Genomic DNA, 57307 nt, shown 5'->3' with positions numbered 1-57307 from the left:
GGGCAGGCCATGCGGCTTGTTGAGCACGATGACCTTCTTGTCCTCGTAGATCAGCATGCGCGAGAGCAGCTCGTGATCCGAGGAATGCGAGAGTTCCTTGCCGGAAAGCGGCTTGCCGGATTTCTTCTCGTCGACATCCATCGGGGGAATGCGCACCGTCTGGCCGGGCTGGACGCGGCTGTCGGATTTCACGCGGCCGCCATCGATGCGGATCTGGCCCGAGCGCAGAAGTTTCTGCAACGGTCCAAATCCCAGGCCGGGATAATGAAGCTTGAACCAGCGATCGAGCCGCATGCCCGCCTCGTCGTCGCCTACCTGCTTGTGTTCTACGCCTGCCATCGAGAAATCCTTTTGACGCGGCTATAGAGCGCTTCATCGCTAAATGGAAGCAGTTCTGTTGGCTCAAGCGGAGTCGCATGTTTGACCGGCCGGCGCGCGTCGTAGCCAAAGCATACGGCCAGGCCGGCCGGTCAAAGAGGCGGCCCGCTTCAGCCAACCCGAAGGGCCGGGCATCTTTCCGCCAGTTCCTGCGGCGCCGATCTCGGCCGTACCTAAGGGTACGACGCTCGCCCGCCGCCTTGGTCCTGACGAAAATCTGTCCCGGCAGAACTGCCTCCATTTAGCGGTGAAGCGCTCTAAACCAAAGCGCGCACCAAAGCGAGTCCTGCGAACACCGCGGCCACGGATATGACGATGGAAAGCAGGATATAGGAGGCCGCCCAGAGATAGTCGCCGCGCTCGGCCATAGTGGAGACTTCCAGCGAGAAGGCCGAGAAGGTGGTGAAGCCGCCGAGTATGCCGGTGATGATGAAGAGGCGTAGTTCCTGCGAGCCATCGAAGCGCCGGGCTATCAACTCGGCGAAGACGCCGATCGCCAGTCCGCCCACGATATTGACCGAGAGCGTGCCCCAGGGATAGCCCGGGCCGAACCAGCGAAGCGCGGCGAGACCAGTGAGATAACGGGCGACCGAGCCGAGCGCGCCGCCGACGGCAACGAGAAGGATGTGGTTCATGGCAAGCGTCTTAACGCAAGAATCGCCACGTGGGAATGCAGCAATTCAGGTGTTCCCAGCAGCCTTTGCCCGGCGGCAGAGCTTGTCCAGCGTTTCGAGGAAGGCCGAACGGTCGCGCGGCGAGAAGGCGGCGTTGTAGCCCTTGCTTTCGCCGGTTTCGCGCAGGTGCTGGCCGAGATCGCGCATGGCTGACGCCATGCCGATATTCTTCTCGTCGAAGATGCGGCCCGTTGGTCCCGTCACATGCGCACCGTTGGCCACGCACCGCACCGCGAGCGGCACGTCGGCGGTGATTACGATGTCATTGGGCTTGGAGTTTTCGGCGATCCAGTTGTCGGCGGCATCGAAGCCGGCGGAAACGATGATGTTTCGCACCATCGGATCGCGCGACGGCCGGAGCCCCGAATTGGCGACGAGCGTCACGCGCAGCGCGTGACGCTCGGCGACCTTCAGGATTTCCGGCTTGACCGGGCAGGCATCGGCATCGACGAAGATTTCAATTCCTGCCAAATCCAAGCCTTTCCAATACTACTTCACCCAGTTTTCGAGCGAGGCCTTGTCGGAACCGCCATAGGTCCAGATGCCCTGCCACGTGCCGTCCGGCTGCTGGAAATACATCGCCATGCCGAACGATTGGCCGGAGATATAGCCGACCGAGATCGCCGTGTCATCCGGGCTTGCCGGACCCATCTGGAAACGATCGCCGACGAACTTGGCGCCGAGGCCGGTGCCGATGAATTCGGTTCCGCCGACATTCCAGGCAACGCTATAGGTCTCGCCGGTGCGGGTCACCTTCACGACGCCGGTATATTCCTTGCCGTCGGGATTCTTGCCGAGCACCTGATAGTCGCCGGTCGGGTCGGCGAAGGCGACGGCGGGCAGAAGCACAAGGCAGGCAGTCAAAAGCATTTTCAGGCGCATAGTCATCCTCCGTTTCATGAGCACACGAAATTGCATCCCGGCTGCGGTATGTCAGTGTTCCGGCTGGCTGGATGTTGTCCCCAATTTCCCGATAACGGATATACCGGTTTCCGAGTCCCCGTAAGACGGTTTGCGGACCTTATTTGGGTGGAATTTCTGTCACTTGGCCGTCAGGATTTCGGACTGGCGCTCGCTGGCAACGGCGAGGAAAGCAGGGCCGGCCGGACATCGGTCCTGACCTTCTCCATCCTGACCGGCTTGACGGCCGTGTCCTTCTTTCGCGCGGCAATCATATCGACGGATTTGACCTTGATCTGGGTCACGGTCGGAATCCATTCCTCGGTCGAGACCTTGCGATAGCCCTTGTAGGCCCATACGCCGTGCCAGGTGCCATCGGAGAATTCGGTATAGGTGGCGTTGCCTGGCGTCTTGCCCATGCTGTAGGAAATCGCAATGCCGGTATCGGCGTTGCTCGCCGGGCCAGCCACGATCTGCCCGTCGACGATTTTCAGGCCGATGCCGACGCCGATTGTTTCGTCGTCGCCGATCTTCCAGACGATCCGGTAGGTCTCGTCCTTGCGCGCCACGCGCACCGTGCCGACATATTCGTCGCCGGTATCCGGGTTGAGGCCCTTGACGTGGTAGACGCCTTCGGGTCCGGCACAGGCGAGGCCGGGCATGACGAAAGCCGCAATGGCAGTTGCGAGGACGGGCAGGCGCATGGGTCTTCTCCGGTGGTGTGCGGAACAGGCCGTGATTACCCGTGAAGCTGCCGGATGGGTTTTGATATCGCGTTAATTTCGGGAAATGCGCTGGAAACGGGCTTAATGGCCGGTTACCGAGGCGTTTGAGCGTGCTTCACGCCTTCCATACCGGCATCACGTCGTCGGCGTCCGCCTCGGCGGAATAGACGCCGCGGGCGATGGCGCGGGCCATGGTCGAGACGGCGGCGGTGCAGAGGGTGACGAAATCCGCCACGTCGATCGTCTTGCCCGAAGCGCCGGTGGCGAGCGCGAAGACGATGTCGCCATCCATCGGCGTGTGCGAAGGCCAGATCGCATGCGGGAAACCATCATGGGCGACGACGGCCAGCCGTTTGCATTCTGCCTTGGAAAGCACCGCATCCGTGGCGATGACCGTGATCGTCGTATTGGCTTCGCGGGGCTGACCGAGATTCATCTTGGTGATGATGTCGCTGGCGTCAATGGGCAGGGGGTGTGGCAGGCCCAGGCCGCCAAACTCGTCGCCGATTTCGAAGGCCGCCGCGCGGAAATGGCGGGAACTGCCATAGGTGACGGAGCCAAGCGCGTTGACTGCCGCCAGTGCACCGATCGTCACACCATTTGGCAGGACCGTCGATGCAGAACCGAGGCCGCCTTTCAGCCCCGCCGTCAGAGCACCGGTGCCGGCGCCATGCGAACCGAGCGCGAAATCGCGGCTGGCCTTTTGCACCGCGTCGAAGCCGAGATCGCGGTAAGGCGGATAGCGGCCCCAGTCCTTATTGCCACCATTGATGAGGTCGAAAAGAATGGCGCCGGGCACGATCGGCACGCGGACCGGGCCGACTGCGAAGCCTCGACCGGCCTCGCGCAGCGCCGCCTGGACACCGGAGCCGGCATCGAGCCCGAAGGCCGAACCGCCTGAGAGAAACACGGCGTCGATCGCCTGCACGGTGTTGTGGGGTTCGAGCAGATCGGTCTCGCGGGTGCCGGGGGCGCCGCCCATGACGTGGACTGCGGCTGTCGCGGCTGTATCGCAGACCACGACTGTCACGCCGGATTTCAGTGCCCGGTCCTCGGCATTGCCGACGGTCAGGCCGCCGACATCGGTGATCAGGTTTTTCGGTCCCGGTTTCACTCGGTCACCGGCGGCAGGACGAAGGCATTGCCGTCCCAGACCAGCATCCGGAAGGGATTGGTCGAAAGCTCATGGTTCTTGTTGAAGCGGATTTCACCGATGGGTGTTTCAAACGGTGTATTGGACAGTGCATCGGCCAATGGCGCACCGCTGCCGGATGCGATCTCGTTTGCCTCGAGGATTACAGTTATGGCGGAATATGAAGGTAGAACATAGCCTTCCGCGCTTTTCTTCTTCTGGTGGATTATCTCAACGATGGGCTTGGCGCTGGCAATCGTCTGCGGGTCCGGAAGGGTCACGGCGAAGGTGCCGGGCTCGAGCGGCACAGGCTGGTTGGTGCCGTTGAGCGCATCGCCGCCCATGAAGGTCAGGTTGATCTTCGCGGCCTTCGCATCGCGGGCCATAACAGACATATCGTTGCGGTCGGAGGCGGCGAAGACATGCGTGATGCCCGCCTTGGCGAGGCGGCGGATCAACTGGGTCTGGACTTCCTGCGCAGGGCGGAAATTATCGATGAAGGCTGCCTTCATGCCCTTCTGCTCGAGGGCCTGGCGGACATTATCGATCATTTCGCGGCTCATGATCGTGCCATCATCGAGCAGCGCGAAGGGCTTGTCCTTCCACTGCGCGAAGATTTCCTGGACGATCATGTCGCGTTCGGCTGAAGTCGAGGGCGCCAGCCGGAAGAACGGCCAGCCCTTTTTCAGCGAATCCTCCATCAGCACTGGCGAGCGGACGGAGAGCGTGATTGCGGGGATTTTTGTCTCGGCGAGGATGGGCAGGCCACCATCGAGCGAATCGACGCAGAGAAAGCCGATCGCGGCGACGGCATCCGCTTGCCTGATCTGTTCGGCAATCGACGGGGCGGATTTTTCGGTGCAGGTCTCGTCGATGGTGATGATCTCCGCCTTGCCGTCGGCAGCCTGCACGGCGCCGAGCCTGATCTGGTCGCCGAGGACCTGGAGATTGCCCGACATCGGCGCCACAACGGCGATCCGGGGTCCGGCCGCGAACCCGGCCTGGGGCGCGGCAGCGAGGAGGAGGCAGGCGAGGGCGGAGCGCAGTTTCATGGTCATTCCATCATCATTGCCGGCGAATGTAGCCGTGATTTGACCATCCGCAAGGCGGATTACCGGATTTGTCGCATTTCCCTAAAATTTGACGCAACCTGATTTCGACTTTTTCAATTGTTTGCCTATATAGGAGCTACATGCTGAAGCGGAATCTGGCGGAACTGTCGGTGGCCGACGGGAAACTCTATCGCGATGCCATGGCGCGTTATGCGGGTCATGTGCAGCTGGTCACCACTGCGTTCAACGGCGAGCGCCGCGGCCTGGCCGTGACCGCCGCCTGCAGCGTTTCCGACAGCCCGCCGACGGTTCTCGTCTGCCTCAACCACAATAACGAGAAGAACCGGATGTTCTTCGAGAGCGGCATTTTCGCGCTCAATTCGCTGGCCTTTCATCATCAGGCGCTGAGCCATGCCTTTTCGGGGCTTGAAAAGCTGACGATGGACGAGCGGTTTGGGCATGGCAACTGGGATACGCTGGTGACCGGCGCGCCCGCGCTTGTCGATGCGATCGCCACCTACGACTGCCGGATCGTCAATATGATACCGCAGTCGACCCACACGATCGTGGTCGGCGAAGTCGCAGCCTTGCGACTTGGCGGGCAAAATCCGGCGCTTGTCTATATGGACCGGTCGTACCGCACATTATAGAGTCGTCCGGATGGAGCCGGCTTATGGCTCGCTGGAGTGCCTATGCCGGAACCTTCGAAGTCATCACTACCCCAATCGATAGACGAGACGATCGCGCTGCTCGAAGCGCATGATTACCTGGCCGGCCGGTCGCTGGCGACAGTGGTCTATCTCGCCCTGAAGCTCAAGCGGCCGCTTTTCCTAGAAGGTGACGCCGGCGTCGGCAAGACCGAGATCGCCAAGGTTCTTGCGACGGCACTCGGCCGCGACCTGATACGGCTGCAATGCTACGAAGGCCTCGACGTGTCCTCGGCGGTCTACGAGTGGAACTACCCCGCCCAGATGCTGGAGATCAGGCTCGCCGAAGCCGAAGGGGTCACGGATCGGGCGCGGTTGGAAGGCGATCTGTTCTCGGAGAAGCATCTGATACGGCGGCCGGTGCTGCAGGCGCTCTCGTCATCGGCAGGCGGCGCGCCGGTGTTTCTGATCGATGAGCTTGATCGCACCGACGAGGCCTTCGAGGCGTTCCTGCTGGAAATCCTGTCCGATTTCCAGGTCACCATTCCCGAGCTCGGCACGATCAAGGCAGCAGAGCCGCCGATCGTTATCATCACCACCAACCGCACCCGCGAGGTGCATGACGCGCTGAAGCGCCGCTGCCTTTATCATTGGGTCGATTATCCGACTGCCGATCTGGAGCTGGAGATCATCCGCCGCAAGGTGCCCGGATGCAGCGAGCGGCTGAGCGAGGAAATCGTCGCCTATGTGCAGAAGCTGCGGCGGCTCGACCTGTTCAAGAATCCCGGCATTGCGGAAACCATCGACTGGGCCACGGCGCTGACCGAACTCGACCGCGTCGCGCTCGATCCGGAGACGATTTCGGACACGGTCGGCGCGCTGCTGAAGTATCAGGATGATATCGCCCGCATCCAGGGCTCCGAGGGGCGGCAGGCGCTTGATGCGGTCAAAGCCGAGCTCAGGGCAGTGGGATGAATGATGGAGACTGTCGCGGCCAATGACGGGCGTCCAACTCCACCACCTCCGGAAGGTGACGGCCGTTTCGCCGACAATGTCGTGTATTTCGGGCGGGTGCTGCGCCGGGCCGGGCTCAAAATCGGTCCCGGTGCGATCAAGGACGCCATCGAAGCCATCGATATGATCGGGGTGGGTTCGCGAGAGGAATTCTATACGGCGCTGTTTTGTAATTTCGTCAAGCGGCATGAAGACAAGGCCGTGTTCGACGAGGCGTTCAACGTCTTCTGGCGGCCGCGCGATTTCGAGCAGAAGCTGATCCAGATGCTGTCGCGGATGACGCCCGACATTGGCGAGAAGCGAAAGCCGACGCCTGCGGCTGCCCGGGTCTCGGAGGCGCTGTTTGCCGAACGGCCCGAGCGCCAGCATGAGAAGGAGCAGATCGAGATCGACGCGCGATTCTCGGTCTCGGAACGCGAGGTCTTTCGCTGCACCGACTTCGCGCAGATGACGGCGGCGGAACTCGGCGAGGCACGGCGCGAACTCGAACGCCTGATCCTGCCGATGGACAAGGTGCGGACGCGCCGCTACGAGTCCGCCTCGTTGCCCGGCCGCATCGATGCACGCGCCACATTGCGGGCGGCAATGAAGACCGGCGGGGCGCTGATCCTGCCCAAGTGGCGCCGGCGCCGGCAGATCCATCCGCCGCTGGTGATCATCGCCGATATTTCGGGCTCGATGAGCCAGTACACCCGCATCTTCCTGCACTTCATGCACGTGCTGACGGAGAAGCGTCGGCGGGTGCACACGTTCCTGTTCGGCACGCGGCTGACCAATGTGACGCGGGCGATGCGGCATCGCGATCCGGACGAGGCGATCGCGATGTGCACCGATAGCGTCAAGGACTGGTCGGGCGGCACGCGGATCGGCGAGACGCTCAAGGAGTTCAACAGGCTGTGGTCGCGGCGGGTTCTGTCGCAGGGCGCGGTCGTGCTGCTGATCACCGACGGGCTGGAGCGTGATGACGCGGTGCTGCTGGCCCACGAGACCGATCGGCTGCACCGGTCGTGCCGCAGGCTGGTCTGGCTCAATCCGCTGCTACGCTTCGATGGCTTCGAGGCTAGGGCGCGCGGCGTGCGCGCCATGCTGCCGCATGTTGACGAATTGCGCGCCGTGCACAATCTACAAGCCATACGCGATCTGGCGAAAGCGCTGGCTGCTGGCCGTGCCGGCGATGCCGATCCCCGCCGCTACCTCTGAAGGAGGCCGATATGAACACTGCCAACTTACGTGATCCACTCGATGTCGCCGAAGCCTGGAAAGGGCAGGGCCGCGATGTGGCAATTGCAACCGTCATCGAGACCTGGGGTTCGGCACCTCGCCCGGTGGGCAGCCATCTGGTAATTGATAGCGACGGCAATTTCGAGGGCTCGGTCTCGGGAGGCTGCGTGGAGGGTGCGGTGATCTCCGAGGCGATCGACGTCATTGCATCGGGCGCCCCGAGAATGCTGGAATTCGGGGTTGCCGACGAAACGGCCTGGCGCGTCGGGCTGTCCTGCGGTGGGCGGATCGCGGTCTATGTCGAGAAGGTCGCCTGATGCGCGGCGTAGATCTGGCTGCACTGAACGAGGCGCGGCGCAGGCGGCGGGCGGCACTGCTTGTGACTGATCTCGGTGATGGCACGAGCACGTTGGTGCGTGAGGGCGAAAACGTGTCCGAGAGCCTGCGCGAGGCGGTGGAGAAGGCGTTCCAGTCCGGCAAGTCGGGACTGGTGGAACTCGATGGAAAGCGGCGCTTCCTCAACGTCCATGTGCCGCCGCCGAGAATCGCCGTGATTGGCGCTGTCCATATTTCGCAAGCCCTAGCGCGGATCGCTGATATCGCGGGCTTCGACCTCAGGATCATAGATCCCAGGACGGCATTCGCCACCGAGGAACGATTCGAGGGCGTAAACGTGGTCGCCGACTGGCCCGAGGATGTGCTGAAGGACGCGCCGCTCGACGCCTATACCGCGCTGGTGGCGGTGACGCATGATCCGAAGATCGACGACTTTCCGATCGCCGAGGCACTGAGGACCGAGTGCTTCTACGTCGGGGCGTTGGGTAGCCGGAAGACGCATGCCAAGCGCGTCGAGCGCCTGCGGGCGTTGGGAATCACTGACGAGCAGATCGCCCGCATCGATGCGCCCATCGGCCTCGATATCGGCGCGCAGAGCCCGGCGGAGATCGCCGTCGCGGTGCTGGGTGCAGTTATCCAGGCGTTCCGCAAGCGAGAGCTTAGACAATAAGGCAAAACGAAAAGCGCGCCGGCGTTTCGCGGGCGCGCTTTTGGAAACCTAAAACCTCAGATCAAGAATTACTTGATCTTGGTTTCCTTGAACTCGACATGCTTGCGCACGACCGGGTCATACTTGGTCTTGGTCATTTTTTCCGTCATCGTGCGGCTGTTCTTGGTGGTCACGTAGAACGTGCCGGTATCAGCCGTCGAGAGGAGCTTGATCTTGATCGTGGTCGCTTTCGCCATGGTCGTCCTGCCTTATAAAAAAGAGACGCCGTGGAATCCTTTGACCGGCCACGGCGAATTTGCGCGGAAACTACGCATCGCGCGGCAAAAGTCAAGTCTTCCTCGGGTGGAAAAACAGGCGCACGATGGCAAAAACGACAAACAGCACGAAGAAGCCGGTGATCGACCAGGGGTAGCCGTTGCTGCCGAAGAGATCCATGGCGGTGCCGATCGCCTGCGGGCCGGCAACCGTGCCGACGGCATAGGAAAAGATGAAGGCGGCGTTGGCGGCCGCGAGCTCGCTGCCACGGAAGCGTGAACCGAGATGGCTCAGGCCAACCGTATAGAGTCCGGCGATCGCGCCTCCGAAGAACAGCAGCAGCACCGAAAAGATGCGCCAGTCGTGGGTCACGAAGGGCAACAGGACAGAGCCGATCAGTCCGACGATACCGATGACGGTGAGCAACGCGCGGCGATCTTTCAGCCGGTCCGACAGCATGCCGACGGGGATCTGGAAGATCACGTTGCCGATTGCCATCGTACTCAAGAGGATGCCTGACTGCGCCTCGGAAAAGCCTTCGCGCGTGGCGTAGAGCGGAAACAGCGCCATGCCGCCTGCCTCGACCGCGCCGAAGACGAAGACGGCGGCGCTTGCGGTGGGCACCAGCAGCAGATAGCGCAGGAAATGGCCCATCGGCTTCTCATCGAGCTCGGGGCTCTCATGGCGCGCGAGAAAGATCGGTATGGCCGCGACGAGGATGATCGAAGCGCCGATCCCGAACGGCAGGAAGCCTTCCGAGCCGACAGCCGAGAAGATCACGTTTCCTGCTGCAAAACCAATGGACAGCACCGTGGCATAGATGCCGAGAATCATCCCGCGCCGTTCGGGCGAGGCCGCGACATTGATCCAGAATTCGGAGAGGATGAACAGCGCGGTGATCGCGCCATGGAAGACGATGCGAAGCGGAAACCAGGCCCAGAAATTCTCAATGTAGTAAAAGCCGAGCGCGCTGATCGCCGATATCAACACCGCCCAGAGCATGGCCGGCGCGACGCCGATATTGTGGGCGACTCGGGTGGTGATGGGGGCGGCGATCATGGCGGCGATGCCGGCCATGGCGGTGTTGAGCCCGGTGAGGCTCGACGAAATACCGCGCTTTTCCAGGAGGATCGACAGAAGAGGCAGTCCCAGCCCGATGGCGATCCCCACGGCGCTGATGGCCGATATGGCAGCGATCAGCGATGGCCAGTGTATGGAATCTTCGGTCTGCACAGACCTCTGATCAGTCATTCAATACTCTTTCGTCATTCGCCCAAATCGGTCCGGGCAAATGGTCCCCCCGGCACACGCTATAAAGACGTGCCGGGCCGGGATTTCAATGGCCGCAGTGGAAATTACCGCAAGTTTTTGGCGCTGCGCCGCGGGCTTCCTCAGCTTAAACGATCTTCAGGTTCCGGCTCCTTGCCGCCGAATCCATGCATACGTGCCGCCCATTGCAATCCGATGACGGCGCCCTTGATCGGCTGGATGGTGGCGAGTGCGAGAAGAACAGTGAGCGGCGTCCAGATCGAGAGATGGACCCAGTTGGACAGCGTCCAGACCATGTCGGTCATCATGAAGCCGCCGACCACGATATGGCCGACCAGCACGATGGAGAGATAGGCCGGCAGGTCGTCGGCGCGCTGGTGGGTATAGTCCTCGCCGCAGACGGCACAGTGATCGACGGGCTTGAGATACTTGCCGAACAGCTTGCCCTGGCCGCAATTCGGGCAGCGGCAGAGTAGGCCGCGCTTGATCGCGGTCGCGAGGTCACGCTTTTCGGTTCCCGTTTCCGGGTTCTTCCATTCAATGGGCATTGTCGGTTGGGCCTGCATCATATCCGTCCTGGCACCTTCATGATTGAATGGCGTCAGGGGTGGAAGGTTTCACCTCTTGCGCCCGCGCGGCGGCCGGGTTCCCGGCTTCTTGGCCGGGGGCGCGCGGTTGGGGCGCCTGGTGGCCTTGTGGAACGAGCGCGTTGCCGTCGGCAGTTTGCGCCCTTCGCTGATCACTTCAAACCGGAGCGCGCCGGCAAGCGGGACAGCGTCGACGAGTTTGACCCGGAGCGTGTCGCCCAGCCGGAAGCCGAGGCCGGATCTTTCGCCGGTCAGGGCCATATGCGCTTCATCGAAGATGAAGTAATCGCTACCCAGTGTAGATATGGGAACGAAGCCGTCGGCGCCATACTCCGGCAGTGAGACAAATAGTCCCGACTTGGTGACACCGGAGACGCGGCCGTCAAATTCCTCGCCGATGCGGCCGACCAGATGGTGGGCGATCAGGCGATCGACGGTCTCGCGTTCGGCCGCCATGGCGCGCCGCTCGAAGGTGGAGATTTCGGCGGCGATATCGTCGAGCTGGCCTTCTTCCTCCGCCGTCAGCCCGCCTGTACCGAGGCCCAGCGACGCGACCAGCGCGCGATGGACGATCAGGTCGGCATAACGGCGGATGGGCGAGGTGAAGTGGGCGTAGCGCAGGAGATTGAGGCCGAAATGGCCGATATTCTCGGGGCTGTAGATCGCCTGGCTCTGCGAGCGCAGCACCATCTCGTTGACCATGGTCTGGTAAGGCTTGCCGTCGACCTTTTCGAGGATCTGATTGAAATGGTTGGAACGCAGGTTGCCGTGAGCCAGCGACATTTCGAGCGTGCCGAGGAATTCGCGCAGCGTCTCCTGCTTGGCGAGCGACGGCGCGTCGTGGACGCGGTAGATCAGCATCTGCTTCTTCTGTTCCAGCGTCTCGGCAGCCGCGACATTGGCCTGGATCATCATCTCCTCGATGAGCTTGTGGGCATCGAGGCGGGGCGGCACGTGGACCCGGTCCACGGTTCCATCCGGCTTGAGAAGGATCTTGCGCTCGGGCATGTCGAGTTCGAGCGGCTGGCGCTTGTCGCGGCCGGCCTTGAGCTTGGCATAGGCGTCCCAGAGCGGCTTGAGGATCGGCTCGAGCAGCGGGCCGGTCTTGTCGTCGGGCTTGCCGTCTATTGCGGCCTGCGCCTGCTGGTAGGAGAGCTTGGCCGCACTCTTCATCATGATGCGATGGAAGGTGTGCGACGCCTTGCGGCCCTCCTTCGAGAACACCATCCGCACGGCCAGCGCGGGGCGGTCGACGCCTTCCTTCAGCGAGCAGAGATCGTTGGAGATGCGTTCGGGCAGCATCGGCACGACGCGGTCAGGGAAGTAAACCGAATTGCCGCGCTTCAGTGCTTCTCGATCCAGCGCCGTGCCGGAGCGGACATAGTACGAGACGTCGGCGATCGCGACGACGACGATGACGCCGCCCGGGTTGTCGGGCGAGGGATCGGGCTCGGCATAGACGGCATCGTCATGATCCTTGGCGTCATGCGGATCGATGGTGATCAGCGGCATGTCGCGCCAGTCCTTGCGATGCGACATGTCGGCGGCACCGGCGGCGTCCGCTTCCTTGATCACCGCAGGCGGGAAAATATAGGGAATGCCGTGGGCATGGATGGCGATCATCGAGATCGCCTTTTCCGACGAGACAGAGCCGACGACGGAGAGCACCTTGGCGCGCGGCAGGCCGAAGCGGCCCGCGCGCGCGGTCTCGACTTCCACCAGGTCGCCATCTTTCGCATCGCCGCGGAATTCCGGATCGACATCCATTTCCATGCCGCGCTTCTCGATCGGCATGATGCGGCCGGCGCCGCCGTCCATTTCACGGAAGACGCCGAGCGCCGCAGTCTTGCGCTTGTCGATGACCTTGATGATACGGGCCGTATAAGCCGGGCCACCGCGTTCCTTGTTGGGGAAGATCTTGGCGACCACGCGGTCGCCGATGCCTGCGATCGGTGCCTTGGTCTTGGAACGATCCGAGCCGGAGGACTGGCGGATGAGCACGGCCGGTGCGACGCCATTCTCGTCCAGCCATTCGGCGGGACGTGCGATCAATTCGCCACCGACATCGCGCATGGTGATGTCGAGGACCGTCACCGGCGGCAGCGCGCCGGGGCGGGTCAGCGACTTGCGGGTCTTCTGCAGCAGGCCATCGTCTTCCAGCGCGCGAAGCGCCGCCTTGAGTTCGATGCGCGTATCGCCCTTCAGCCCGAAAGCCTTGGCGATGTCGCGCTTGGAGGCCCGGTCGGGGTTGTCCTGGATGAATTCGAGCAGGATCTCGCGCGGCGGCACGGCACCATGGATGATGCCCTGCGGCGGCTTGCCCACTTGTTTTCTGGCGGGCTGCCTTCTGTCGTTCGATTTCGGGGGTCTACCCACTAGGATGCCTTCTTCGCTTTCGCCGCCGCCTTCGGCTTGGCCGCAGCCTTGGTGGTCTTCTTGGCCGCCGGCTTGGCCGATGCGGCCGCCTTCTTGCGGGCTGGCGGCTTCTTGGTCGACGGCGCCTTCGCCGCGCGCTCGGTGATCAAGGTGATGGCCTCTTCCATGGTCACGGTTTGCGGATCCTTGCCCTTGGGCAGCGTCGCATTGACCTTTTCCCAATTGACATAGGGACCGTATTTGCCGTCGCGGACGGTGATCTTGCCGCCATCGGGATGGTCGCCGAGTTCCTTGAGGGCTGCCGGCGTCGAGCGTCCGCCGCGGCCGCCGTTGGCGCGCTTTTCGGCATGTTCGGCGATGACCACGACGGCGCGGTTGAGGCCGATCGAGAACACGTCCTCGACGCTTTCGAGATTGGCATAGGCGCCGTCATGCAGCAGGAACGGGCCATATCGGCCGATGCCCGAGGAGATCATCTTGCCGCTTTCGGGATGCTTGCCGATGTCGCGCGGCAGGTTGAGCAGGGCGAGCGCCTTTTCATGATCGATCGTATCGGGCGCCCAGCCCTTGGGCAGGCTGGCGCGCTTGGCTTCCTTGCCGTCACCGCGCTGGACATAAGGCCCGAAGCGGCCGGAGCGAAGGGTCATCTCCTCGCCGGTCATCGGGTCCTTGCCGAGACTTACAGTCTCCATCGGTGCGGCTGCGTCGTCACCATTGGCGTCGGCGGTAAGCTGGCGCGTGAAGTTGCAATCCGGGTAATTCGAGCAGCCGACGAAGGCGCCGTATTTGCCGAGCTTGAGCGACAGCTTGCCGGTGCCGCAAACCTGACAGGTGCGCGGATCGGAACCATCGACGCGCGCCGGGAAAAGCAGCGGCGCGAGCGCTTCGTTCAGCGCATCGAGGATATTGGTGACGCGCAGTTCCTTGGTGTCTTCGATCGCAGCGAAGAACTGGGTCCAGAAATCGCGGAGCACGTCCTTCCAATTCAGTTCGCCGGCCGAGATCCGATCGAGCTTTTCCTCAAGCGCCGCGGTGAAGTCAAACTCCACGTAACGGCTGAAGAAGTTCTCGAGGAAGGCGGTGACGATGCGCCCTTTGGCATCGGGGATCAGCTTGCGCTTGTCGATGGTCACGTAGCCACGGTCGCGCAAAGTGGCGAGCGTCGAGGCATAGGTCGAGGGCCGGCCGATGCCGAGCTCTTCCATCTTCTTGATCAGCGTGGCCTCGGAGAAGCGCGGCGGCGGCTCGGTGAAATGCTGGGTCGCGTTGATCTTTTCCTTGGCGAGCATTTCCTGGGCGCGGATCTCCGGCAGGCGGCCATCCTCGTCCTCGGCGTCGTTATCCTCTTTTTCCTCGCGCTGGTCGGTATAGGCGGCGAGGAAGCCATCGAACTTGATGACCGAGCCGACGGCGCGCAGGCCGACCTTGCGGGGACCATTCGCGGCGGTGATCTCGGCAGTGGTTCGCTCGATATCGGCGGACGCCATCTGGCTCGCGATACCGCGCTTCCAGATCAGGTCGTAAAGACGGAACTGGTCGGCGTCGAGATATTGGCGGACGCTGTCGGGCGTGCGATTGAAATCGGTCGGGCGGATGGCTTCGTGGGCTTCCTGGGCGTTCTTCGCTTTGGTCGCGTAGAAGCGCGGCTTTTCCGGCAGGAAATTGCTGCCGAACTGGCCGGTGATCGCCTTGCGGGCTGCATCGATCGCCTCGGGCGCGATCTGCACGCCGTCCGTACGCATATAGGTGATGAGACCCGTGACTTCGCCACCGATATCGAAGCCCTCATAGAGCTTCTGGGCCACCCGCATGGTGCGCGAGGCATCGAAGCCGAGGCGCGACGAAGCGGCCTGCTGCAAGGTCGAGGTCGTGAACGGAGGGCCAGGATTGCGCTTGACGGGCTTGGCCTCGACGCTGTCGACGCGGTAGACGGCGCCTTCCAGCACGGCTTTGAGATCCCCGGCGTGATCGCCGTTGGCGACCGATTTCGCGGTCAGCCGCTTGCCGTCGGCGCTGACGAGCCTGGCTTCGAACACGTCGTTGCGCGGTGTCTTCAGCAATGCCGAGATATTCCAGTATTCCTCGGCGATGAAGCGGTCGATCTCGTTTTCGCGGTCGCAGACGAGGCGCAGTGCCACGGACTGGACGCGGCCGGCCGAACGGGCGCCGGGCAGCTTGCGCCAGAGCACGGGCGAGAGATTGAAGCCGACGAGGTAATCGAGCGCCCGGCGGGCGAGATAGGCATCGACCAGTGGCGCGTCGATATCGCGCGGATCGGCCATGGCATCGAGCACCGCCTTCTTGGTGATGGCGTTGAAGACCACGCGCTTGACCGGCTTGTCGCCGATCGCCTTCTTCTTCTTCAGGATATCGAGCACATGCCAGGAAATCGCTTCGCCTTCGCGATCCGGGTCGGTCGCGAGGAACAGGCCGTCGGACTTCTTCACCGCATCGGCGATTTCGTTCATGCGCTTCTGCGATGCGGCGTCGATTTCCCACGACATGGCGAAATCATTGTCGGGCTGGACCGAACCATCCTTGGCCGGCAAGTCTCGCACATGGCCGAACGAGGCCAGAACCTTATAGCCAGGACCGAGATACTTGTTGATTGTTTTCGCCTTTGCGGGCGACTCCACGACGACTACGTTCATTTACTTCTTTTTCTGTCCAAAAGGCCTTCGGACTCTGTCCCTTGCGTATGCGCGCATTGTTTCAGAGCCGTTTGCGGCATGGCAAGCGTTTTCACCGGCATGGCCGCGCTTATAGACTTGGCTTGGCGAATATTGCAATCGGGCAACACGGTCCGGTAACAAATTGGTATCGGCTCAACGCTTGGCAAGGCCCGGAAAGCCGCTACAACGCCATGCAACCTGTAACTGAAATAAAACCCGTTGCAATTAATACTAATTAAGGTAGACTTGTTCGCGTGTAAATGGCCAGGGTTGATTCATTCGACGTAACGTTGCGAGGCTGTGTTAGTGCGATGATAGGAAAGCCTGAAACCGTGACATCCCTGCCGACGAATACGGTGCAAAGCGTCAATTATATCAAGCAGATGCTGCCGGAGCTCGCCGACCTTGCGCGCAGGGAAAAGGCCGAGATGCTGGTCTTCCTGCTGGAGATGGCTTTCACCGAAGCCACGGATCTCCTGAGCGGCAGGTCAGACAGTATCAAAGTCGATCGAAACCATGCCGCCCGCATGGCGATGAAGCCGTCCGGCAAGATCTAGCTCCAGCAGCACCAGATAGACGGACTGCGCCGGCAATCCGGTGTGGCGGATGATATCGTCGATCTCGGCGGGTGTCGGCCCCAAGGCGTCCACGATCAGGTCCCGTTCCCTCTCACTCGGTGGCAGCGCTATTGGCTTGTCGTCCTCGTAAATCGGCTCGCTGACCTGTTGAGGCGAGAAGAGATCGATGCGGCTGACTGGCGCCATGGCCTCGATGATGTCGTTCGCATTGGTGACCAGCGAGGCGCCGTCCTTGATCAGGCCATTGGCGCCTTCCGAGCGCGGATCAAGCGGCGAGCCGGGCACGGCGAAGACCAGTCGGCCGAAATTTGCGGCGTAGCGGGCGGTGATGAGCGAGCCCGAACGGGCGGCGGCTTCGATGACCACCAGGCCAAGTCCGATGCCGGCGATCAGGCGATTGCGGCGGGGGAAATCCTTGGCGCGGGGCTCCCAGCCGAACGGCATTTCCGACAGCAGCAGGCCGCTGGAGGCTTCGAATTCAGCCAGCAGGGGTTCGTTTTCCGGCGGATAGGGCTTGTCGAGTCCACCGGCCAATACGGCGACGGTGCCGGTGTCGAGGCTGGCTCGATGGGCGGCCGAATCGACGCCGCGAGCGAAGCCGGACACCACGGAATAGCCGGCGCGGCCGATCTCGCGCGCCAGCATGGCGGCGAATTTGGCGCCGGAGACAGAGCAGTTGCGGGCGCCGACCATGGCGATCGAAGGCTGGCGCAGAATTGTGGCTTTGCCCTTGATTGCGATCAGCGGCGGGGCGCCCTCGACCTGGCGCAATGCCGAGGGATAATCCGGCTCGCCGATGCCGACGAAGCGTGCGCCGAAGCGTTGGGCGAAATCCAGCTCAGTCAGCGCTTCGTCTCGTGTGGCAACACGGACGGGACGCGTCGAGCCGCCCCGGCGCGACAGTTCGGGCAGGGCTTCAAGCGCCATTTCGGCCGAGCCGAAGTGATTGATCAGATCGCGGAAGGTCGCAGGGCCGACATTGTCGGAACGGATGAGGCGAAGCCAGGCGAGCCGCTGGCGATCAGTGAGCGCTATTCCCTTGGCACCGGCGCTCGTTTCCAACCTCTACCCCTTGCTGCCAATCCTGCTTTCGCCGCCCGAAAGCAGCCGCTCAATGTTCGCCCGATGCTTGATCCAGACGATGACCGACATCAGGGCGGCCAGTGCCGCGATCCTGATATCGCCGGCGAAGAACTCCACCACCGGGATCGCCACGGTTGCAACCAGAGCGGACAGGCTAGAGTAGCGGCTGATTGCAGCCGTTGCAATCCAGACGGCGAGCAAAAGCAGGCCCATGCGCCAGTCGAGCCCGAACATCACGCCAATGTAGGTTGCAACGCCTTTGCCGCCCTTGAAGCCAAGCCAGACTGGAAAAATATGGCCGAAAAAGGCGAACAGGCCGGCGATCACGCCGCCCTCGACGCCGAAGAAATATGTGCCGAGAAGAGCGGGCACCGTGCCCTTGAGCGCATCAAGCAGCAGCGTCGCTGCGGCCAGGCCCTTGTTGCCGGTGCGCAGCACATTGGTCGCGCCGATATTGCCCGAGCCGATCGACCGCACATCGCCAAGGCCCGCCATCTGCGTCAGGATCAGGCCGAAGGGCACCGAGCCCGAGAGATAGCCGAGCACGGCTGCAATAATCGCGGGAAAGGCCGCGATGTTCCAGGTTGTGAGTGCTTCCATGAATGCCCCTCCGGATTACAAGGAAAACACAGATTCGCCGCCGACGTAAGTGGCGACGGCGCGGCCGGAGAATCTTGCGTCTTCGAAAGGTGTGTTCTTCGAGCGAGAGACGAGCTGGTCCTTGACGCAGATCCAGGGTTCGTCGAGGTCGATCAGCGTGATATCGGCTGCGGCACCCGGCTTCAATGTGCCGCCGGGCAGGCCGAAGATGCGGGCAGGGGCCGATGACATGGCGTCGATCAGGCGCATCAGGCTGACCGAGCCATCGTGGTGGAGGCGAAGGGCGGCGGCCAGCATGGTCTCAAGCCCGACCGCGCCATCGGCGGCTTCCGCGAAGGGCAGGCGCTTGGTGTCGACATCCTGCGGATCATGGGAGGAGACGATGATCTCGATCTCGCCCTTGTTCAGCGCCTCGACCATGGCGGTGCGATCGTCCTCGGAGCGCAGCGGCGGATAGAGCTTGAAGAAGGAACGGTACTCGCCGATGTCGTTTTCGTTGAGCGCGAGGTTGTTGATCGAGATGCCCGAGGTGACCTTGGCGCCGCGCGACTTGGCCGTATTGATTGCTTCCACCGAGCCCGGCACGGAAATCTGCGCGGCGTGATAGCGTCCGCCGGTCAGCGTGGCGATGCGGAGATCGCGCTCGAGCGGAATGATCTCGGTTTCGCGCGGGATGCCGGAGAGGCCGAGCCAGGAGGCGAGCAGGCCCTCGTTCATCACGCCGCCGGCGCCGAGATGTTCGTCGCGGGTTTCCATCGAGATTACGGCGCCAAATTCGCGCGCATAGGTCAGCGCCCGGCGGAGGACCTGGGCATTGTGGAGCGGATGACGCCCATTGGTGAAAGCGACGGCACCGGCGTCTCTCAGCAGGCCGATCTCGGTCATCTCGTCGCCGTCAAGGCCCTTGGTGAGGGCAGCCGCCGGATAGATGCGGACGGGCGAGGCATCGCGGGCATTTTTGCGCACGAATTCGACTAGCGCGATGTCGTCGATGACGGGATCGGTGTCCGGCATCATGATGAAGGAGGTGACGCCACCGGCCGCTGCGGCACGCCCAGCCGAGGCGATCGTTTCGCGGTGCTCGCCGCCGGGTTCGCCGGTGAAGACGCGGGCGTCGATCAGGCCGGGGACGGCGACGAGGTTGCGGCAATCGCGGACGATGGCCGCTTCCGGCACGCCCTGGTTCAGGGCGTCTTTGCCTGATGCGAGGATCTTGCCGTTGCGGATGACGATCGTGCCAATTTCGTCGAGGTTGCGCGATGGATCGACGATGCGGGCGTTCTGGAGGACGGTCGTGGTCATGTCCGCTCTCCCATGTTCTGGCCGAGGAGCAGTGCTTCCATGACGGCCATACGCACGGCGACCCCCATTTCCACCTGCTCGCCGATGACGCTCTGCGGGCCGTCGGCGATCTCGGAGGCGATCTCGACGCCGCGATTCATCGGGCCTGGATGCATGACGAGCGCGTCGGGCCGCGCCACTTTCAGTTTTTCGGCATCGAGGCCGAAATAGTGGAAATACTCGCGCACCGATGGCACGAAGGCGCCGGACATGCGCTCGCGCTGCAGGCGCAGCATCATGACGACGTCGGCGTCCTTGAGGCCCTCCTTCATATCGTGGAAGACTTCACAACCCATGTCGGCGATGCCGGATGGAAGTAGCGTCGCGGGGGCCACGACGCGGACGCGGGCACCCATGGCATTGAGCAGGAGGATATTCGAGCGTGCAACGCGCGAGTGCAGAACGTCGCCGCAGATCGCGACAATGATGCGCGACACCTTGCCCTTCGCGCGGCGGATGGTGAGCGCATCGAGCAAAGCCTGGGTCGGGTGTTCATGCTGGCCATCGCCGGCATTGACGACCGCGCAGGAGACTTTCTGGGAGAGCAGGGCGGCGGCACCGGCCGAGGAGTGCCGTATCACCAGCACATCCGGCCGCATGGCATTCAGCGTCATCGCGGTGTCGATGAGGGTCTCGCCCTTCTTCACCGAGGAATTGCCGACCGACATGTTCATGACATCGGCGCCGAGGCGCTTGCCGGCCAGTTCGAAGGAGGCCTGCGTGCGGGTGGACGCTTCGAAGAAGAGATTGATCTGGGTCAGCCCGCGCAGGGTGGAGGTCTTCTTTTCGCGCTGGCGGGAAATCTTCACCGCCTCGTCGGCCTTGTCGAGGAGATAGACGATATCCTGTTCCGTCAGCCCCTTGATGCCAAGCAGGTGGCGGTGCGGAAAAAAGACCATTGCGCGGGATCCTTGCCTGTATTTGACGGCTCTATAAGGCGCTGCGGCGGGAGGGGCAAGGGAGCGCAGGTTCGAAATTCGGCTGATCCCCAGCACACTTGAAAGCGAGAGCGGAAAATCATATTATCCCGGAGTGGGAGATGGGCTTGCGCCCATCCCCCGTTGTCTACCTAGCAAAAGATATCCGAACAGTGACTTGCCAGCCGGTTCGGGTCTTTGTCAGAGTAAACGTGACAGCAAATGGTTTTCGGACCATAGCAATCACCTCCGTTCGATCAGCGAGGCTGTCGCCGCAGCCGGGGGAGCCAATCTTCCCCGGCAGCGCCCGCTGGCAAGGCGCATCTGCTTTCGCCGACATTCAATCCTAGACTGCAATCGGTTGCGTGCGCAAGCGCCCCACGTGATGCGCGCCATGGACAAGGCGTCTGTTTTCAACACATATTAGGCCGGTGGGTTTGGGCGGCCCCATGCAATCATTCGAGAATCCGCCTAAGAAGCGTTCATGGACAAGAATTCGCACGCCGATCTGACGCCCGAGGAACTCAACCAGCCGGAACCCTGGACGGGGATCAATGCCTATCGGTCCGATCCGCTGCTGGTTGATATTTCCTCCTCCATGCCGCGTGCGATCCGCGAGGAATTCGAGCTTATCGGCCGCTATGTGACCTCGCACGAGGCGCAGGAACTGGCGCGGATGGCCAACCAGGACACCCCACACCTGAGGACGCACGGGCCGCGTGGCGAGCGGCTCGACGTGGTCGATTTCCATCCGGCATGGCATGCGCTGATGCGGCGTTCGGTGGGGAGTGGGTTGGCCTCGTCGATCTGGGAAGACAAGGAAGACGAGAAGGGCATCGCGCATCAGGCGCGCGCTATACGCTTCTTCCTGACCGCACAGCTCGAATGCGGCCATCTCTGCCCGCTGACCATGACCTCCGCATCGGTGGCGGCGATCAAGTCCAATCCCGGCCTGTTGCGCGGGTGGCTGCCGAAGATCACGGCGCGGCGCTACGATTCCAACAATCGGCCCGCCCAGGACAAGCCCGGCGTGACGATCGGCATGGGCATGACCGAGAAGCAGGGCGGCACCGATGTGCGCGCCAACCGCTCCGTCGCCGACAAAGTGAGCGAGGGCATCTACCGGCTCAATGGCCACAAATGGTTCATGTCGGCGCCGATGAGCGATGCCTTCGTCATGCTCGCCCAGACGCGCGAGGGTATCGGCTGTTTCCTCGTGCCGCGCCTCTTGGAGGACGGTAGCCGCAACGGGCTGAGATTCCAGCGGCTCAAGGACAAGATCGGCAACCGCTCGAATGCGTCGAGCGAGGTGGAATTCTCCGATACCTACGGTTTCCTGCTCGGCGAGCCCGAGCATGGCATCCGCACCATCCTCGAAATGGTGACGCTGACTCGGCTCGATTGCGCGCTTGCCTCGGCCGGCATCATGCGCGCGGCACTTGCCGAGGCGGTGCATCATATCCGCGGCCGGTCGGTGTTCGGCAAGGAGCTGATCGACCAGCCGATCATGACGCGCGTCGTGGCCGACATGGCGCTCGATGCCGCCGCCGCCAGCGCGCTCGTCTTCCGGCTGGCCTCGGCATTCGACAATGCGAATGCCAACGAGGAGGAGCGGGCCTACCAGCGCGTCATGACGCCTGTGATCAAATACTGGGTCTGCAAGCTGGCGCCGGCGCTGATCTACGAGGCGATGGAATGTTTGGGCGGCTCCGGCTATGTCGAGGAGCGGCCGATGGCGCGCCACTATCGTGAGGCGCCGGTCAATGCGATCTGGGAGGGCTCCGGCAATGTCATGGCGCTCGACTTGCTACGGGTGCTGACACGCCACCGCGACCAGTTCGACATGGTCTTCAACATGCTCGAGCGTGATCTCGGCCCGTCTGGTGGCAAGATGGTGGATGTGCTTCGTGCAGCCGCTGCGCTATGCGAACGTGATGAAGGATCGGCCCGGTTTCTGGCGGAACAAATGGCTCTGGCGGCAGGTGCAGCTGAGCTTATGCGGCTCGGCGCGGGCCGTGTCGCGGACGCGTTTCTGGAAACGCGGCTGGCGGGCGGATGGCGCTCGACCTATGGCATGCTCGATTCGCGCTTCGATGCCCGCTTCATCATCGACCTGCTCTACCCAGCGGCCGGCGTTTAGCGCGTTTGTAGATATTCAACAGCAAATATAGCTTGTTATTCAGCGCCCTGCATGCTTCCTTCAAGGCAGGGACGGTGATGGGTTCATCCTTGGTGAGCCGTCGCCGAAGGACGGCCAACGTTGTTTTCGGGAGGAAAACATGAAAAGACGCGATTTCATCAAGATCTCCGCCGCTCTTGCAGCTTCCACAGTGTTGCCGTGGGCGACATCGGCTTCAGCCGCACTTGAAGACCTTCGAATCATCGCGCCGGCAAAGCCCGGCGGCGGCTGGGACCAAACGGCGCGCGCCATGGAGGAAGTGGTTCGCGCGCTAAATCTCGCTGGCTCGGTTTCAGTTGAAAACGTCGCGGGCGCCGGCGGCACGGTTGGCCTGGCACAGCTTGCCGGGCAGGAAAGCGGCAATGGCAAGGTGCTGATGGTCATGGGCCTCGTCATGGTCGGTGCGATCCTGACCAATCAGTCTGCTGCGACACTTGCCCAGACCACGCCGATCGCACGCCTGACCGGCGAGTTCGAAGTGCTGGTCGTGCCCGCGGCATCCGAATTCAAGACGCTTGCCGACCTGACGACGAAATTGAAGGCAGACGCGGGCACGGTGGCGTTTGGCGGTGGTTCCGCTGGCGGTACCGACCACATCCTCGCGGGCCTGATCACCAAGGCCGTCGGGGCCGATCTCACCAAGCTCAACTACATTCCCTTCTCGGGCGGTGGCGAAGCGCTTGCCGCAATCCTCGGCGGCCACGTTGCCGCGGGCATTTCCTCGCTTTCGGAATGGGAAGGCCAGATCAAATCAGGCGAACTCCGGGTGCTGGCCATCTCGTCCGGCGCCAAGGTCGAAGGCGTCGATGCGCCGACACTCAAGGAGCAGGGCGTCGATGTGGAACTCGCCAACTGGCGCGGCGTGGTTGCCGCTCCCGACCTCGATGATGCCAGCAAGGCTGGGCTGCTCGACCTGGTCAAGCAGGTCCATGACAGCGCCGAATGGAAGAAGATCCTCGCCGACAAGAAATGGACGGACCTCTATCTCGCTGGCGACGAATTCGCAGCGCTGGTCGAGGAGGAGAACAAGCGAACGACGGATGTGCTGAAGGCGATCGGCCTCGTTCAATAAGGCGGGGCGGCGATGAAGCAGGAATCGAAGTTGGCCGGCGTGATTGCCGGCCTGTTGCTGGGTCTTCTTGCGGTGCTGATCGCATGGAGCACGTCGCAACTGAAGATCGCGCCGAACTACGCCAAGGTCGGGCCACAGGTCTTCACCTATTTCGCCGCCGCCGCGCTGGCGATCGTTGGGATATGTTTCATCGTCCAATCGCTCAGGAACAGCCCTGACAAGGTCGTTGGCGATACGGACGAGACTGACTGGAAGGCTCTCGCCTTCATTCTGCTCGGCTTCGTCTTCGAAATCGTTTTCATCAAGATTCTCGGATTCATCCTGGCGTCGACGGTCCTCTTCACCGCAGTGGCGTTCGGTTTTGGCAGTCGGAAGGTTGTCAGGGATGTGATCATCGCGCTGATCGTCTGCAGCCTGGCCTATTTCACCTTCACCAAATTGCTGAACCTGCAACTGCCAGCCGGCATTCTCCAGGGGCTGATCTGATGGAAGCGTTCCAGTTCCTCCTCGACGGATTTGCCACGGCGCTGACACCGACCAACCTGATGTGGTGCCTGATCGGCACGACGCTGGGCACGCTGATCGGCATCCTGCCAGGCATCGGTCCGGCGCTGACGATCGCGCTTCTGTTGCCGGTTACGGCCAAGCTCGATCCGACCGGCGCCTTCATCATGTTCGCCGGCCTTTATTACGGCGCCATGTACGGCTCATCGACGACGTCGATCCTGCTCAACACGCCGGGAGAATCCGGCTCGATCATCACGGCGGTCGAAGGCAATGTCATGGCTCGGCAGGGCCGAGGCGCGGCGGCACTGGCAACGGCAGCGATCGGCTCCTTCATCGCCGGCACGATCGGCACGCTGCTTCTGACGTTTCTAGCGCCCGTCTTCGTCAAGGTCGCGCTGCGCTTCGGTCCGGCGGAATATTTCGGGCTGATGATCTTTGCATTCGCGGCGGCATCGGCGCTGCTTGGAAGTTCGCTCCTGCGCGGTGTCACCTCGCTCATCCTCGGCCTGGCGATTGGTCTCGTCGGCACCGACGTCCTGACCGGCCAGCCGCGCTTGACATTCGGGCTGCTGAGCCTCGCCGGACGCATCGACACCGTCGTGGTCGCCGTGGGTCTTTTTGCCGTGGGCGAGGCGCTGCATATCGCGTCGCGCAAGGATCTTCGCGAGGCTGAAGTGCTGGCGGTCAAGGGATCGCTGTTCATGAACCGCGAGGAATGGGGCCGGTCGTGGCGACCGTGGCTGCGCGGCACCGCCGTCGGCTTTCCGTTCGGCGTGCTGCCGGCGGGTGGCACCGAAATCCCGACATTCCTTTCCTATGTCATGGAAAAGAAGCTTTCGAAAAAGCCGGAGGAATTCGGCAAGGGCGCGATCGAGGGCGTGGCCGGGCCGGAGGCCGCCAACAATGCGGCAGTCGCCGGCGTGCTTGTGCCGCTCTTGACGCTCGGACTGCCGACATCGGCGACGGCCGCGATCCTGCTTGTCGCCTTCCAGCAATATGGATTGCAGCCCGGGCCGCAGCTTTTCACCAATTCCGGGCCGCTGGTCTGGGGGCTGATCGCCAGCCTTTATATCGGCAATGTGATGCTGCTGATCCTCAACCTGCCGCTGGTGGGGCTGTGGGTACGGCTGCTGGCGATACCGGCGCCGTTGCTCTATGGCGGCATCATGGTGTTCTCGGCGCTCGGCGTCTATGGCCTGAACCGCTCGCTGACCGACCTCGTCATTCTGCTCATCCTCGGCATTGTCGGCTTCCTCATGCGACGATACGGATTTCCGATCGCGCCCGCGATCATCGGGCTCATTCTCGGTCCGATGGCGGAGGAACATTTCCGGCGGGCGCTGATGATTAGCCAGGGCGATCCGAGCGTGTTCCTCACGCATCCGCTCTCGGCCTTCTTCCTGATCCTGTCGGTGCTGCTGCTGGCACTTCCATGGGTCCTCAAGAAGCTCGGCGCAGGTTCCAGCCTCGGCGAGGCTGCGAGTTAAAACAATGCGATCAGCGCAAGCACCAGCGGCATGGTGATGAAGGCGGCGGCGGTCTGGATCGTCGAGATCGCCGCATAGAGCGGCGCGTCGCCGCCCATCTGCTTGGCCAAGAGATAGCCGTTCATCGCCGTCGGCACGCTGGCTGCGAGGCCGAGCAGCTGGATCGTCGTGTGATCGAGCCCGGCGATCAGCCCCAGCACCACGACGAGTGCCGGAAAGGCCAGCAGTTTCAGGAAGACCGGAATGAGCGTCACCGGTCGTGGCTTGAGCGCATCGGAGACTTGCAGTCCGGCGCCGACGATGAGCAGGCCGAGGCCCAGCGCGCAGCGGGCGAGCAGATCGAGCGCATTCAGGACCGGCGCATAGATATGGATGCCCAGCGCCGCCGCGAGAACGCCAAGCAGGCTGGAAAACACCAGCGGATTGGTCACCAGCTTGAACAGGACGGTCAGAAAATCCTTCTTGCCGCCGCCGAACCAGATCAACAGGCCGATATTGATGAAATTGATCGGGATAATGATCGCACCCATCAGGAAGGCCACCATCGCCACGCCCGGCCGGTCGGCTATGCGTTCGGCGATTGCCAGCGCCACGAAGCCGTTCCAGCGGGTTGCCGTCTGGAACACCGAGGTGAATTGCGGCGCGCCGACGCCGCGGGCGCGAAACAGCGGCCAGGCAGCCATCAGCAGCGACGCCATCAGCAGGACCGCGCCGAGATAGACGACGCTCACCGGCAGGATGTCGATATCCGAATAATCGGCGGTGGCTAGCGTGACAAAGAGATAGCAGGGAAACAGGACGTAGAAGCCGAGTTGTTCAAGGCCGTTCCAGAGACCCTTGTCGAAGAGCGGCAGCCGCTTCAGCACGATGCCGGAGACAACGATGAGGAAGATCGGCAGGATGCTTTCGGAGATGATTTGCATGGGAGAGCTTCGCGGGGAGGTTGGCTCTTGTTAGTGGGCCGTTCTGCCAACTGCAAGCGCATTGTTGATCGGTGCAAACCATGTGGACAACGCGAGCCGCGCGATTGTCACCGCATGGTGAGGTCGCTAGGTTCCCGCCGGAACCAGGGGACAAGAATGCAAACGCAACACATTGTGGTGGATGCCGCGCCGCCGCGCAATCGCGACGCGACCAGGGCGCGGATATTGAAGGCTGCGGCCGAGCTGCTGGCAGAGGACGGTTTCCAGAATTTCGGCGTCAACGCCGTGGCCCGCCGCGCCGGCTGCGACAAGCAGCTGATCTACCGCTACTATGGCGGGATGGACGGGCTGGTCGATGTGATCGGCGGCGAGTTGGCGCGCTGGATGGAGGAGAAAATGCCGGTTGGCGGCAGCTCCGGCTTCATGCTGACCTATGGCGATCTCATCGAGCATGTGATGCTGCTGTTCATGGAAGCACTCAGGGACGATCCGTTGACGCGGCGGATCATCGCCTGGGAGGTGTCTGACAATTCCCCGCAAGTGCGGCGGCTGTCGGAAGCGCGGTCGCGGGCGCTGGGAGTGTGGATCGAGAAGGTGAGGGGCAAGATGCCGCCACCTAGGGGCGTCGATCATTTGGCGCTCAATGCGATGCTGCTGGCGGCCGTACAGCATGTGGTTCTGGCGGGGGCGACGGCAGGCCGTTTCGCGGGCCTTGAACTGTCTGGCGAGAAGGACTGGGATCGCGTCGCCTTGGCCGTTCGCAAGTTGGTACGCGGCGTTTACCCCTGATCGGCCGTCCTGGTCCCGTGGAAATTAACCCTAACAATTGTTTAACGTTGCGCCGCCGCGGCGAAGCTGGGACACTGCTTCTCGTCGGTCAGAGAGGTTCAGCGTCGGCCATGACATCGGGAAAGACAGGCATGATTGCTGTTGCGGCATTGGCCGTGGCGATCTCGCTCGTCGCCAAGGATTTCGCCATACCGCTCTTTACTATCTCGATGTTCGGGCTTTTCGACAGACTGATTGCCAATCCCGTTCTGCGGGCAAAAACAAGACTTTGACAGGAATTCCGTTATTTTCTGGCGGATAAGAAAAATCGCCCTTCGGGGCAGGATCTGGCCGGGGGACATGCGGATCGGGGCGGGGAAAACGGCCTCGATCCGCAGCAGCCGAGGACATGGGAATGAAATGGATCTTGATTTTCTGGGCCATGCCGATCGTCATTCTCGGCACGTGGTACGGACTTTCCTATAACGATCTCAACTTCGGCTACCTGATCCTCAGCCGTCGCATGAACGATTTCGTCTTCGAGCTTTACGGCAGCATTCTCGGCCTGCCGCCGAAGGAAATTCCCGGCCTCGTCGTGCGCGCCATCATCATGGATACGTTCATCCTTGCCGGCATACTGGCATTCCGCCGCCGCAAGGCGATTGCCGAATGGTGGCGGGCGCGTCAGGCGAAATCAGAGTCCGACGCCGCCGCCCTTGCTATGGACGAAAGCCTGTCCAGCGCGCCCTGAAGAATGAAGGATGCGGCGGCGGAATCGATCCGCTCGCTGCGCTTCTTGCGCGACACATCCATCTCGATTAGCACCCGCTCCGCCGCCACCGTCGATAGCCGCTCGTCCCAATAGACGAAGGGGATGGCGGTCTTGGCCTCCATGTTGCGCACGAAGGCGCGCGTGGCCTGGGCGCGCGGGCCAGAGCTGCCATCCATGTTGATCGGCAGGCCGATCACGAAGGCGCGGACCTCCTCCTTCGCCGCGAAAGCCAGCAGCACTTCCGCATCCAAGGTGAACTTCTTGCGGCTGATGACGGTACGCGGCGTGGCAAACCGCCGCCCCTTGTCGGAGAGCGACAGGCCGATCGTTGTCGTGCCGAGGTCGAGCCCGGCGACGAGGTCACCGGGAGAGAGCGTGGATGCTAGGTCGTCGATGGATAGGATGGTCATCGCTCTCCTTAGCGGTGCGCGGGAGGAAATTCCATACGGCAGGCAAAAATGCCCGTGAGCGTCTGGCCACGACTGGCCGGTTTCGGTATCAAGCTCCCAACAATGATAAGGGAGACTTACCATGAAGATCCGCTGGCTTGGCCATTCCGCTTTCCGTATCGAGACCGCCAAGGATACGATCCTGATCGATCCTTTCTTCACGCATAATCCCGCCTTCCAGGGCGAGGATGTCAAGGACGTCACCAAGGGCGTCACCCATATCCTGCTGACCCATGGTCACATGGACCATGTCGGCGATACGATTGCGTTGGCGGGTGAACTCGATGCCGAAGTCGTGGCAAATGCCGATCTCGGCGACTGGCTGGAGTTTCGTGGCGTCAAGAAGGTCAATCCGGGCGCGACCGGCGGCACGATCCATACCGGCAATTTCAGCGTGACTTTCACCAACGCGCTACATTCCTCCGCGCATCTGACCGAGGACGGCGTCAGCCACTCGCTTGGCAGCGCCAACGGGCTGATGCTGCATTTCGATGACGAGCCATCGCTGCTGCATATGGGCGATACCGACATTTTCGGCGACATGGCGCTGATCGAGGAACTGCACCAGCCGGATATCGGTCTGGTGCCGATCGGCGACCGCTTCACCATGGGCGGCGCGGTGGCGGCGCTTGCCTGCCAGCGCTTCTTCAACTTCAAGACGGTCATTCCCTGCCACTACAAGACCTTCGGCCTGCTCGACCAGACACCTGACAAGTTCGTTGCCGGGATGGAGGGCGCCAAAGCCCGCGTGGAAGTGCCCGATGTCGGCGGAACGGTGACGATCTGAGCCCGTAGGACCTACGTCAAAAAGCGATTGCGCGGCCTGCCATGCGCCTTTATAGCGGGCAGGGGAAATCTGACTGGAGAATGTTGTGTCCGTAGATGTTGCGACCGTCAAACGCGTGGCCAGGCTTGCCCGGCTCGCCGTCACCGAGGATGAGGCCGTGCGCATGACCGGGGAGCTCAACGGCATCCTCGGCTTCGTCGAGCAACTCTCCGAAGTCGATGTGGCCGGGGTCGAGCCGATGACCTCGGTGACCCCGATGGCCATGAAGATGCGCAAGGACGAAGTGACCGACGGCAATATGGCCGACCGGATCGTCGCTAACGCGCCCTTGACCGAACAGAACTTTTTCGAGGTTCCCAAAGTCGTCGAGTAGGGAACGTACGCAAGATGGAGTCCCGCATGGCCATCACGATTGCTATCGAAAGCCCGCTTCAGGACGACGTGCGCGCGCTCGTCGCCTCGCTGAACGAATACCTGCTGAAACTGACGCCGCCGGACTTCGTCTTTCATCTGACGGTCGAACAGATGGCGGAACCCGGCGTGACCGTCTGGATCGCACGGGACGGCGGTACGGCAATCGGCTGCGGCGCGCTGAAGCGCCATGACAGCCGGATCGCCGAGGTCAAGCGGATGTTCACGCATGAGGACTATCGCGGCCAGGGTATCGGCCGGCGCATTCTCGGCGAGATCCTGAGTGCCGCCGCCGATGAGGGCATTGAGGAAGTCGTGCTGGAAACCGGCGACCGTCATCATGCGGCCTGGGCGATCTATGAGAAGGCCGGGTTCAACCGCTGCGGCCCGGTCCTCGACTATCCCGATTCCGAATATTCCGTGTTTTATCACAAGCAGCTCGCTGCCTGAGAATTGAAGTGAAAGCCTGATGAGTGAACTGACAAGCCTGACGATCGCCGAAGCACGTAAAAAACTCCTCGCCAGGGAGATTTCCGCCGTCGACCTGACGGAGGCCTATCTTAACGCGATCGATGCGGCCAATGCGCAATTCAATGCTTACGTCACCGTGACGCACGATATCGCGCGCGCCCAGGCCAAAGCATCGGATGCGAGGATCGCGGCCGGCCAAGCCGGTGCACTCGAGGGCATTCCGCTTGGCATCAAGGATCTGTTCGCGACCAAGGGCGTCCATACCCAGGCCTGCAGCCACGTTCTCGACGGCTTCAAGCCGGAATATGAGTCGACCGTCAGCCAGAACCTGTTCGATGACGGCGCGGTGATGCTGGGCAAACTCAACATGGATGAGTTTGCCATGGGCTCGTCGAACGAAACTTCCTATTACGGCCCGGTGAAGAACCCGTGGCGCGCCAAGGGCTCGAATGCCTATCTGGTGCCTGGCGGCTCGTCCGGCGGCTCCGCGGCCGCAGTCTCGGCCTTTCTGGCTGCAGGCGCGACGGCTACCGACACCGGCGGCTCGATCCGCCAGCCTGCGGCATTCACAGGGACGGTCGGTATCAAGCCGACTTACGGCCGCTGCTCGCGCTGGGGCATCGTCGCCTTTGCCTCGTCGCTCGACCAGGCAGGGCCGATCGGCCGCGACGTGCGCGATGCGGCAATCCTGCTCAAATCCATGGCCAGCGTGGATCCCAAGGACACGACCTCGGTGAATATTCCGGTGCCGGATTACGAGGCGGCACTGGGCAAATCGCTCAAGGGCAAAAGGATCGGGATTCCCCGCGAATACCGCGTCGAAGGCATGCCCGAGGAGATCGAGAGCATCTGGCAGCAGGGCATCGCCTGGCTGAGGGACGCCGGCGCCGAGATCGTCGATATTACTTTGCCGCATACCAAATATGCTTTGCCGGCTTATTATATCGTCGCCCCGGCCGAGGCGTCCTCGAACCTAGCCCGCTATGACGGCGTTCGCTACGGTCTCCGGCAGGACGGCAAGGACATCCTCGACATGTATGAGAAGACCCGTGCGGCCGGTTTCGGCACCGAGGTCAAGCGCCGCATTCTGATCGGCACCTATGTGTTGTCGGCCGGCTATTACGACGCCTATTACATCCGGGCGCAAAAGGTGCGGACGCTGATCAAGCGCGATTTCGAACTCGCCTTCGAGGCCGGCGTCGATGCGATCCTGACGCCTGCCACGCCGTCATCCGCCTTCGGCATCGCCGACCAGGACATGGCCAATGATCCGGTGAAGATGTATCTCAACGACATCTTCACGGTGACGGTAAACATGGCGGGCCTGCCCGGTATCGCGGTTCCCGCCGGGCTCGATCACAAGGGCCTTCCGCTCGGCCTGCAGGTGATCGGCAAACCGTTCGATGAAGAAATGCTGTTCCAGACGGCGCATGTGATCGAGCAGGCCGCCGGACGCTTCACGCCTGATAAATGGTGGTAATTTATGGCTGACCTCACGTTCCGGACCATGACTGACGAGGACCGGGACGGGGTCGCCCGGGTGGGATACATTTCCTGGCTCGACAATCGCCATTATCCCGAATGGTTCGATCCCGAGATCGAGGCAAGGGTGGAAAGCTGGCTCAAGGACTTCGTCAAGAATCCGAAATGCGATCTCGTGGTGTGCTGTGCCGAAGGCCGAGTCGTGGGTTGGGGCGCGCGCGACAGCTATGACGAGCCGGGCAACGCTACGCACCCGTGGGATTACATTTCCGATCTCTGGATCGATCCGGGCTTTCAGGGCCGGGGCATCGGCACCTCTCTGCTCAATCAACTCATTGACCGGATGCGCGCCGACAATCTCGCCAAGGCACGGATCGAGGTGGCCCAGGCCAATCTGCGCGCGATCGATCTCTATATCCGCCAGGGGTTCCGGGAGACATGGCGCGGGGTGAAGATGTCCGAAACACTCGGACTTCCGCTGCCGCGCCTGCTGCTCGAGAAGCCGATCTGATCGGGAACGATCCATGTTCATTGCACGCCACGAAAAAGTCTCGCACAGCATAGCCCTGCCGATCAGCGCCGACGAGGCGATCGAGTTCTTCACGCCCGAGGGCGAGCGGATGTGGGTCGACGGCTGGGCGCCGCGCTACTTCCATCCCGCCAACGGCGAGACCATCGAGGGCATGGTGTTCGAGACCGGCGAGGGCGATGAGCTGACGTACTGGACGGTCGTGGACTTCGACCTGGCAGGTTGCCGGGCGCGGTATAGCCGGGTCACGCCGGGGTCTCGCTCGACGATCGTCGAGGTGATCTGCCGGGCTGACGGTGAAAATGCGTGCTGGGTCGAAGTCGGCTACACGCTGACGGGACTGAGCGAAGCCGGCAATGTGGGCATCGATGCCTTTGTTGGCGACGCCTATGCCGAGATGATCGAGAGATGGCGCACAAAAATCCTCGATCATCTCAAGCGCATGCCACACAGGGTCTCCATGTCTTAGGGACGGCTAGCGATTGCCATGACGAGCGAGGGCCTCCGTCTCGTCATTGAAAATGCCGAGCCTCGCTTCGATCGCGGCGATTTTCTCAGGCGTGTCAGCGCCTTCGTTCTCGATGGCCATGAAGAGTTGCTCGCAACCGCCCGGCGTTACTGTCGCAAACATCTGGCCCGGCTCGTCGGAGATATTGCGCCAGCTGTGACGGACGTTCGGCGGCAGCACGACGACGGTTCCCGGCGGGGCGTCGAATTCCTCGTCGCCACAGCGGAAGCGGTAGAGGCCTTTTATGACGCGAAAGCACTCCGTCTCGCGCGTATGCGTGTGCGGCGCGGGTCCCTTGCCCGGAGGCGTAAAGGTTTCCCACATGCCATAGGCACCATTGGTTTCGGCCGCCGTGGCGTGAATGACGATGCGGGCGCCGAATGGCGTCTTCGCGACGCGCTCCTTGCCCGGAATGGAAACGACTGCCTTGATGAAAGATGACATGGGCGCCCCCGCGAATGACGACGAAACTTAACACTTAACGGTTGGCTAGGCGAGAGGTTGAAACCGTAGGCGCCTTTTGGCGCCCACGGCAGTTGAGTCTCAGCGGTTGTCGACCTGCGACCGCACGAGGACGAGCCCTCGACCGGTAATCCGGTAAGGCTGGCCGCGTGACGACGAGATTGCCTTCAGTCGCTTGAGCTTGCGGAAGAGTTCAAGGTCGAGGCCGGGATAAAGCCAGCCGTCGCGACTGAAGCATTTGACGTCGGCGATCTTGGCCTTGTGGTTTTTGATATGTTCGATCCAGCCGCCCTGGGCGAGCAGGTGCAGAATGCGCTGTTCACTGCGCGTGATATCCATGATGATGATTTCCGAGAATGCCCGAATGGGCGCAACAAAACGTTCCCGGCACTGGAAATGCCAGAGGTTCAATTGCAGACCGCTGCGCGCAGGAAGAATTCCGCGGGCAGGGCCCTTCAGACAATCTCAGACGAAGTAGACATCAACACTCCATGGACGTGTCCGATATACGGGCGGATGCCGATATCGTCAACGGACGGGCATGGCTCAGTATTCCTTCTCGTAGAAAATTCCGGTCGAGGTGTTGCCGTCGGCAGTGGCCTCGCCGCGAAGCTTGACGCCCTTGCCGATATCGAGGTTGATCGCGACGCCCGATTTGGTCGCGTCCTCGCCCTGCTTCAGTTCGAGATAGGTGCGGCGGTTGATGTACTTGCCGGCCGTGACCTGGGCGCCGCCATTCTCATCGGTGCCGACATTGAGGTCATCGACGCCGAGACCTTGCCTGAGCTTGTTGAACAGCGACGTGCGCTGGCCGCCCGAGAGAGTGGCGACCGCATCGGCGAGCTGGGCGATCTGGAACGGCGACAGGCTGGCCGAATCCCGACCGAAGATCAACTGCGCCAGAACCTCATCCTGCGGCAGCGCCGGCGATGAAGTGAAGCTGAAGCTCGGGTCGTTGGCGGGGCCGTTGACATTGACGTTGAGCGTCGTGGCGTTGACCACGGTGGAGGCGACCATGTTGAGCGCAGGCACCAATCCGCCGCCGAAGGTGATCTGGCCGGTGGTGAAATCGAGGCGCTTGCCGATGATCGCCAGCCGGCCGCGCCGCATCTTGAAGCCGCCCGACACGCTGGGTGCGCTTGCCGAGCCGGAAATCAGCACCTCGCCGCCAAGCTCCGCATCAAGGCCGCGACCGCGCACGAAAATCTGGCGCGGGGCGACGATCTTGAGGCTGAGGCGCATGCCGCCCGCCTTGTTCTTGTCGGCCGTCGAGGTCGTGTCGGCCCTTAGTTCGCGGCTCTGCTTGACGACCTCGCGCGGCGCGTTCTTGTGTTTGACGTTTGCATTGGCAAGCGAGGCGGGCAACCGTTCAGGCACGGTGATATCGGCACGGCGCAGGCGTATCGATCCGCCGAGCGTCGCGCTGCCCAGAAGCGGTCCCTTGACGTTGAGATCGCCATTCATCTTGGCGACGACGACGCGGCCATCGGCATAGACGGTATCGTCGAGCTTGATCTTCAGGTCGGCGGGAAAATTCGAGCCCGGGCGAATGCCGATCGTGCCCGATGCGCTGACCGTGCCGCCGCCTTCGAGCCGGCCTGAGAGATTGCTGATCGTCGCGGTCTGGCCTGACAGCGTCACCGTGGCGCCGAGGCGGTTGACGATCAGGTTCTGCCGGATGGCGATAAACTGGCTACCCGCCGTGGTGATGCGGCCCGTGATTTGCGGGTTGGACGCGTTGCCGCCGATCTTGAGATCGAAGTTCGCGTTGCCCTTCAGCGCGAGCCCTTGGGCCGCAAGCTGGGCCGCAATCGCCGAGAAGGGCAGTTGGCCCTTGACGCTGAGATTGAGCGATTGGCTGCCTGTCGTACCGACCGTGCCATTCGCGCTCAGCGTCAGTCCGCCGCCGCCCCGAACATTGGTGTTGATCGACAGCACCTTGTTTTCAAGCTTGCCCTTTGCCGTCACCACCAGCGCCGGGATGCCGGCGGCGCGGATCTGGCTGGTCATCGCGCTTTGCCAGTTGACGTCGAAATTGACCATTGGGCTGGCCGGTGTGCCGCTAACAGTGGCATTGGCGGAGATCGTGCCGCCCGCATCGAGGCCCGAGGCAAATGTGTTGGCGAGGCTTGCGGGAAGTGCCGTGACCTTGATCTTGAGATCGAGATTGTTGCCGGCGGTGCCGTTGACGGTGATCGTGCCCCTGCCGGTGGCGATGGTGAGATTTGCGATGTCGGCGGCGCCATCGACCATGCGTATCGTGACCGGGGACGAGAGCTTGACCGGTATCTTCTTCGGGCTGGCGACGAAATTGGCGAGCGTCAGGGAGAGACCGTCGGGGCCATTTTCCACGGCGCCCTTCGCAACAAGCGGCGCGCCGTCGAAATTGCCCCTGATGTCGAAATCGGTCTTGGCGCCGGAAAGCGCGAAACTGGCGTCGAGATTGGCGAGGCGGTTCAGGCCGCTCGCCAGTTCGCCCGCCTTGGCGGTTCCCGAGATTTGTCCGGACAGGAGGTCCGGGATATCGAGGTCTATCGCCGGATTCTTGATCGTGACGCCTTGCGCGATGATTCCGGTGCCTTTGGCCTTGAGCTTTGCCGCGATCTTGCCGTCGGCATTGGCGAGGTCGATCTGGCCGGATATGTCGCCGCTCGCCTTCTGGCCTCCGAGTGCTGCGAGCAGGCCGATATCGGGGAAATCGAATTTCAGGTTGCCGGATGGCAGGAAGTTTTCAGCGAGCTGGATGGCGCCGGTCAGCGAATTGCGGCCGATATTTGCCTTCAGGGCCGGCACGGAGATGCGTCCCTGGTCGGTGACCAGATCGGCGGACACGTCGATCTTCTGGTTGTCGAGCGTGCCCGATGCCGTGACCTTGCCGCTGGGTTTGGCGCGATCGGCGACGCCGTCGATCTTCAGATCGAGATTCTTCAATGGACGGCCTGCGAGGATTGCCTCGGTGGCGGTTAGCGCGGCCTTGACTTTCAGTGCCGCCAGCGGACCTGACGCATCGGCGGTGAATTGGGCCTTGCCCGAAGCATCGGGATGGAAGGCGGCGATATCGAGGATGTCGCCGCTGAGCTTGGCCTGCAGATCATTGCCCTTCAGCGTGGCGGTGCCATCTGCGGTCAGGACATTCGACGTGAGATTGAGGTCGCTAATGGTGATGTCGCCTGGAACCGCGCCGGCGATCTTGCCGCTAAGCGCGGCCGGCCCTTTGACCTTGGCGGCGATTTGCGGTGGCAGCAGGCCATCGGCGATGGCCGAGAGGTCGAACGCGGCGTTGAGTTGTTTGGTGGCGAGCGTGTAGTCGGCCGTCGCGTTGCCATTGAGTTTTTCGCTCGCAACATCGAGTTTTTGCACAGAGATCCGGTCGGCGGCGAGCGCGACGTTACTCGTTACGCGCGTCTGCCCGAGTTTTTCAATGCCGTCGATGACGGTTTCGGCGGAGAGCAGGTTGTTGGTGAACGTGCCCTTGGATGTGACATCGAGCGGGGCAAGTCCCGCATCCCGGATTTGCCTGACGATCAGTCCCCTGCCGGTGACGTCGAAGGTGATGGATGGCGCTGTGGCCGTGCCGGTGACCGTCGCGTTGGCCGAGATCGTGCCATCGGCACCGAGGTCGGCAGCGAATGTATTGGCGAGAGCTGCGGGAAGGTCAGCCGCTTTGGCGGAGATGTTCAGCGTATCGCTTGCCGTGCCGGACAGCTTCATTGTGCCGGAGCCGATGGAGAATTGCAGATCGCCGAGGTCGGTCACGCCGCCAGCGATCTTGACCGTCGCCGGCGACGCGAGCTTGATCGGCAGTTTGCGCGGCGAGGCGGAGAACTCTGCCAGCGTGATATCCATGCCCTCGGGCTGACGTGTGATCGCGCCCTTGGCGATAAGCGGCTGCTCGTCGAGCGTGCCGTTGACGGTGAAATCGGTCCGGGCGCCGGCGAGCGCGAAGTCGGCATCGAGATTGGCGAGGCGGTTGGCGCCTGCCGCCAATTCGGCCGCCTTGACTGTGCCGGAGATCTGGCCGGTCAGGAGATCGGGGATATCGAGATCGACGGCGGGATTGCGGATGGTCAGGCCTTGCGCGGTAATGCCAGCGCCGCTCGCCTTGATCCGGGCGCTCATCTTGCCGTCGGTCGTCGTGAGATCGGCCTGGCCCTTGAGATCGCCGGTGGCCTGCTGGCCGGCAAGCGCGGCGAGCAATCCGAGATCGGGTAGATCGAAGGTGACATTGCCGGTCGGCCGGAAGGCGCGGTCGAATGCCAGTCCGGCACTCAGCGTGTTGCGGCCGATGTCGGCCTTGAGCGACGGGATCGAGATCAGTCCCTCACTGGTGACAAGGTCTCCCGCGACATTGATCGCCTGGCCGTCGAGCGTGCCTGTTGCGGTCAGCTTGGCGCTCGGGCTGGCAGGATCGATAACGCTGTCGACATTGACCGCGAGATCCTTCAGGGGCCGGCCGGCGAGCACGGCTTGCGCAGATGTGAGCTGAGCCTTGATGGCGAGCGCGGAGGTTGGACCAGATGCCTCGGCGGAGAATTGCGCCGTGCCGGTGATATCGGGCTGGAAGGCCGAGAGGTCGGGCAGGGCACCCGTAACATTGGCCTGTAGCACTCCTGATTTCATCGTGCCCGATGCGTCGGCGCTGACGATGTTGGATACAAGCTTGATGCCATTGAAGGCGAGATCATCCGGCGTGCCATCGAGCTTGCCAGTCACCCGCAACGGACCATCCAGCTTGGCGGCGATCGAGGCGGGGATCAGGTTTTGGCCGGTGACGTTGATGTCGAAGGTCGTTGCGATGGCCTGTGTCGCGGGTGAAAACGTGCCCATCACGGAGCCATTCAGGGCGTCGCTGTTGAATATGAATTTCTCGATCCGGATGTCTTCGCCAAGTCGTATCCCTGCATCCGTCCTGAGGTCACCGAGTTCGGCGATGCCGCCGATCGTCGTCTGCGCAGAGAGAAGCGCATTGGCGAAGGTTCCCTTGGACGTGATCCGCAATGGCGGGCGGCCGGCATCCTTGAGCGGCTTGGCGGAAATGCTGGTGGCAGACATCTCGAAATTGACGACGGGTGACGTTGCGTTACCCGAAATGCTGGCCTTAGCCGAGACGGTACCGGAGACATCAAGATCGGGTGCCAAGCCATTGATCAGGCTCGCGGGCAGGGCGGTCGCGTCGATGTTGAGACTGAGCGTGTCGGCGGCGGTGCCTTCGATCGTCACGGTGCCCGATCCCGCCGAGATCATCACCGGTTCGATTGTCGTCGTGCCGCCTGATATGGTGACCTTGGCGGGCATGGCGAGCGAGAGCGGGATTTTTCGCGGGCTTGCGGAGAATGCGTTCAGCGATAGCTGGATGCCATCAGGCTGTTGATCGACAAGGCCACGCGCGGTCAGCGGTGCGCCGTCGAAACGGCTCTTGAGGTCGAATGTCGTGCTGTTTGCCTGATGGTCGAATGTTGCCTCAAGGGCCTCCAGCCGGTTGGCGCCGGCGGCGATCTCGCGAGATTTGATCGCGCCGCCGATGCGCTGCGCCAGCAGGTCGGCACTTTCGATATTGATGATCGGCTCTGACATCACGACGTCGGGGGTGGCGATGCGCGAACCCGTGCCGTTGATCGTCGCAGCGAGGGCGCCGTTTCTAGCGCTGAGATCAACCGTGAGCTTGAGGTCGCCTTCGACCTGCTGGCCGGCGAGTTTCGCGAGCGTGGAGAGGTCGGCGAGATCGGCGTTGATCTTGCCGGTCGGCAGAAAATCGGCGCCGAGCTCGAGCGAGCCGGTGATCTGGTTCTGGCCGATGTCGGCACTGATCGATGGAAGCGAGATCAACCCATTCTCGCGGACGAGATCGCTCGTGAGGTTGATCTGCTGGCCGTCAAGCACCGTGCCCAGCGTTAGCTTGCCACCCGGTTTGGCGGGGTCGATGGTGCCGTCGAATTTCACATCGACGGTCTGCAGCTTGCGTCCGGAGGTCGAAATCTGGTCGGAGGTGATACCGGCTTTGATCACCAGTGCGGAGAGCGGGCCTGAAAGATCGGCGGTGACATGCACCCTGCCATCGACGCCGGGCTGGAATGCCGCGAGTGCCGGGATGTCACCGGTCAGCGATGCGGTGAGTTCGTTGTCCTTCAGCGTGCCCGAGACTTCGGCGGTCAGCAGATTGGATGCCAGCCTGATTTGATCGAAGGCGAGATCGTCTGCTTTTCCGTCTACTTTGCCGGAGAGTTCGATCATGCCGGAGACTTTCGAGGCAAGCGGCTCCGGCAGGGCGCGGGCGGGGGCAACGAAAAGGTTGAAGGCGCTGGCTATGGTCGCCGTGTCGAGGGCATAATCCAATGTGATCTTGCCGCCGATGGCGCCGCTGGAAATCTCGATGGCGTCCGATGCGACACGGGTTGCCGTGATGTCGAATGGCGCCTTGATGTCGATCGGGGCGACAACCAGGCGGGCGAACTGCGGGTCGTTGACCGCAGCACCCTGGCTCGTGAGTTCGACCGCGATCCGGCCGGCGCGCGTGGCGAGATCGAAGCCATCGGTTTCGCTGCGCAGGAAGACGTCGGTCAAGCGGCCTTGCGGCAGTGCCAGGGTTGCGATGTCGGCGCTCAGATCGATCGCGACGGACTTATAAGGACCGGATGCCACAAAGGAGGCGTTGCGTATATCGGCCTGCAACTCGCCATTCGCCACGGGCAAACGCACCGGAATGACCTGGTCTACCGAATGAACGCTGCCGTTGAGACTGACCTCGCCTTTCGGATCGATCTTGCCGCTGGCATCGAGCGTGAAGCTGCCATTGGTGAGCTTGCCCGCGCGGATGTCGAGCTGGCCGGTATTGTCGAATGACGCGTCCAGATCAACGGCGCTTTCGCCTTCGAACAATGGCCTGAGCGCTGGGGGCATCAGATCGCCGATCGCGCCGCCGCCGTTGAGATTGAGGTCGTGCATGCCAGCCGCGTTCTGCCGATGGCTGGCATTGACTGCCAGACGTTCGACGCCATCGAGCCTGGCGCGGATGATGCCGGACCAATCCGAGAGCGCGCCGTCGCCGGCAACCGAGAGATCGACCGCAGGGCCTCCGGGTAGTTGCAGGGCCGTGGCGAGCAGCCCGCCCCTGGGTTCGGCGATCTTGAGATCGAGCTTGAGCGTATTGGCGTTGACGGCATAGGCGAGATCGGCAAGCGCCTTTGCGTCGGGGCGATCCGTCTGGTTGGCGTTCAATTTGAGCGCGATGGCGTCTGCAGCCGCGCGGGCCGAGCCCTTGATGGCCAGCTTCGCCTCGCGGCCGATCAGCGGTTTGCCGAGCACGATCGAGGGCAGGTCGATGGCATCGACCGCGATCTCGACCGGCAGACTGAAACCGCCTTCCGACGGGGTGGGCTCCGGCTCGATCGTGACGACGGGCTGGCGCTTGACATTGACATCGGAGACCGCGATTCGCTGCGCGTGGAACTGCGCGCTTAAGAGATCGAGTGGCGACCAGTCGAGTTCAATATCCTTCAGTTCGGCATATTTGCCCTTGGTATCGGCGAGTTCGACGCGATCGACGCGGAACTTGCCGGCCAGCAGGCCGCGTGCGCCTTCGATCGTGACCTGCATATCAGGCGTGGAAATGCGGCTGGCGATCTGGTCGGCGGCGAACTGGTTGCCGGTGGCGGTATATCCGACCAGCAGGATTAGGGCGATCAGGACGAGCCCTAGCACGCCCACCAGCATCAGCAGGCGGGTGAAAATCCAGGCGATCCCTCGTAGCGCGGCTCTGATTGTCTCGCTCCCCGTCAGAAAGATTGGCCGATACCGGCATAGATGCCGAACATGCTTCCGTCCTGGTATTTGTTGATGGGCATGGCGACATCAAGGCGCAGTGGTCCGAATGGTGTGGCATAGCGTATGCCCAGACCGGCGCCGGCACGGATATCGCTGAAATCCGGATAGGTCTGGCTCGACACGCTGCCGACATCGATGAACGGCACGATGCCGAAGGTTTCGTTGATCTTCACGCGTGTCTCGAATGAGGCGAGCATATAAGATCGGCCGCCGAGGGCGTCTCCGTTTTTGTTGTATGGCGTGATTTCCTGATAGGCGTAGCCGCGCACGGTGCCGCCGCCGCCAAGGTAGAAGCGGCGTGTAGCCGGCACATCCTCGAGCGCCGGTGCCATCAGCAGCGAGCCCATGCCGAACTTGCCGGCCAGCGTGATCCGGTCGTCCTCGCCGAAGGACGTGTAGCCGGTGACGGTGCCGTCGAGCGTCGTGAAGAAATTCTGGCGGTTGAATTCGTAGCTCGGAATGCCGGTCAGCTTGAGGCGATAGCCCTCATGCGGATCGAGCTTGTTGTCGCTGGCATCGCGCGCCCAGGTGACCGGCAGCGAGAAAGTCAGGAACTGCGCCTCACCGCGAAAATCCTCCGTCTCGTTCCAGGTCAGGTCGACGCCGCCGGTGAGCGTGTCCGTCCGGTTGAGTTCATAGGCAATGTTGGCGAGCTTGGTCAGCGACGTGGAGCGATAGGTGTCGGGAACGACCTGTTGCGCGATGACGCTGATATTGAGCGTCGAATAGGCGTCGAATATGCCCGGCTTGGAGAATTCGATCGAGGCGAGGTAGTCGAGATCGCGATAGTCCCATTCGCTGCCGAGGCCGGATATCGAGCCGGTGATCTTGAGCGATTCCGCGCCGCCGAACAGGTTGCGGTGGCCCCAATAACCCAGCAGGCCGAATCCATCGAGCGAGGAGAATTGCGCGCCGGCGCCGAAATAGCGCTGCTTGCCGTCCTTAACCTCGATTGCCATCGGAATCCGACCATTCTCGTCGAGCTTGCCGGCATGCGTGATGTTGATCGAGGAGAAGACGCCGAGCTTGCGCAGGCGCTCGTTGGCGTCCTTGATCTCCTGTGGCGAGTAGCGCTTGTGCTGGTCGAGGCGCGACCACTTCTCGATGAATTCCTTGTCGACCGTTTTCGAGCCCGAAACCTCCAGGTCGCCGACATCGGCCACCGGCCCGCTCTCGGCGCCGATACGGATATCGACGGTATTGGTCTTGTGGTCGGCGGTCAGGCCGCGCTCCGTCAGCCTGGCGAGCGGCCGGCCCTCGGCCTCGAGGTCCTCCACCATCTTGCCGGCTGCCGCGATGACCAGCGTCGAATTGGCCTGGGCGCCGATATCAAGATCGTAATCGGCGGGGTCGAATTTCGTGGCGTCGCCGGTCAATGACACGGTGCCGATGGTGAAGGCCGGGCCGGGCTGCACATCCACGGTCACCGGAACGGGCTGGTCGCGGGGAAACTCGGGGACAGGCGGCAGTTCATCGATGTCCGTTCCGTTGACGGAGATTTTCACCACCGCGCCGTAGCGGGCATTCTCGTAGAGTGCCGCGAGCAGGCGCTCGCGGTCGTCGCGGGCCTTGATCACCAAGCCGAGGTCACCGTTGACGGGGTCTTCCTTTTCCTGGACCAGCGACGAGGCGTCCTGCAGCTTGTCGTCGAGTTCCTTGCCGCCCGAGTTGAACGTCAGGCTGTAGCGCACGGGATCGGAAACGGCCGAGGCGTTCTCGTCATCCTCGAAGAACTTCCAGCCGAATATCTCGAAAGCGGATGCGGATGTTGCCGGAATCGTAGCGAGGCCCAGGCTCATAAGCAGGCAAAGCGAGGCAGTTGCCAGGTTTCCGCTCAGACGTTCCATAGTCCCCAACTCATTGGCACTTAATCTGAAACCCGTAGCAGAAACAATTTTGAAACAGAACCCCTGAATGCCCATTCCCCGCAATCGTGCCCTCGGCCGGCATTGAAATGCTTGCCTGCGATGGGTAATTGCTCTAACGCCAATTCGTTCCTGGATGCGATCAAGAGAAGCTGAAGAATGACCCTAGTCGATGTACGCACACCCGATCCGAAACGCTTCATTCCGGGCGCCTCCGGCGACTGGGAAGTCGTCATCGGCATGGAAGTGCACGCCCAGGTGACAAGCAACTCGAAGCTGTTCTCGGGCGCTTCGACCGAATTCGGCAGGCCGCCCAATTCAAACGTCTCACTGGTCGATGCGGCGATGCCCGGCATGCTGCCGGTGATCAACGAGGAATGCGTCAAGCAGGCGGTGCGCACCGGCCTCGGCCTCAAGGCCCAGATCAATCATCGCTCGGTCTTCGACCGCAAGAATTATTTCTATCCAGATCTGCCGCAGGGCTACCAGATCTCGCAGTACAAGGATCCGATCGTCGGCGAGGGCAAGATCGTGATTTCGATCGGTCCCGACAGACAGGGCCAGTTCGAGGATGTCGAGATTGGCATCGAGCGGCTGCATCTCGAGCAGGATGCCGGCAAGTCGATGCACGATCAGCATCCGACGCTTTCGTTTGTGGATCTCAACCGCTCCGGCGTGGCGCTGATGGAAATCGTCTCCAAGCCCGACCTGCGCTCGTCGGACGAGGCGAAGGCCTACATCACCAAGCTCCGGAGCATCTTGCGCTATCTCGGCACTTGCGACGGCAATATGGACGAGGGCTCCATGCGCGCCGACGTCAATGTCTCCGTGCGCAAGCCGGGCGGCGAGTTCGGTACGCGCTGCGAGATCAAGAACATGAACTCCGTTCGCTTTATCGGCCAGGCGATCGAATATGAAGCACGCCGCCAGATCGGCATTCTGGAAGAGGGTGGTTCGATCGATCAGGAGACGCGGCTCTTCGATGCCGGCAAGGGCGAAACGCGTTCGATGCGTTCCAAGGAAGATGCGCATGATTATCGCTATTTCCCTGATCCGGATCTTTTGCCGCTCGAATTCGACAATGCTTTTGTCGGCGAGCTGCTGGCCCATCTTCCTGAACTGCCCGACGACAAGAAGGAGCGCTTCGTACGCGATCTCGGGCTGACGGTGTACGATGCCTCGGTGCTGGTGTCCGAAAAGGCGATCGCCGACTATTACGAGAAGCTGGCGGACGGGCGTGATGCCAAGATTGCCGCCAATTGGGTGATCAACGACCTGCTCGGCGCGCTCAACAAGATGGGCAAAGGCATCGAGGAAACACCGGCATCGCCGGAGCAACTCGGCGGCATTCTCGATCTCATCCGCACGGGTACGATTTCGGGCAAGATCGCCAAGGACCTCTTCGAGATCATTCTCGAGGAAGGCGGTAATCCCGCCGAGATCGTCGAGGCCCGGGGCATGAAGCAGGTGACCGATACCGGGGCGATCGAGAAGGCCGTCGACGAGATCATCGCCGCCAATCCCGATCAGGTCGAAAAGGTCAAGGCGAAGCCGACGCTTGCCGGCTGGTTCGTCGGCCAGGTCATGAAATCAACCGGTGGCAAGGCCAACCCGCAGGCGGTGCAGGCGCTGGTCAAGGCCAAGCTCGGGCTGGAGGACTGATGTTCTTCGTCCGCTCGGCGTCGCAAGCCGATCTCGTGATGATCTCGGCGCTGCTCGGCCGGAGCTGGCATACGACCTACGATGCTATCTACGGCGTCGATAAAGTGTCGGAGATCACCGGGTCATGGCATTCGGTGGATTCGTTGAAGCGTAGGCTCGCGCAGCCCGATGCCGAGTTCATCGTGGCAGACGACGGCAAAGTGATCGGCGGCATGGCCTATGCCGCAATGGACAACGACGAAAAGGATGTCGTTGTCCTGCATCAGCTCTATGTCGAGCCGGCTCTGATGGGGCAGGGCATCGGCCGCGATCTGTTTGCCGAGATCGAGACATGCTTTCCAGCAGCCAAGCGCATGCGGCTGGAAGTCGAGCCCAAAAACGAGCGCGCCATGCGCTTCTATGCTGGCCTCGGATTTGCGGAGATCGGCTGGACGAAGAATTGTGGCGGGCAATCCGACATACCGGCGGTGATCATGGAAAAGACGCTCAGCTTTGCGGGCTAGTCACTCGAGATTTGTGTGCCGTGCCCGCATGCTTTCGGCGGTCTCGCCGAGTCGTTCTTTCATGAGCATGATCAGGATCTCGTAGAAGACGAACTGCGTACCCTCATAGAGACTGCCCATCGGCAGGAAGGATGTCGGCGACGACTGGTCGTGTGCCATGGTCTGGGCCGGAATCACGAGCGTGAAATCCGAGAGTTTCGTGACCTGCGAGCCGCGTTCCGCCGTGAAACAGGCAGTCTTGGCGCCCGCCTTGCGCGCCTCATTCAATATTGCAAGCACTGTGGAGGTGTGGCCGGGGCCTGAGCTCACCAGCAGCAGATCGCCGGGACCGACGGGCGGCGCGGTCATGTCGGCGACCATGTGAACGTCGAGCCCGAGATGATAGAGCCGCATGCAGAGCGCCCGCATCATCAACCCCTCGCGTCCGCAGCCATAGAGGCAGACGCGCTTTGATGTCGCGAGCAGTTCGACAAGCGCATTCGTCTCGTCCTCGCTGATCGCGGCGATGCAGGCGTCGAGTTCGGCGAGCGCGCGGGCGCCCATATCCGCGATTCGGGTCATGTCGGTTCTCGATTTTCTGCGTGGCTTCGGGAGGCGCTCGGTTCGCCGCAGGATGGTGCGGCACTTGACTGAAAGCAAGCGGGAAAGCGGGCGGAATGCGTCAATTGGTGACTGGACAACCGGGGTGCGACGCGGCATAAGCGAAGACAATGAGATGGCGCGAAATCCCAGCGCGCCCTTCGTTCGAGGCCGTACCGACATGAAGTTCCTGCTGCAATTTTTCACCTGGTGGAATGGTCAGACGCTCGGCACGCGTTTCTTTACTTGGCGGTTCGGCAAGCGCGTCGGCGAGGACGAATTCGGCAACATCTATTACGAAGGCCCGCTGTCATCCTATGGCCTGCCGAAGCGTTGGGTTGTCTATAGCGGTTACGCCGAAGCGTCGGCTATTCCGCCGGGCTGGCACGGCTGGATGCATCATCGCACCGACACGCCGCCGAGCCGCGAGAAGTACGAGGCGCGCGAGTGGGAAAAGGGCCACAAGGCCAACCTGACCGGCACGTCGCTGGCCTATCGCCCCAAGGGTTCGCTGGCCACGGGTGGCGAACGCGACCGGGTGACCGGCGATTACGATGCCTGGACGCCGCGGAGCTGATCTCTTCTTGCCGCCATATTTGATCTTTACCGCTTGGCCAGGACGGATTCTGGCAGGCGCGGAACGGCATAAATGACTGCAACCAATACGGTGACGAAAAAACGGATCGCGGCGCTCATGCTGGGCGGCCTTTCGGCATTCTCCGCATTTGTGGCTCCCGCCAACGCCGCGAAGGTCAAGAACCCGGTCGCGGTGTTCTCCGGCCTCGACAAGATCACCGGACGGACGACCTCCTTCGATGTCTATATCGACGAGACCGTGCAGTTCGGCGCGCTGCAGGTGACGCCCAAGGTCTGCTTCACCCGCGACGAAACCGAGGCGCAGCGGATTTCCGGCTTCGTCGAAGTCGATGAGATCACCCTCGACCGCAAGATCCGCCGCATCTTTACCGGCTGGATGTTCGCGGCCTCGCCGGGTCTTAACGCCGTCGATCATCCGGTCTATGACGTCTGGCTCACCGGCTGCAAGCAATCGTCCGACGTGCCGGCGCCTTCCGAGACCAAGTCCGAAAGCCAGTAAGTCAGGCAAAATCCAGATCGTCGGATTGCATCGCCTTTTCGAGCAGTTTCTCATATTCCTTACGGGAAATGTCGATCGCGCCGAAGGACTTCAGGTGCTCGGTGGTGAACTGCGTGTCGAGCAGCGTGAAGCCGCGTTCGCTCATGCGTTCCACGAGATGGACGAGGCAGATCTTCGAGGCATCCTTGCGGCGCGAGAACATGCTTTCGCCGAAGAAGGCGGAGCCGAGCGAGACGCCGTAGAGGCCACCGACCAGTTCGTCACCTTCCCAGGCCTCCACCGAATGGGTGTAGCCCATGCGGTGCAGTTCCTTGTAGAGCGTCAGGATCATCGGATTGATCCAGGTCGTCGGCCGCATCTCGGTCGATTCGGCGCAGTATTCCATCACGCGGTCGAAGGCGGTGTTGATGCGGATGTCGAAGGGCTTGTGGCGCAACGTCTTGGCGAGGCTGCGCGATACATGGAACCGGTCGAGCGGAATGATGCCGCGAACCTTTGGCTGGACCCAGTAGACATCCGGGTCGTCAGCCGATTCCGCCATCGGAAACAGCCCCGCGGAATAGGCGCGGAGCAGGATTTCGGGAGTTATGGTGGTCATGTCGGAATGATGGCGTGCCATTCCGGATCACCTGTCAGACTGTCGGGCCGGCGAGATAGTGCTCAAGCCAGTGGATGTCGTAGTCGCCATTGGCGATATCCGGATTGGTCACGAGATCCTGGAACAGCGGCAGCGTGGTCTTGATGCCGTCGATGACGAACTCGTCGAGCACGCGGCGGAGCCGCATCATGCATTCCACGCGGGTGCGGCCGTGCACGATCAGCTTGCCGATCAGACTGTCGTAATAGGGCGGGATCCGGTAGCCCGCATAGGCGCCCGAATCGACGCGCACGCCAAGGCCGCCCGGCGCATGGAAATGCGTGATCGTGCCGGGCGAGGGCACGAAGGTCCGGGGATCTTCGGCATTGATGCGGCACTCGATGGCGTGGCCGGCGAATTCGATCTGGTCCTGGGTCACCGAGAGACCGCCGCCGGAGGCGACGCGGATCTGCTCGTGCACGAGGTCGATGCCGGTGATCGCTTCCGTGACGGGATGCTCGACCTGCAGGCGGGTGTTCATTTCGATGAAATAGAACTCGCCGTTCTCGTAGAGGAACTCGACAGTGCCGGCGCCGCGATATTTCAGCTTCTTCATCGCGTCGGCGCAGATCTGGCCGATATTCATGCGCTGCTCGACATTGAGTGCCGGGGAATTGGCCTCTTCCCAGATCTTCTGGTGGCGGCGCTGCAGGGAGCAGTCGCGCTCGCCGAGATGGACGGCATTGCCGGCGCCATCGCCGAACACCTGGATCTCGATATGGCGCGGCTTGCCGAGATATTTTTCCATGTAGACGGAATCGTTGCCAAAGGCATTGGCTGCTTCGGAGCGAGCCGTGTTGAAGGCTTCGAGCAGATCGGATTCCTGCTTGGCGACCTTCATGCCGCGGCCACCGCCGCCTGCCGTCGCCTTGATCAACACGGGATAACCGATCTCGCGCGCGGTCTTGATCGCATCGGCTTCGGTCAGGACTTCGCCTTCCGAGCCGGGAACGACCGGGATGCCGAGTTCCTGGGCGGTCTGCTTGGCGGTGATCTTGTCGCCCATGATGCGGATATGTTCGGCGGTCGGGCCGATGAAGGTGATGCCGTGCGCATCGAGAATATCGGCGAACTTGGCGTTCTCCGACAGAAATCCATAGCCGGGGTGAACCGCATCGGCACCGGTGATCTCGCAGGCCGCGACAATCTGGTGGATGTTGAGGTAGCTGTCGCGCGAGGGCGGCGGGCCGATGCAGACGCTCTCATCGGCGAGGCGCACATGCATGGCGTCCGAATCCGCCGTCGAATGGACCGCAACGGTGGCGATGCCGAGCTCCTTGCAGGCGCGCAGGACGCGAAGGGCGATTTCGCCGCGATTGGCTATGAGGATTTTCTGGATCATTCGCTATCCGCCTATTCGATGACCAGCAGGGGCTCGCCGAATTCGACGGGGCTGGAATCGTTGACCATGATCGCGGTGACCTTACCGGAGCGCGGCGCCGGGATCTGGTTCATGGTCTTCATCGCCTCGATGATCAGCACGGTCTGGCCTTCCTTGACGGTCTGGCCGACTTCGACGAAGGCCGGGCTGCCGGGTGCCGGCGAATAATAGCAGGTGCCGACCATGGGCGAGGTCAGGATGAAACCGTTGATGACGGGCGCTGCCTCGGCCGCGGCAGCCGCGACGGGCTGGGCGGCAGCAGCGGCCGGCTGCATGTACTGCGGTGCGTAGGCCTGGATCGGCTGGGGCGTCCCCATGCGCGACACGCGGATGCGGACATCGTCCTGCTCCACTTCGATCTCGGTCAGATCGGTGTCGTTCAAGATATTGGCGAGGTCCCTGATCAACGCCTGATCGATACCCGTCTTCTTGTCAGCCATCTTATCAATGTCCTGGTGTTTTGTTATTGAATGAGTTCTTTGGCGGCGTGGAGTGCCAGAATATAGGAATGCGCCCCGAAACCGCAGATGATTCCCTTGACCGCGGGCGCCGTCCACGTCTTGTGGCGAAACTCCTCGCGGGCGTGAATGTTCGAAAGATGCAGTTCGATGACCGGTTTGGAGATCGCCCGGATCGCATCGTGAAGCGCGATCGAGGTATGCCCATAGGCGCCGGGATTGATGCAGACCGCAGCCGCGACATCGTCGGCTTCCTGGATCCAGTCGACAAGCACGCCTTCGTGGTTGGTCTGACGAAAGTCCACCGAGATGCCCAGTTCCGATGCCGCTGATTTACAATCGACTTCGATATCCTTAAGCGTCTTGCCTCCATAGATGCCCGGCTCCCGCTTTCCCAGCATATTGAGATTGGGGCCGTTCAGGACGAATATCGTTCTGCTCATCAACTCACATTCCGTATTCACGCAATCCCCTCCTATAGACCGCTCAAGGTGGAAGGGAAAGGGTGAAGTTGATGGCCGGCGCGGCGCGAGGCAGTGCCTGCGCCGTTGTCCACAACTGGACTGCCGTAAATCCTCCGGTCAACCCGCCGCGATGGCGTTTGAACGAGGGAGTGGTCTCAGCAGACGGTCTTGCCGCATTGCTCGACGCTGGTGATTTTCTTCGCCAGTTCCTCTTCACCGACCGCGCCGAACACGGCTTCATTGCCGATAATGTAGGAGGGTGTGCCTGTTATGCCGAGCTTCGTTGCAAGCTGGTAGGCATCGCGGACGCTTTCGTCGTTCGGGGCTTCTGTCATCTTGGCGCGGAGTGCTTCCTCCGTGACGCCGAGAGACTTGGCGACTTCGATCGCGCGGGCTTCATTGGCGTGCTCGCCGCTCATCAGCGCGCGATGGAAATCGCCGTATTTCTCCGGTGCGACCAGACGGACGGCATTCGAGACCTTGTGGGCATCGACCGAGTCCTGGCCAAGGATCGGGAATTCCTTCAGCACGAAACGCACTTCCGGATTGGCCTTGATAATGGCGTCCATGTCGCCGACGGCGCGCTTGCAGTAGCCACAATTGTAGTCGAAGAACTCGACGACCGTGACCTTGCCTTTGGGATTGCCGACTGCGAGATCGTAGGAAGCATTGAAGATTGCGTCGTGATTGTCCTTGACGGCGGTCTTGGCCTGCTCGGCGCGCTCAGCGGCCTGCTTCTTCTCATATGCCTGCTGGACTTCGATCAGGGTCTCCGGATGCGCCAGAAGATATTCGCGCACGATCTTGCCGATGTCGTCCTTCTCCTTGTCGTCGAAGGCATGGGCGGCGCCGGAAAAGCCGATCGCGGCGGCGATTGCAAATGCGGTCACCGGAAACAGTGTCCTGATATTCATGGGAATTCCTTTGGCGGGGCCATAAGGCCGATTTGTTCTTGTGCCCTCTATAATGCCAGAGGGCAGGTAACGAAACAGGAAATACACGTCCGACTTTCCGCTCGCGTGAATGTGATCCTGTGGCGTGACGGGCCCATATGGCAAAAGCCCGGCACTGGGCCGGGCTTCCAAACGTCATTTTCCGCCAATCAATTTCTGAATGACATCAAAGAAACCCCCGTTTTTGCCACCAGCCGCCCTTCTTGGGCTTGCCGGCGTCGTCCTCGGAGCTTTCGGCCGCCTTGGCGGGCGACGAAGAGCTGATGACGGGCTTGGAGGTTGCGATCGCGGCCTCGCCGCGGTTGGCGCGGCGGCGCGGGGCCTCCTCGGTGGTAGCTGCTTGCTCCGCTGGTTCGGCAGCGGCTGCAGGTTCGATGACCGGAGCTTTTTCGGTGACGACAGCCGCTGTCGCGACGGGCTGGACGACTTCCTCAGCGGCCGCCTGGGCCTTCTTCGTGCGGCGCTTCTTCGGCTTTTCCTCGACGTTGACAGCCGGCTTGACGGTGTCCTCATCGCCGGCATCGCTGTCAGGCGTCAGCGCGACGGCAACAGACGAATCGACATCCGGTGACTGGACGACGCCTGATGTGTCGTTGGTGTCGGCAGGCTGGCCGTCTTCGCGGTTCCGGCGGCCACCGCGCTTGCCGCGACGGCGGCGCTTGCGGGATTCAGCCTCGGCGGCGGTTTCCGTGGAGGTCGCCGATGTCTCGGCTGCATCATCCTCGGCATCGTCGCCGTCATCATCGTCTTCATCGGCGGATGTGCCGGATGCAGAGCCAGAAGCAGCCTGATCGGATGCGCCATTCTCGCCACCGGGGCGATTGCCACCCCGACGCCTACGCCTGCGCTTCTTCTTCTTGGCGCCGTTCTCATCGCGTGCGCCGGCGGGAGCGGCATGCTCCTGCACAGCCGGCTTTTCGTCGGCTTCGTCTTCCTCATCGTCTTCGATGATCGGAATATCGTCTTCTTCTTCCTCGGGCGGCGCGAAGGCGATGAGCTGCTCGACCTTCACCGGGTTTTCGACCGCTTCGCCGCGCTCGACGGTGAAATGCTGGGCACCAACGGTGGTATCGGATTCGATGACGATCGAGACGCCGAAACGGTTCTCATAGTCGACGATCGAGGCGCGCTTCTGGTTGAGCAGATAAAGCGCCGTGTCGGGCTGGGTATGCACGATGATGTCGTGGGTCGTGCTCTTGAGCAGGAATTCCTCCACACCGCGCAGCACATGCAAGCCGACGGAGGACTGCGAACGCACATGGCCGGTGCCGCCGCAATGGGCACAGATCTGCATCGTGCTTTCGAGCACCGAGGCGCGGATGCGCTGGCGCGACATTTCGAGCAGGCCGAAATGCGAGATACGGCCGACCTGGATGCGGGCGCGGTCGTTCTTCAGGTGATCCTTGAGGCGCTTTTCGACATGGCGATTGTTGCGCTTCTCCTCCATGTCGATGAAGTCGATCACGACGAGGCCGGCAAGGTCGCGCAGTCTCAGCTGGCGAGCGACTTCCTCGGCGGCTTCGAGATTGGTCTGGAGTGCCGTGTCCTCTATCGAGTGTTCGCGTGTCGAGCGGCCAGAGTTGACGTCGACAGCGACCAGCGCTTCGGTCTGGTTGATGATGATGTAGCCGCCGGACTTCAGCGTCACCTGCGGCTGCAGCATGCGGTCGAGCTGGGCTTCGATGCCGGCGCGCGAGAAGATCGGATGAATGTCACGATAGGCCTGCACGGCCTTTGCATGGCTCGGCATCAGCATCTTCATGAAGTCTTTGGCTTCACGATAGCCTTCCTCGCCGGCAACCAGGATCTCACTGATATCCTTGTTGTAGAGGTCGCGGATCGAGCGCTTGATCAGGCTGCCTTCCTCGTAGACGAGGCAGGGTGCAGTGGAGGCGAGCGTCTTGGTGCGGACGTTCTCCCAGAGGCGCATCAGATATTCGAAGTCGCGCTTGACTTCCGCCTTGGTGCGATTGGCGCCGGCGGTGCGCAGGATCACGCCCATGCCCTGCGGCACTTCGAGATCGCGGGCGATTTCCTTGAGGCGCTTGCGGTCCTGCGGGTTGGTGATCTTGCGGGAAATGCCGCCGCCACGGGCGGTGTTCGGCATCAGCACCGAATAGCGACCGGCCAGCGAGAGATAGGTGGTCAACGCCGCGCCCTTGTTGCCGCGCTCTTCCTTGGCGACCTGCACGAGCAGGATCTGGCGGCGCTTGATGACTTCCTGGATGCGGTATTGCTTGCGCGGCCGGCGCTGGATGCGATCGGGAACCTCTTCCATCGCGTCTTCGGCGCCGACGGATTCGATGACTTCCTGCTCTTCGTGGCTATCGTCATCGTCGTCATCGTCACCACCGCGACGGCGCGCGTCTTCGGAGACGGAATCAATGTGAGCAACCATGGCCATGGCGGGCGGTGTCGAGCCACCCTCATCATCGCTGGAGGAGTCCGATGCCTGCTCGGCGGCTTCTTCGCCGGCTTTTGCCTTCTTGGCACGCGGTGCGCGGGGCTTGCGCGGCTTCTTCGGCTTTTCAGCGGCCTCGGTCTCCGCGATTTCCGCAGCTTCCGCCACGGTTTCCGGAGCGGCGGCAGGGGTAAGCTTTTCGCCCTGCCAGGCTTCGATCACCGGCTGCGGTGCATCTTCCTGTGTCTGGTCGGAAGAGACCGGCCATTCCTCGCGCGCCTGGGTGGGGGGGGGACCTGCCGGCTCGAAATCGTCGTCACGACGATGTTCCTCGGCTTCGGCCCGCAGAAGGGCCTGCCGATCCGCCAGCGGGATCTGGTAATAGTCGGGGTGGATTTCGGCGAAGGCCAGAAAGCCGTGGCGATTGCCACCGTAATCGACGAAGGCGGCCTGAAGCGAGGGTTCGACGCGGGTTACCTTTGCCAGGTAAATATTGCCGCGAATCTGCTTCTTGTGCTGCGATTCGAAATCGAATTCTTCTATGCGGTTGCCGCGTACGACAACGACGCGCGTCTCCTCAGCGTGAGACGCATCGATAAGCATCTTGTCTGCCATGTAAGTACTGCTCCTCGGCCAGGAACGTCCGAAAGCCGCCCGACGTCAAATGAATGACGCTGGCGGCTTGCATTGCTGTGGCCGATAATTTCTATTCTCGCGGCGGGTAGGCAGGTGCCAGTGGGAAGGCGGCGAGGAGTCGGATATCCGATCCATCCTTGTTCTGCCGCGACTAACCTAGATCCCTGTGACAACGTCCTGTACCAACGAGAATGCCAATGCCCAAGACCTGTGGTGAGGTCCAATGAATTTGCCCGATTTCGGGCGAAAGGCGGCAAGCCGCCAGTAAATCACATGAGGTTCATGCCTCATGCTCGGATATAGCTTGGGATGAGCACGTGTCGACGGCAGATGATTTCGCAAACATGGCGCCAATCCAGAGTTGTGGCTGGCGGCCTCCAAGCGATTCCTATCCCGTCTTCGCCTTTCATCCCGTTTTCCTTCTAGGGTTTATCCCGTTGAATATCAAGAGGTGACGCAAATCCGTCACATTATTGATGAAGTGGTTATGCCGGCAGGGAGAAGTCATTGATTTTCCTCACGCCGGCCAGCAGACCCATTTTACGCAATCAGGCCAGGGGCTTGCCATGATGGCTGCGAATCATATTGACCCACGGTGATGCGCACGCGCACGGAATTGAAACTTGACCGGTTGGATGATGCTGAAACTCACAGCAAGGCTGCTGCTTCCCGTGCTTTGTGTCCTGGCGGTGATGGCGCATGCGCAGACCGCGCCGGAACCGCTGATCGCCTATGCCGCCCGGATCGCCGGCGATGATGCTCGGACGCGTGTCGTCATTGACTTCGACCGCAAGCCGGAATTCTCACTTCATTATACCGCGCAGCCCAACCGCCTGATCATCGATCTCGGCGAGACTGCCTTCGGTTTTTCGGAGGATGACCTCAAGGCGATCGGGTTGTTCTCGGAGATCCGTTATGGACGGATGGGCGAGGGCGCATCGCGGATCGTGCTCACGGCGCGGCGTCCAACGCGCGCTGTGCTGGCCGAGGTGCAGCCCAATGAACCCGGTAAGGGTTTTCGCCTGGTGCTCGATTGCGAGGTGATTTCCGAGCCGGCGTTGCAGGCGCTGGTCGCCGAGCAGAAATGGGTCGGCGCGGAAAAGGTTGCCGGCGGCAAAACCGATCGGATAGCTACGACGCCGGAGCCGGCGGCGGACAATAAATTCCTGATCGCGATCGATGCAGGCCATGGCGGTATCGATGCCGGCGCCAAGGGAACCCTGACGAAGATCGAGGAAAAGGCGGTTACGCTCGATTTTGCCACTACGCTCGCTGCCCGGCTCAACAAGGAAAAGGGCATCAAGGCGTTCCTCACTCGTGACAAGGACGAGTTCATCTCACTCTCCGAGCGCGTGGTGATTGCCCGCCAGCGCGGCGCGCAGCTGTTCATTTCACTCCACGCCGACACGCTAAGGCAGAAGGACATTCGCGGCGCGACGATCTATACAATCTCCGACAAGGCCTCGGATGCGCTTGCTGCGGGCCTTGCCGAGCGCGAAAACCTTTCGGACGGAATTGCGGGCGTGGAAATCGCCGACGAGCCGACCGAGGTAACCGACATATTGCTCGACCTCACCCGGCGCGAGACGCAGGCCTTTTCGATCCGCATGGCGGAAACGGTGCTCGATTCCTTCGACGGGCAGATCGGCCTGATCAACAACCCGCTGCGCCATGCCGGCTTTCGGGTTCTGCAGGCGCCGGACGTGCCTTCGGTGCTCCTGGAACTGGGTTTCCTCTCCAATCCGAAAGATGAGTTGTTGTTGACCGATCCCGAATGGCGCGAGAAGGTATCCGACCTCTTGGCCGAGGCGATCGGGAAATATATGGAAAGTGCGGGCGTCGCGCGCGGCGGATAAGCGGTGCGTTGGCTGTCGGAACCGGCTGCAATTCGTTAAGCGCTGTGACTGGAATGCTACGAACCGGCCCTATTTTCCTCACATTCGGGCAGGCATTGACGTATCGTGGTGGCGATGAATTCGGTATAGATCGAATCCGGCTGAAAACAGCAATGCGGGGATGGCACCCGCGGAACGAGTTTGATGATAAGACTGATCGGCTATTTCTTCGGTTTGGGTACGGTGCTCTATCTCGGGGTGGCGATGATGGCATCCGCCTATCTCGGTGAAGTCACCAAGGATCTCCCCGATTACCAGGTTCTCGCCAGCTACTCGCCGCCGGTGATGACGCGCGTGCATGCCGACGATGGCTCGCTGATCGCCGAATATGCTCATGAGCGCCGCCTGTTCCTGCCGATCCAGGCGATCCCCGACCGCGTGAAGGCCGCGTTCCTGTCGGCCGAAGACAAGAATTTCTACCAACATGCCGGTGTCGACTTCCAGGGCCTGGTTCGCGCCATCGCGGTCAACGTGCAGAACATGGGTTCGGGCCGCCGGCCCGTGGGTGCATCGACGATCACCCAGCAGGTGGCGAAGAACTTTCTGCTGACGTCGGACCAGACAATCGACCGCAAGGTCAAGGAAGCCATTCTCGCCTTCCGTATCGAGCAGGCCTATTCCAAGGACCGCATTCTCGAACTCTATCTCAACGAGATTTTTTTCGGCCTGAATTCCTACGGCCTCGCCAGCGCGTCGCTGACTTATTTCAACAAGCCGGTGACGGAGCTGACGATCGGGGAAGCAGCCTATCTCGCGGCTCTTCCCAAGGCGCCGAGCAACTATAATCCCTTCCGCCATCACGACGCGGCGATGGAACGCCGTAACTGGGTTGTCGATCGCATGGTCGAGAACGGCTATGTGACCAAGGAAGATGGCGACAAGGCCAAGGCCTCGGATCTCGGCGTCAATCCGAAGAAGGCCAGCTCCTTTCTCTTTGCGTCCGACTACTTCGCCAGCGAAGTGCGTCGTCAGTTGACCGAGAAATACGGTCAGGAGTCCCTGTTCGAGGGTGGCCTGTCGGTGCGGACATCGCTTGATCCGGCGCTTCAGCTATTTGCCCGGAAAGCGCTCCAGGACGGACTGGTCAGCTATGACGAAACGCGTGGTTTCCATGGCCTGATCGCAACCGTCGAGACCGGCACCGACTGGGGTATCCCGCTTTCCAAGGTCGTACCGCTGGCCGATGTGCCGGAGTGGAAGCTCGCGGTCGTTCTTGCTGCTGACGAGGAGGGGGTCGATATCGGTCTCCGTCCGACTGTCGATGCAGCCGGCAAGGTTGACGAGGCCCGGGCGACCGGCCGGATCGCGGCCAAGGCGATGAAATGGGCCTATCGTTCGGCAACGGCCGACCGCAAGTCGGCGAAGAGCCCGACCGGCGTGCTCAATACCGGCGACGTTGTCTATGTCGAGCCGCTGAAGGACGAGCCGGGCAGTTATCGGCTGCGCCAGCCACCCAAGGTGCAGGGTGGCTTCGTCGCCATGGATCCGCATACCGGCCGCGTGCTCGCCATGGTCGGCGGCTTCTCTTATAACCAGTCCGAATTCAACCGCGCCACGCAGGCCATGCGCCAGCCGGGCTCGTCGTTCAAGCCGTTCGTGTACGCGGCGGCGCTCGACAATGGTTATACACCTGCCTCGGTCGTGCTCGACGCGCCAATCGAGATTGTGTCGGGTGGCACGGTCTGGCGGCCGCAGAACTATGGCGGCGGCGCTTCCGGCCCA

General features: G+C 62.0%; 54 protein-coding genes (2 of these 54 running past the window's edge). 25 read left to right on the top strand and 29 right to left on the bottom strand.

Annotation, left to right across the window (positions count from 1 at the left end):
- The 7 genes from IHQ71_RS13030 to IHQ71_RS13000 all read right to left on the bottom strand — a co-directional run.
- Positions 1-339 carry the beginning of an RluA family pseudouridine synthase gene (locus tag IHQ71_RS13030; protein ID WP_258162363.1) on the bottom strand. 654 nt of this gene lie to the left of the window's left edge, so the window shows 339 of its 993 coding nt (coding positions 1-339); the start codon lies at positions 337-339; the stop codon falls past the left edge of the window.
- A gap of 296 nt (positions 340-635) precedes the next feature.
- Positions 636-1013 carry a fluoride efflux transporter CrcB gene (crcB, locus tag IHQ71_RS13025; protein ID WP_258162362.1) on the bottom strand — a complete coding sequence of 126 codons (378 nt, stop codon included), beginning with the start codon at positions 1011-1013 and terminating at the stop codon, positions 636-638.
- A 45-nt stretch (positions 1014-1058) separates the two neighbouring features.
- The gene (locus tag IHQ71_RS13020) at positions 1059-1523 is read right to left on the bottom strand and encodes a YaiI/YqxD family protein (RefSeq protein ID WP_258162361.1); all 465 of its coding nucleotides are present in this window, start codon (positions 1521-1523) and stop codon (positions 1059-1061) included.
- Positions 1524-1541: 18 nt separating this feature from the next.
- Positions 1542-1934 carry a hypothetical protein gene (locus tag IHQ71_RS13015; RefSeq protein ID WP_258162360.1) on the bottom strand — a complete coding sequence of 131 codons (393 nt, stop codon included), beginning with the start codon at positions 1932-1934 and terminating at the stop codon, positions 1542-1544.
- Positions 1935-2104: 170 nt separating this feature from the next.
- Complete coding sequence (locus IHQ71_RS13010; RefSeq protein ID WP_258162359.1) at positions 2105-2656, bottom strand: hypothetical protein; 552 nt, start codon at positions 2654-2656, stop codon at positions 2105-2107.
- 136 nt (positions 2657-2792) lie between these two features.
- Complete coding sequence (locus IHQ71_RS13005; protein ID WP_258162358.1) at positions 2793-3791, bottom strand: P1 family peptidase; 999 nt, start codon at positions 3789-3791, stop codon at positions 2793-2795.
- On the bottom strand, positions 3788-4867 hold the full coding sequence (locus IHQ71_RS13000; protein WP_258162357.1) for a branched-chain amino acid ABC transporter substrate-binding protein: 1080 nt from the start codon (positions 4865-4867) through the stop codon (positions 3788-3790). Before IHQ71_RS13000 ends, IHQ71_RS13005 begins: the two co-directional genes overlap by 4 nt.
- Before the next feature lie 134 nt (positions 4868-5001).
- Here IHQ71_RS13000 and IHQ71_RS12995 point away from each other — a divergent pair, with 134 nt between their 5' ends.
- Genes IHQ71_RS12995 through IHQ71_RS12975 form a run of 5 tightly spaced genes read left to right on the top strand, consistent with a single transcriptional unit; the run spans position 5002 to position 8749 of the window.
- Positions 5002-5511: a flavin reductase gene (locus tag IHQ71_RS12995; protein WP_258162356.1), complete on the top strand. Its 510-nt coding sequence runs from the start codon at positions 5002-5004 to the stop codon at positions 5509-5511.
- A gap of 42 nt (positions 5512-5553) precedes the next feature.
- Positions 5554-6483, top strand: a complete 930-nt coding sequence (locus IHQ71_RS12990) for a MoxR family ATPase (protein WP_258162355.1) — start codon at positions 5554-5556, stop codon at positions 6481-6483.
- 3 nt (positions 6484-6486) lie between these two features.
- Positions 6487-7722, top strand: coding sequence for a VWA domain-containing protein (locus tag IHQ71_RS12985; protein ID WP_258162832.1), 1236 nt, complete (start codon positions 6487-6489; stop codon positions 7720-7722).
- An 11-nt stretch (positions 7723-7733) separates the two neighbouring features.
- Positions 7734-8060, top strand: coding sequence for an XdhC family protein (locus tag IHQ71_RS12980; protein ID WP_258162354.1), 327 nt, complete (start codon positions 7734-7736; stop codon positions 8058-8060).
- Positions 8060-8749 carry an XdhC family protein gene (locus IHQ71_RS12975; protein ID WP_258162353.1) on the top strand — a complete coding sequence of 230 codons (690 nt, stop codon included), beginning with the start codon at positions 8060-8062 and terminating at the stop codon, positions 8747-8749. The genes IHQ71_RS12980 and IHQ71_RS12975 overlap by 1 nt, the downstream gene beginning before the upstream one ends.
- Positions 8750-8817: 68 nt before the next feature.
- On the opposite strand, the gene rpmG is transcribed toward IHQ71_RS12975, so the two are convergent.
- The 5 genes from rpmG to topA form a co-directional block, all read right to left on the bottom strand.
- Positions 8818-8985 (bottom strand): 50S ribosomal protein L33, encoded by a 168-nt coding sequence (gene rpmG / locus IHQ71_RS12970; protein WP_258162352.1) that lies wholly within the window; start codon positions 8983-8985, stop codon positions 8818-8820.
- Between the two features lie 91 nt (positions 8986-9076).
- On the bottom strand, positions 9077-10255 hold the full coding sequence (locus IHQ71_RS12965; RefSeq protein WP_258162351.1) for an MFS transporter: 1179 nt from the start codon (positions 10253-10255) through the stop codon (positions 9077-9079).
- A gap of 140 nt (positions 10256-10395) precedes the next feature.
- A complete protein-coding gene (locus tag IHQ71_RS12960) occupies positions 10396-10821 on the bottom strand; it encodes a DUF983 domain-containing protein (RefSeq protein ID WP_258162350.1) in 426 nt (141 codons plus the stop codon).
- 69 nt (positions 10822-10890) lie between these two features.
- A complete protein-coding gene (gene rnr, locus IHQ71_RS12955; RefSeq protein WP_258162349.1) occupies positions 10891-13185 on the bottom strand; it encodes a ribonuclease R in 2295 nt (764 codons plus the stop codon).
- Between the two features lie 50 nt (positions 13186-13235).
- Entirely contained in the window at positions 13236-15887 is a 2652-nt protein-coding gene (gene topA, locus IHQ71_RS12950; protein WP_258162348.1) for a type I DNA topoisomerase, read from the bottom strand.
- Between the two features lie 353 nt (positions 15888-16240).
- On the opposite strand from topA, the gene IHQ71_RS12945 reads away from it, so the two are divergent.
- Positions 16241-16465, top strand: coding sequence for a hypothetical protein (locus tag IHQ71_RS12945; protein ID WP_258162347.1), 225 nt, complete (start codon positions 16241-16243; stop codon positions 16463-16465).
- Here IHQ71_RS12945 and dprA read toward each other — a convergent pair.
- From dprA to IHQ71_RS12925, 4 genes are read right to left on the bottom strand one after another with little or no spacing between them, the layout of a single operon-like run.
- Positions 16397-17548 (bottom strand): DNA-processing protein DprA, encoded by a 1152-nt coding sequence (dprA, locus tag IHQ71_RS12940; RefSeq protein ID WP_258162346.1) that lies wholly within the window; start codon positions 17546-17548, stop codon positions 16397-16399. The two genes, IHQ71_RS12945 and dprA, sit on opposite strands and share 69 nt — an antisense overlap.
- Positions 17549-17551: 3 nt before the next feature.
- A complete protein-coding gene (gene plsY / locus IHQ71_RS12935; RefSeq protein WP_258162345.1) occupies positions 17552-18169 on the bottom strand; it encodes a glycerol-3-phosphate 1-O-acyltransferase PlsY in 618 nt (205 codons plus the stop codon).
- A gap of 15 nt (positions 18170-18184) precedes the next feature.
- A complete protein-coding gene (locus IHQ71_RS12930; RefSeq protein WP_258162344.1) occupies positions 18185-19471 on the bottom strand; it encodes a dihydroorotase in 1287 nt (428 codons plus the stop codon).
- Positions 19468-20409: an aspartate carbamoyltransferase catalytic subunit gene (locus IHQ71_RS12925; RefSeq protein WP_258162343.1), complete on the bottom strand. Its 942-nt coding sequence runs from the start codon at positions 20407-20409 to the stop codon at positions 19468-19470. The genes IHQ71_RS12930 and IHQ71_RS12925 overlap by 4 nt, the downstream gene beginning before the upstream one ends.
- Before the next feature lie 502 nt (positions 20410-20911).
- Here IHQ71_RS12925 and IHQ71_RS12920 point away from each other — a divergent pair.
- From IHQ71_RS12920 to IHQ71_RS12905, 4 genes are all read left to right on the top strand, one after another.
- Complete coding sequence (locus IHQ71_RS12920; protein ID WP_258162342.1) at positions 20912-22567, top strand: acyl-CoA dehydrogenase family protein; 1656 nt, start codon at positions 20912-20914, stop codon at positions 22565-22567.
- A 139-nt stretch (positions 22568-22706) separates the two neighbouring features.
- Positions 22707-23678, top strand: coding sequence for a tripartite tricarboxylate transporter substrate binding protein (locus IHQ71_RS12915; protein ID WP_258162341.1), 972 nt, complete (start codon positions 22707-22709; stop codon positions 23676-23678).
- 12 nt (positions 23679-23690) lie between these two features.
- Positions 23691-24164: a tripartite tricarboxylate transporter TctB family protein gene (locus IHQ71_RS12910; RefSeq protein ID WP_258162340.1), complete on the top strand. Its 474-nt coding sequence runs from the start codon at positions 23691-23693 to the stop codon at positions 24162-24164.
- The gene (locus tag IHQ71_RS12905; protein WP_258162339.1) at positions 24164-25672 is read left to right on the top strand and encodes a tripartite tricarboxylate transporter permease; all 1509 of its coding nucleotides are present in this window, start codon (positions 24164-24166) and stop codon (positions 25670-25672) included. Before IHQ71_RS12910 ends, IHQ71_RS12905 begins: the two co-directional genes overlap by 1 nt.
- On the opposite strand, the gene IHQ71_RS12900 is transcribed toward IHQ71_RS12905, so the two are convergent.
- A complete protein-coding gene (locus IHQ71_RS12900; RefSeq protein WP_258162338.1) occupies positions 25669-26595 on the bottom strand; it encodes an AEC family transporter in 927 nt (308 codons plus the stop codon). The genes IHQ71_RS12905 and IHQ71_RS12900 overlap by 4 nt on opposite strands.
- Positions 26596-26751: 156 nt before the next feature.
- Here IHQ71_RS12900 and IHQ71_RS12895 point away from each other — a divergent pair, with 156 nt between their 5' ends.
- From IHQ71_RS12895 to IHQ71_RS12885, 3 genes are all read left to right on the top strand, one after another.
- Positions 26752-27384 carry a TetR/AcrR family transcriptional regulator gene (locus IHQ71_RS12895; RefSeq protein ID WP_258162337.1) on the top strand — a complete coding sequence of 211 codons (633 nt, stop codon included), beginning with the start codon at positions 26752-26754 and terminating at the stop codon, positions 27382-27384.
- 131 nt (positions 27385-27515) lie between these two features.
- Positions 27516-27656 carry a hypothetical protein gene (locus IHQ71_RS12890; RefSeq protein ID WP_258162336.1) on the top strand — a complete coding sequence of 47 codons (141 nt, stop codon included), beginning with the start codon at positions 27516-27518 and terminating at the stop codon, positions 27654-27656.
- A 122-nt stretch (positions 27657-27778) separates the two neighbouring features.
- Positions 27779-28114, top strand: coding sequence for a DUF6105 family protein (locus IHQ71_RS12885; protein WP_258162335.1), 336 nt, complete (start codon positions 27779-27781; stop codon positions 28112-28114).
- Here the strand turns inward: IHQ71_RS12885 and ruvX are convergent.
- A complete protein-coding gene (gene ruvX / locus IHQ71_RS12880) occupies positions 28048-28545 on the bottom strand; it encodes a Holliday junction resolvase RuvX (RefSeq protein WP_258162334.1) in 498 nt (165 codons plus the stop codon). The two genes, IHQ71_RS12885 and ruvX, sit on opposite strands and share 67 nt — an antisense overlap.
- A gap of 121 nt (positions 28546-28666) precedes the next feature.
- Here ruvX and IHQ71_RS12875 point away from each other — a divergent pair, with 121 nt between their 5' ends.
- The 6 genes from IHQ71_RS12875 (at position 28667) to IHQ71_RS12850 (ending at position 32733) form a co-directional block, all read left to right on the top strand.
- Positions 28667-29371 carry a metal-dependent hydrolase gene (locus tag IHQ71_RS12875; protein WP_258162333.1) on the top strand — a complete coding sequence of 235 codons (705 nt, stop codon included), beginning with the start codon at positions 28667-28669 and terminating at the stop codon, positions 29369-29371.
- Between the two features lie 85 nt (positions 29372-29456).
- Entirely contained in the window at positions 29457-29744 is a 288-nt protein-coding gene (gatC, locus tag IHQ71_RS12870; protein WP_258162332.1) for an Asp-tRNA(Asn)/Glu-tRNA(Gln) amidotransferase subunit GatC, read from the top strand.
- Between the two features lie 26 nt (positions 29745-29770).
- Positions 29771-30232, top strand: a complete 462-nt coding sequence (locus IHQ71_RS12865; RefSeq protein WP_258162331.1) for a GNAT family N-acetyltransferase — start codon at positions 29771-29773, stop codon at positions 30230-30232.
- A 19-nt stretch (positions 30233-30251) separates the two neighbouring features.
- Positions 30252-31733, top strand: coding sequence for an Asp-tRNA(Asn)/Glu-tRNA(Gln) amidotransferase subunit GatA (gene gatA, locus IHQ71_RS12860; protein WP_258162330.1), 1482 nt, complete (start codon positions 30252-30254; stop codon positions 31731-31733).
- 3 nt (positions 31734-31736) lie between these two features.
- Positions 31737-32246 (top strand): GNAT family N-acetyltransferase, encoded by a 510-nt coding sequence (locus tag IHQ71_RS12855; protein WP_258162329.1) that lies wholly within the window; start codon positions 31737-31739, stop codon positions 32244-32246.
- Between the two features lie 13 nt (positions 32247-32259).
- On the top strand, positions 32260-32733 hold the full coding sequence (locus tag IHQ71_RS12850; RefSeq protein WP_258162328.1) for a hypothetical protein: 474 nt from the start codon (positions 32260-32262) through the stop codon (positions 32731-32733).
- 6 nt (positions 32734-32739) lie between these two features.
- Here the strand turns inward: IHQ71_RS12850 and IHQ71_RS12845 are convergent, their stop codons facing one another.
- The 4 genes from IHQ71_RS12845 to IHQ71_RS12830 form a co-directional block, all read right to left on the bottom strand.
- Positions 32740-33216: a cupin domain-containing protein gene (locus tag IHQ71_RS12845; RefSeq protein ID WP_258162327.1), complete on the bottom strand. Its 477-nt coding sequence runs from the start codon at positions 33214-33216 to the stop codon at positions 32740-32742.
- A gap of 99 nt (positions 33217-33315) precedes the next feature.
- A complete protein-coding gene (locus IHQ71_RS12840) occupies positions 33316-33573 on the bottom strand; it encodes a YjhX family toxin (protein ID WP_258162326.1) in 258 nt (85 codons plus the stop codon).
- A gap of 207 nt (positions 33574-33780) precedes the next feature.
- Positions 33781-40938: a translocation/assembly module TamB domain-containing protein gene (locus tag IHQ71_RS12835; protein WP_258162325.1), complete on the bottom strand. Its 7158-nt coding sequence runs from the start codon at positions 40936-40938 to the stop codon at positions 33781-33783.
- A 68-nt stretch (positions 40939-41006) separates the two neighbouring features.
- Positions 41007-42902 carry an autotransporter assembly complex family protein gene (locus IHQ71_RS12830; RefSeq protein ID WP_308737948.1) on the bottom strand — a complete coding sequence of 632 codons (1896 nt, stop codon included), beginning with the start codon at positions 42900-42902 and terminating at the stop codon, positions 41007-41009.
- A 177-nt stretch (positions 42903-43079) separates the two neighbouring features.
- On the opposite strand from IHQ71_RS12830, the gene gatB reads away from it, so the two are divergent.
- Positions 43080-44582 carry an Asp-tRNA(Asn)/Glu-tRNA(Gln) amidotransferase subunit GatB gene (gatB, locus tag IHQ71_RS12825; protein ID WP_258162324.1) on the top strand — a complete coding sequence of 501 codons (1503 nt, stop codon included), beginning with the start codon at positions 43080-43082 and terminating at the stop codon, positions 44580-44582.
- Positions 44582-45085 (top strand): N-acetyltransferase, encoded by a 504-nt coding sequence (locus IHQ71_RS12820; RefSeq protein ID WP_258162323.1) that lies wholly within the window; start codon positions 44582-44584, stop codon positions 45083-45085. The genes gatB and IHQ71_RS12820 overlap by 1 nt, the downstream gene beginning before the upstream one ends.
- Here the strand turns inward: IHQ71_RS12820 and hxlB are convergent, their stop codons facing one another.
- A complete protein-coding gene (gene hxlB, locus IHQ71_RS12815; RefSeq protein WP_258162322.1) occupies positions 45086-45646 on the bottom strand; it encodes a 6-phospho-3-hexuloisomerase in 561 nt (186 codons plus the stop codon).
- A gap of 199 nt (positions 45647-45845) precedes the next feature.
- Here hxlB and IHQ71_RS12810 point away from each other — a divergent pair, with 199 nt between their 5' ends.
- Together IHQ71_RS12810 and IHQ71_RS12805 are read left to right on the top strand one after the other, a co-directional pair.
- Positions 45846-46241 carry an NADH:ubiquinone oxidoreductase subunit NDUFA12 gene (locus tag IHQ71_RS12810; RefSeq protein ID WP_258162830.1) on the top strand — a complete coding sequence of 132 codons (396 nt, stop codon included), beginning with the start codon at positions 45846-45848 and terminating at the stop codon, positions 46239-46241.
- Between the two features lie 72 nt (positions 46242-46313).
- Positions 46314-46760, top strand: coding sequence for a DUF2155 domain-containing protein (locus IHQ71_RS12805; protein WP_374989985.1), 447 nt, complete (start codon positions 46314-46316; stop codon positions 46758-46760).
- 1 nt (position 46761) lies between these two features.
- Here the strand turns inward: IHQ71_RS12805 and aat are convergent, their stop codons facing one another.
- The 6 genes from aat to IHQ71_RS12775 all read right to left on the bottom strand — a co-directional run bounded on the left by aat (position 46762) and on the right by IHQ71_RS12775 (position 53669).
- The gene (aat, locus tag IHQ71_RS12800) at positions 46762-47379 is read right to left on the bottom strand and encodes a leucyl/phenylalanyl-tRNA--protein transferase (protein ID WP_258162321.1); all 618 of its coding nucleotides are present in this window, start codon (positions 47377-47379) and stop codon (positions 46762-46764) included.
- A 13-nt stretch (positions 47380-47392) separates the two neighbouring features.
- On the bottom strand, positions 47393-48739 hold the full coding sequence (gene accC, locus IHQ71_RS12795) for an acetyl-CoA carboxylase biotin carboxylase subunit (protein ID WP_258162320.1): 1347 nt from the start codon (positions 48737-48739) through the stop codon (positions 47393-47395).
- An 11-nt stretch (positions 48740-48750) separates the two neighbouring features.
- Entirely contained in the window at positions 48751-49218 is a 468-nt protein-coding gene (accB, locus tag IHQ71_RS12790; RefSeq protein WP_258162319.1) for an acetyl-CoA carboxylase biotin carboxyl carrier protein, read from the bottom strand.
- A gap of 23 nt (positions 49219-49241) precedes the next feature.
- On the bottom strand, positions 49242-49679 hold the full coding sequence (gene aroQ / locus IHQ71_RS12785; protein WP_258162318.1) for a type II 3-dehydroquinate dehydratase: 438 nt from the start codon (positions 49677-49679) through the stop codon (positions 49242-49244).
- A gap of 176 nt (positions 49680-49855) precedes the next feature.
- The gene (locus IHQ71_RS12780) at positions 49856-50620 is read right to left on the bottom strand and encodes a DsbA family protein (RefSeq protein WP_374990022.1); all 765 of its coding nucleotides are present in this window, start codon (positions 50618-50620) and stop codon (positions 49856-49858) included.
- Positions 50621-50819: 199 nt separating this feature from the next.
- Positions 50820-53669: a ribonuclease E/G gene (locus tag IHQ71_RS12775; RefSeq protein ID WP_258162316.1), complete on the bottom strand. Its 2850-nt coding sequence runs from the start codon at positions 53667-53669 to the stop codon at positions 50820-50822.
- 659 nt (positions 53670-54328) lie between these two features.
- Here IHQ71_RS12775 and IHQ71_RS12770 point away from each other — a divergent pair.
- Together IHQ71_RS12770 and IHQ71_RS12765 are read left to right on the top strand one after the other, a co-directional pair.
- Complete coding sequence (locus IHQ71_RS12770; protein WP_374990021.1) at positions 54329-55546, top strand: N-acetylmuramoyl-L-alanine amidase; 1218 nt, start codon at positions 54329-54331, stop codon at positions 55544-55546.
- Between the two features lie 183 nt (positions 55547-55729).
- Positions 55730-57307, top strand: partial view of a penicillin-binding protein 1A gene (locus IHQ71_RS12765; protein ID WP_258162315.1) — the 5' portion only. It continues 876 nt past the right edge of the window; only the first 1578 of its 2454 coding nucleotides appear in the window; the start codon lies at positions 55730-55732; the stop codon falls past the right edge of the window.

This window comes from Rhizobium sp. TH2, assembly GCF_024707525.1.
Taxonomy (GTDB): domain Bacteria; phylum Pseudomonadota; class Alphaproteobacteria; order Rhizobiales; family Rhizobiaceae; genus Rhizobium_E.
The sequence above is the reverse complement of the archived record's forward strand: the minus strand, read 5'-3'. Positions and strand labels throughout refer to the sequence as shown.

Coding starts and splice junctions, on each gene's coding strand:
- IHQ71_RS12930 (WP_258162344.1), bottom strand. CDS start 19,471: ATGACCACGACCGTCCTCCAGAACGCCCGCATCGTCGATCCATCGCGC.
- IHQ71_RS12980 (WP_258162354.1), top strand. CDS start 7,734: ATGAACACTGCCAACTTACGTGATCCACTCGATGTCGCCGAAGCCTGG.
- IHQ71_RS12850 (WP_258162328.1), top strand. CDS start 32,260: ATGTTCATTGCACGCCACGAAAAAGTCTCGCACAGCATAGCCCTGCCG.
- IHQ71_RS13010 (WP_258162359.1), bottom strand. CDS start 2,656: ATGCGCCTGCCCGTCCTCGCAACTGCCATTGCGGCTTTCGTCATGCCC.
- ruvX (WP_258162334.1), bottom strand. CDS start 28,545: ATGACCATCCTATCCATCGACGACCTAGCATCCACGCTCTCTCCCGGT.
- IHQ71_RS12900 (WP_258162338.1), bottom strand. CDS start 26,595: ATGCAAATCATCTCCGAAAGCATCCTGCCGATCTTCCTCATCGTTGTC.
- IHQ71_RS12830 (WP_308737948.1), bottom strand. CDS start 42,902: ATGGAACGTCTGAGCGGAAACCTGGCAACTGCCTCGCTTTGCCTGCTT.
- IHQ71_RS13000 (WP_258162357.1), bottom strand. CDS start 4,867: ATGACCATGAAACTGCGCTCCGCCCTCGCCTGCCTCCTCCTCGCTGCC.
- IHQ71_RS12855 (WP_258162329.1), top strand. CDS start 31,737: ATGGCTGACCTCACGTTCCGGACCATGACTGACGAGGACCGGGACGGG.
- topA (WP_258162348.1), bottom strand. CDS start 15,887: ATGAACGTAGTCGTCGTGGAGTCGCCCGCAAAGGCGAAAACAATCAAC.
- IHQ71_RS12995 (WP_258162356.1), top strand. CDS start 5,002: ATGCTGAAGCGGAATCTGGCGGAACTGTCGGTGGCCGACGGGAAACTC.
- IHQ71_RS12985 (WP_258162832.1), top strand. CDS start 6,487: ATGGAGACTGTCGCGGCCAATGACGGGCGTCCAACTCCACCACCTCCG.
- IHQ71_RS12895 (WP_258162337.1), top strand. CDS start 26,752: ATGCAAACGCAACACATTGTGGTGGATGCCGCGCCGCCGCGCAATCGC.
- IHQ71_RS12920 (WP_258162342.1), top strand. CDS start 20,912: ATGGACAAGAATTCGCACGCCGATCTGACGCCCGAGGAACTCAACCAG.
- IHQ71_RS12810 (WP_258162830.1), top strand. CDS start 45,846: ATGAAGTTCCTGCTGCAATTTTTCACCTGGTGGAATGGTCAGACGCTC.
- IHQ71_RS12910 (WP_258162340.1), top strand. CDS start 23,691: ATGAAGCAGGAATCGAAGTTGGCCGGCGTGATTGCCGGCCTGTTGCTG.
- plsY (WP_258162345.1), bottom strand. CDS start 18,169: ATGGAAGCACTCACAACCTGGAACATCGCGGCCTTTCCCGCGATTATT.
- IHQ71_RS13015 (WP_258162360.1), bottom strand. CDS start 1,934: ATGCGCCTGAAAATGCTTTTGACTGCCTGCCTTGTGCTTCTGCCCGCC.
- accC (WP_258162320.1), bottom strand. CDS start 48,739: ATGATCCAGAAAATCCTCATAGCCAATCGCGGCGAAATCGCCCTTCGC.
- IHQ71_RS12845 (WP_258162327.1), bottom strand. CDS start 33,216: ATGTCATCTTTCATCAAGGCAGTCGTTTCCATTCCGGGCAAGGAGCGC.
- hxlB (WP_258162322.1), bottom strand. CDS start 45,646: ATGACCCGAATCGCGGATATGGGCGCCCGCGCGCTCGCCGAACTCGAC.
- IHQ71_RS12770 (WP_374990021.1), top strand. CDS start 54,329: ATGCTGAAACTCACAGCAAGGCTGCTGCTTCCCGTGCTTTGTGTCCTG.
- accB (WP_258162319.1), bottom strand. CDS start 49,218: ATGGCTGACAAGAAGACGGGTATCGATCAGGCGTTGATCAGGGACCTC.
- aat (WP_258162321.1), bottom strand. CDS start 47,379: ATGGCACGCCATCATTCCGACATGACCACCATAACTCCCGAAATCCTG.
- IHQ71_RS12820 (WP_258162323.1), top strand. CDS start 44,582: ATGTTCTTCGTCCGCTCGGCGTCGCAAGCCGATCTCGTGATGATCTCG.
- IHQ71_RS12840 (WP_258162326.1), bottom strand. CDS start 33,573: ATGGATATCACGCGCAGTGAACAGCGCATTCTGCACCTGCTCGCCCAG.
- IHQ71_RS12890 (WP_258162336.1), top strand. CDS start 27,516: ATGATTGCTGTTGCGGCATTGGCCGTGGCGATCTCGCTCGTCGCCAAG.
- IHQ71_RS12885 (WP_258162335.1), top strand. CDS start 27,779: ATGAAATGGATCTTGATTTTCTGGGCCATGCCGATCGTCATTCTCGGC.
- rpmG (WP_258162352.1), bottom strand. CDS start 8,985: ATGGCGAAAGCGACCACGATCAAGATCAAGCTCCTCTCGACGGCTGAT.
- IHQ71_RS12960 (WP_258162350.1), bottom strand. CDS start 10,821: ATGCCCATTGAATGGAAGAACCCGGAAACGGGAACCGAAAAGCGTGAC.
- gatA (WP_258162330.1), top strand. CDS start 30,252: ATGAGTGAACTGACAAGCCTGACGATCGCCGAAGCACGTAAAAAACTC.
- IHQ71_RS12915 (WP_258162341.1), top strand. CDS start 22,707: ATGAAAAGACGCGATTTCATCAAGATCTCCGCCGCTCTTGCAGCTTCC.
- IHQ71_RS12775 (WP_258162316.1), bottom strand. CDS start 53,669: ATGGCAGACAAGATGCTTATCGATGCGTCTCACGCTGAGGAGACGCGC.
- IHQ71_RS12905 (WP_258162339.1), top strand. CDS start 24,164: ATGGAAGCGTTCCAGTTCCTCCTCGACGGATTTGCCACGGCGCTGACA.
- IHQ71_RS12975 (WP_258162353.1), top strand. CDS start 8,060: ATGCGCGGCGTAGATCTGGCTGCACTGAACGAGGCGCGGCGCAGGCGG.
- IHQ71_RS12805 (WP_374989985.1), top strand. CDS start 46,314: ATGACTGCAACCAATACGGTGACGAAAAAACGGATCGCGGCGCTCATG.
- aroQ (WP_258162318.1), bottom strand. CDS start 49,679: ATGAGCAGAACGATATTCGTCCTGAACGGCCCCAATCTCAATATGCTG.
- gatB (WP_258162324.1), top strand. CDS start 43,080: ATGACCCTAGTCGATGTACGCACACCCGATCCGAAACGCTTCATTCCG.
- IHQ71_RS12965 (WP_258162351.1), bottom strand. CDS start 10,255: ATGACTGATCAGAGGTCTGTGCAGACCGAAGATTCCATACACTGGCCA.
- IHQ71_RS12925 (WP_258162343.1), bottom strand. CDS start 20,409: ATGGTCTTTTTTCCGCACCGCCACCTGCTTGGCATCAAGGGGCTGACG.
- IHQ71_RS12875 (WP_258162333.1), top strand. CDS start 28,667: ATGAAGATCCGCTGGCTTGGCCATTCCGCTTTCCGTATCGAGACCGCC.
- IHQ71_RS12865 (WP_258162331.1), top strand. CDS start 29,771: ATGGCCATCACGATTGCTATCGAAAGCCCGCTTCAGGACGACGTGCGC.
- crcB (WP_258162362.1), bottom strand. CDS start 1,013: ATGAACCACATCCTTCTCGTTGCCGTCGGCGGCGCGCTCGGCTCGGTC.
- IHQ71_RS12990 (WP_258162355.1), top strand. CDS start 5,554: ATGCCGGAACCTTCGAAGTCATCACTACCCCAATCGATAGACGAGACG.